This window comes from Pedobacter sp. FW305-3-2-15-E-R2A2 (assembly GCF_038446955.1).
Classification (GTDB): Bacteria; Bacteroidota; Bacteroidia; order Sphingobacteriales; family Sphingobacteriaceae; genus Pedobacter.
This window is the reverse complement of the sequence record NZ_CP151803.1, coordinates 1,153,431-1,210,324: the sequence shown is the minus strand read 5'-3', so window position 1 is coordinate 1,210,324 and position 56,894 is coordinate 1,153,431. Positions and strand designations below refer to the sequence as shown.

At 41.8% G+C, this 56,894-nt stretch carries 59 protein-coding genes and 1 tRNA gene (1 of these 60 only partly in view); 25 read left to right on the top strand and 35 right to left on the bottom strand.

Annotation, left to right across the window (positions count from 1 at the left end):
• Positions 1-94: 94 nt before the first annotated feature.
• Complete coding sequence (locus AAFF35_RS05035) at positions 95-577, top strand: hypothetical protein (protein ID WP_342331312.1); 483 nt, start codon at positions 95-97, stop codon at positions 575-577.
• 87 nt (positions 578-664) lie between these two features.
• Here AAFF35_RS05035 and AAFF35_RS05030 read toward each other — a convergent pair whose 3' ends face one another.
• Both AAFF35_RS05030 and AAFF35_RS05025 read right to left on the bottom strand, forming a co-directional pair.
• On the bottom strand, positions 665-2,542 hold the full coding sequence (locus AAFF35_RS05030; RefSeq protein WP_342331311.1) for a HAMP domain-containing sensor histidine kinase: 1,878 nt from the start codon (positions 2,540-2,542) through the stop codon (positions 665-667).
• 73 nt (positions 2,543-2,615) lie between these two features.
• Complete coding sequence (locus AAFF35_RS05025; RefSeq protein ID WP_342331310.1) at positions 2,616-3,194, bottom strand: YdeI/OmpD-associated family protein; 579 nt, start codon at positions 3,192-3,194, stop codon at positions 2,616-2,618.
• Between the two features lie 99 nt (positions 3,195-3,293).
• On the opposite strand from AAFF35_RS05025, the gene AAFF35_RS05020 reads away from it, so the two are divergent.
• Positions 3,294-4,508 (top strand): PQQ-binding-like beta-propeller repeat protein, encoded by a 1,215-nt coding sequence (locus AAFF35_RS05020; RefSeq protein WP_342331309.1) that lies wholly within the window; start codon positions 3,294-3,296, stop codon positions 4,506-4,508.
• A 2-nt stretch (positions 4,509-4,510) separates the two neighbouring features.
• On the opposite strand, the gene AAFF35_RS05015 is transcribed toward AAFF35_RS05020, so the two are convergent.
• Positions 4,511-4,909, bottom strand: a complete 399-nt coding sequence (locus AAFF35_RS05015; RefSeq protein ID WP_342331308.1) for a tetratricopeptide repeat protein — start codon at positions 4,907-4,909, stop codon at positions 4,511-4,513.
• Positions 4,910-4,946: 37 nt separating this feature from the next.
• Positions 4,947-6,560: a Na+/H+ antiporter gene (locus AAFF35_RS05010; RefSeq protein WP_342331307.1), complete on the bottom strand. Its 1,614-nt coding sequence runs from the start codon at positions 6,558-6,560 to the stop codon at positions 4,947-4,949.
• Between the two features lie 213 nt (positions 6,561-6,773).
• On the opposite strand from AAFF35_RS05010, the gene AAFF35_RS05005 reads away from it, so the two are divergent.
• Positions 6,774-7,325, top strand: a complete 552-nt coding sequence (locus AAFF35_RS05005; RefSeq protein WP_342331306.1) for a hypothetical protein — start codon at positions 6,774-6,776, stop codon at positions 7,323-7,325.
• Between the two features lie 78 nt (positions 7,326-7,403).
• Here AAFF35_RS05005 and AAFF35_RS05000 read toward each other — a convergent pair whose 3' ends face one another.
• The gene (locus AAFF35_RS05000; protein ID WP_342331305.1) at positions 7,404-7,844 is read right to left on the bottom strand and encodes an SRPBCC domain-containing protein; all 441 of its coding nucleotides are present in this window, start codon (positions 7,842-7,844) and stop codon (positions 7,404-7,406) included.
• Positions 7,845-8,180: 336 nt separating this feature from the next.
• Here AAFF35_RS05000 and AAFF35_RS04995 point away from each other — a divergent pair, with 336 nt between their 5' ends.
• The 3 genes from AAFF35_RS04995 to AAFF35_RS04985 are packed head-to-tail and all read left to right on the top strand — an operon-like array spanning position 8,181 to position 10,759.
• On the top strand, positions 8,181-8,603 hold the full coding sequence (locus tag AAFF35_RS04995) for a hypothetical protein (RefSeq protein WP_342331304.1): 423 nt from the start codon (positions 8,181-8,183) through the stop codon (positions 8,601-8,603).
• Positions 8,604-8,640: 37 nt separating this feature from the next.
• Positions 8,641-9,120 carry a hypothetical protein gene (locus tag AAFF35_RS04990; RefSeq protein WP_342331303.1) on the top strand — a complete coding sequence of 160 codons (480 nt, stop codon included), beginning with the start codon at positions 8,641-8,643 and terminating at the stop codon, positions 9,118-9,120.
• A gap of 4 nt (positions 9,121-9,124) precedes the next feature.
• Positions 9,125-10,759, top strand: a complete 1,635-nt coding sequence (locus tag AAFF35_RS04985) for a tyrosinase family protein (RefSeq protein ID WP_342331302.1) — start codon at positions 9,125-9,127, stop codon at positions 10,757-10,759.
• Here the strand turns inward: AAFF35_RS04985 and AAFF35_RS04980 are convergent.
• Both AAFF35_RS04980 and AAFF35_RS04975 read right to left on the bottom strand, forming a co-directional pair.
• Positions 10,752-10,937 carry a hypothetical protein gene (locus AAFF35_RS04980; protein WP_342331301.1) on the bottom strand — a complete coding sequence of 62 codons (186 nt, stop codon included), beginning with the start codon at positions 10,935-10,937 and terminating at the stop codon, positions 10,752-10,754. The two genes, AAFF35_RS04985 and AAFF35_RS04980, sit on opposite strands and share 8 nt — an antisense overlap.
• A 198-nt stretch (positions 10,938-11,135) precedes the next feature.
• Positions 11,136-12,224, bottom strand: a complete 1,089-nt coding sequence (locus AAFF35_RS04975; RefSeq protein WP_342331300.1) for a helix-turn-helix domain-containing protein — start codon at positions 12,222-12,224, stop codon at positions 11,136-11,138.
• A gap of 239 nt (positions 12,225-12,463) precedes the next feature.
• On the opposite strand from AAFF35_RS04975, the gene AAFF35_RS04970 reads away from it, so the two are divergent.
• The 3 genes from AAFF35_RS04970 to AAFF35_RS04960 all read left to right on the top strand — a co-directional run bounded on the left by AAFF35_RS04970 (position 12,464) and on the right by AAFF35_RS04960 (position 14,676).
• Entirely contained in the window at positions 12,464-13,324 is an 861-nt protein-coding gene (locus AAFF35_RS04970; protein ID WP_342331299.1) for a LysR family transcriptional regulator, read from the top strand.
• A 194-nt stretch (positions 13,325-13,518) separates the two neighbouring features.
• Positions 13,519-14,349 (top strand): M57 family metalloprotease, encoded by an 831-nt coding sequence (locus tag AAFF35_RS04965; RefSeq protein WP_342331298.1) that lies wholly within the window; start codon positions 13,519-13,521, stop codon positions 14,347-14,349.
• A gap of 138 nt (positions 14,350-14,487) precedes the next feature.
• The gene (locus AAFF35_RS04960) at positions 14,488-14,676 is read left to right on the top strand and encodes a quinol oxidase subunit 4 (protein ID WP_342331297.1); all 189 of its coding nucleotides are present in this window, start codon (positions 14,488-14,490) and stop codon (positions 14,674-14,676) included.
• 78 nt (positions 14,677-14,754) lie between these two features.
• On the opposite strand, the gene AAFF35_RS04955 is transcribed toward AAFF35_RS04960, so the two are convergent.
• Complete coding sequence (locus AAFF35_RS04955) at positions 14,755-15,552, bottom strand: DUF4382 domain-containing protein (RefSeq protein WP_342331296.1); 798 nt, start codon at positions 15,550-15,552, stop codon at positions 14,755-14,757.
• 173 nt (positions 15,553-15,725) lie between these two features.
• On the opposite strand from AAFF35_RS04955, the gene AAFF35_RS04950 reads away from it, so the two are divergent.
• From AAFF35_RS04950 to AAFF35_RS04935, 4 genes are read left to right on the top strand one after another with little or no spacing between them, the layout of a single operon-like run.
• On the top strand, positions 15,726-16,019 hold the full coding sequence (locus AAFF35_RS04950) for a hypothetical protein (protein WP_342331295.1): 294 nt from the start codon (positions 15,726-15,728) through the stop codon (positions 16,017-16,019).
• A 10-nt stretch (positions 16,020-16,029) separates the two neighbouring features.
• Positions 16,030-16,872 (top strand): hypothetical protein, encoded by an 843-nt coding sequence (locus AAFF35_RS04945; protein WP_342331294.1) that lies wholly within the window; start codon positions 16,030-16,032, stop codon positions 16,870-16,872.
• A gap of 10 nt (positions 16,873-16,882) precedes the next feature.
• A complete protein-coding gene (locus tag AAFF35_RS04940; protein ID WP_342331293.1) occupies positions 16,883-17,557 on the top strand; it encodes a response regulator transcription factor in 675 nt (224 codons plus the stop codon).
• A gap of 1 nt (position 17,558) precedes the next feature.
• Complete coding sequence (locus tag AAFF35_RS04935; RefSeq protein ID WP_342331292.1) at positions 17,559-18,878, top strand: HAMP domain-containing sensor histidine kinase; 1,320 nt, start codon at positions 17,559-17,561, stop codon at positions 18,876-18,878.
• 21 nt (positions 18,879-18,899) lie between these two features.
• On the opposite strand, the gene AAFF35_RS04930 is transcribed toward AAFF35_RS04935, so the two are convergent.
• Together AAFF35_RS04930 and AAFF35_RS04925 are read right to left on the bottom strand one after the other, a co-directional pair.
• Complete coding sequence (locus AAFF35_RS04930; RefSeq protein WP_342331291.1) at positions 18,900-19,097, bottom strand: hypothetical protein; 198 nt, start codon at positions 19,095-19,097, stop codon at positions 18,900-18,902.
• 103 nt (positions 19,098-19,200) lie between these two features.
• The gene (locus tag AAFF35_RS04925) at positions 19,201-20,541 is read right to left on the bottom strand and encodes a polymer-forming cytoskeletal protein (protein ID WP_342331290.1); all 1,341 of its coding nucleotides are present in this window, start codon (positions 20,539-20,541) and stop codon (positions 19,201-19,203) included.
• A 131-nt stretch (positions 20,542-20,672) separates the two neighbouring features.
• On the opposite strand from AAFF35_RS04925, the gene AAFF35_RS04920 reads away from it, so the two are divergent.
• Positions 20,673-21,134: an SRPBCC family protein gene (locus AAFF35_RS04920; RefSeq protein ID WP_342331289.1), complete on the top strand. Its 462-nt coding sequence runs from the start codon at positions 20,673-20,675 to the stop codon at positions 21,132-21,134.
• A gap of 43 nt (positions 21,135-21,177) precedes the next feature.
• Here AAFF35_RS04920 and AAFF35_RS04915 read toward each other — a convergent pair whose 3' ends face one another.
• From AAFF35_RS04915 to AAFF35_RS04905, 3 genes are all read right to left on the bottom strand, one after another.
• Positions 21,178-22,506, bottom strand: coding sequence for an alpha-L-fucosidase (locus AAFF35_RS04915; RefSeq protein WP_342331288.1), 1,329 nt, complete (start codon positions 22,504-22,506; stop codon positions 21,178-21,180).
• A 222-nt stretch (positions 22,507-22,728) separates the two neighbouring features.
• Entirely contained in the window at positions 22,729-24,930 is a 2,202-nt protein-coding gene (locus tag AAFF35_RS04910; protein ID WP_342331287.1) for a glycoside hydrolase family 97 protein, read from the bottom strand.
• 113 nt (positions 24,931-25,043) lie between these two features.
• Entirely contained in the window at positions 25,044-25,223 is a 180-nt protein-coding gene (locus AAFF35_RS04905) for a histone H1 (RefSeq protein ID WP_073230680.1), read from the bottom strand.
• Between the two features lie 193 nt (positions 25,224-25,416).
• On the opposite strand from AAFF35_RS04905, the gene AAFF35_RS04900 reads away from it, so the two are divergent.
• Positions 25,417-25,487 (top strand) — tRNA-Met (locus AAFF35_RS04900).
• A 186-nt stretch (positions 25,488-25,673) separates the two neighbouring features.
• Here the strand turns inward: AAFF35_RS04900 and AAFF35_RS04895 are convergent.
• A complete protein-coding gene (locus AAFF35_RS04895) occupies positions 25,674-28,052 on the bottom strand; it encodes a family 78 glycoside hydrolase catalytic domain (protein WP_342331286.1) in 2,379 nt (792 codons plus the stop codon).
• Position 28,053: 1 nt separating this feature from the next.
• Positions 28,054-30,018: a glycoside hydrolase family 97 protein gene (locus tag AAFF35_RS04890; RefSeq protein ID WP_342331285.1), complete on the bottom strand. Its 1,965-nt coding sequence runs from the start codon at positions 30,016-30,018 to the stop codon at positions 28,054-28,056.
• 166 nt (positions 30,019-30,184) lie between these two features.
• Here AAFF35_RS04890 and AAFF35_RS04885 point away from each other — a divergent pair, with 166 nt between their 5' ends.
• Positions 30,185-31,414 carry a glycoside hydrolase family 27 protein gene (locus tag AAFF35_RS04885; protein WP_342331284.1) on the top strand — a complete coding sequence of 410 codons (1,230 nt, stop codon included), beginning with the start codon at positions 30,185-30,187 and terminating at the stop codon, positions 31,412-31,414.
• Positions 31,415-31,493: 79 nt separating this feature from the next.
• On the opposite strand, the gene AAFF35_RS04880 is transcribed toward AAFF35_RS04885, so the two are convergent.
• The 3 genes from AAFF35_RS04880 to AAFF35_RS04870 form a co-directional block, all read right to left on the bottom strand.
• Entirely contained in the window at positions 31,494-31,757 is a 264-nt protein-coding gene (locus tag AAFF35_RS04880) for a hypothetical protein (RefSeq protein WP_342331283.1), read from the bottom strand.
• A 4-nt stretch (positions 31,758-31,761) separates the two neighbouring features.
• On the bottom strand, positions 31,762-32,157 hold the full coding sequence (locus AAFF35_RS04875; protein ID WP_342331282.1) for a hypothetical protein: 396 nt from the start codon (positions 32,155-32,157) through the stop codon (positions 31,762-31,764).
• 129 nt (positions 32,158-32,286) lie between these two features.
• Positions 32,287-33,276 carry a DUF6266 family protein gene (locus AAFF35_RS04870; RefSeq protein WP_342331281.1) on the bottom strand — a complete coding sequence of 330 codons (990 nt, stop codon included), beginning with the start codon at positions 33,274-33,276 and terminating at the stop codon, positions 32,287-32,289.
• Positions 33,277-33,571: 295 nt separating this feature from the next.
• On the opposite strand from AAFF35_RS04870, the gene AAFF35_RS04865 reads away from it, so the two are divergent.
• Positions 33,572-33,877, top strand: coding sequence for a hypothetical protein (locus AAFF35_RS04865; RefSeq protein ID WP_342331280.1), 306 nt, complete (start codon positions 33,572-33,574; stop codon positions 33,875-33,877).
• Positions 33,878-33,881: 4 nt separating this feature from the next.
• On the opposite strand, the gene AAFF35_RS04860 is transcribed toward AAFF35_RS04865, so the two are convergent.
• The 8 genes from AAFF35_RS04860 to AAFF35_RS04825 form a co-directional block, all read right to left on the bottom strand.
• A complete protein-coding gene (locus AAFF35_RS04860; RefSeq protein WP_342331279.1) occupies positions 33,882-34,784 on the bottom strand; it encodes a GNAT family N-acetyltransferase in 903 nt (300 codons plus the stop codon).
• Positions 34,771-35,382, bottom strand: coding sequence for a GNAT family N-acetyltransferase (locus tag AAFF35_RS04855; RefSeq protein ID WP_342331278.1), 612 nt, complete (start codon positions 35,380-35,382; stop codon positions 34,771-34,773). Before AAFF35_RS04855 ends, AAFF35_RS04860 begins: the two co-directional genes overlap by 14 nt.
• Positions 35,383-35,587: 205 nt before the next feature.
• Positions 35,588-37,207: an AarF/UbiB family protein gene (locus AAFF35_RS04850; protein ID WP_342331277.1), complete on the bottom strand. Its 1,620-nt coding sequence runs from the start codon at positions 37,205-37,207 to the stop codon at positions 35,588-35,590.
• A gap of 154 nt (positions 37,208-37,361) precedes the next feature.
• Positions 37,362-38,651 carry an L-fucose:H+ symporter permease gene (fucP, locus tag AAFF35_RS04845; protein ID WP_342331276.1) on the bottom strand — a complete coding sequence of 430 codons (1,290 nt, stop codon included), beginning with the start codon at positions 38,649-38,651 and terminating at the stop codon, positions 37,362-37,364.
• A gap of 21 nt (positions 38,652-38,672) precedes the next feature.
• Positions 38,673-39,878, bottom strand: a complete 1,206-nt coding sequence (locus AAFF35_RS04840) for a UxaA family hydrolase (RefSeq protein WP_342331275.1) — start codon at positions 39,876-39,878, stop codon at positions 38,673-38,675.
• Positions 39,871-40,173 carry a UxaA family hydrolase gene (locus AAFF35_RS04835; RefSeq protein ID WP_342331274.1) on the bottom strand — a complete coding sequence of 101 codons (303 nt, stop codon included), beginning with the start codon at positions 40,171-40,173 and terminating at the stop codon, positions 39,871-39,873. The genes AAFF35_RS04840 and AAFF35_RS04835 overlap by 8 nt, the downstream gene beginning before the upstream one ends.
• Positions 40,174-40,175: 2 nt before the next feature.
• Complete coding sequence (locus tag AAFF35_RS04830; protein WP_342331273.1) at positions 40,176-40,832, bottom strand: RraA family protein; 657 nt, start codon at positions 40,830-40,832, stop codon at positions 40,176-40,178.
• Positions 40,833-40,836: 4 nt separating this feature from the next.
• Positions 40,837-42,312, bottom strand: a complete 1,476-nt coding sequence (locus tag AAFF35_RS04825; RefSeq protein ID WP_342331272.1) for an alpha-L-fucosidase — start codon at positions 42,310-42,312, stop codon at positions 40,837-40,839.
• Positions 42,313-42,419: 107 nt separating this feature from the next.
• Here AAFF35_RS04825 and AAFF35_RS04820 point away from each other — a divergent pair, with 107 nt between their 5' ends.
• Positions 42,420-43,328 carry an AraC family transcriptional regulator gene (locus tag AAFF35_RS04820; RefSeq protein ID WP_342331271.1) on the top strand — a complete coding sequence of 303 codons (909 nt, stop codon included), beginning with the start codon at positions 42,420-42,422 and terminating at the stop codon, positions 43,326-43,328.
• Between the two features lie 42 nt (positions 43,329-43,370).
• Positions 43,371-43,556: a hypothetical protein gene (locus tag AAFF35_RS04815; RefSeq protein WP_342331270.1), complete on the top strand. Its 186-nt coding sequence runs from the start codon at positions 43,371-43,373 to the stop codon at positions 43,554-43,556.
• Between the two features lie 50 nt (positions 43,557-43,606).
• On the opposite strand, the gene AAFF35_RS04810 is transcribed toward AAFF35_RS04815, so the two are convergent.
• Entirely contained in the window at positions 43,607-44,425 is an 819-nt protein-coding gene (locus tag AAFF35_RS04810; protein ID WP_342331269.1) for a TonB family protein, read from the bottom strand.
• 75 nt (positions 44,426-44,500) lie between these two features.
• Positions 44,501-45,355, bottom strand: a complete 855-nt coding sequence (locus AAFF35_RS04805; protein WP_342331268.1) for a hypothetical protein — start codon at positions 45,353-45,355, stop codon at positions 44,501-44,503.
• A gap of 195 nt (positions 45,356-45,550) precedes the next feature.
• Between AAFF35_RS04805 and AAFF35_RS04800 the strand changes: the two genes are divergently transcribed.
• Complete coding sequence (locus AAFF35_RS04800) at positions 45,551-46,060, top strand: GNAT family N-acetyltransferase (protein ID WP_342331267.1); 510 nt, start codon at positions 45,551-45,553, stop codon at positions 46,058-46,060.
• Positions 46,061-46,075: 15 nt separating this feature from the next.
• On the opposite strand, the gene AAFF35_RS04795 is transcribed toward AAFF35_RS04800, so the two are convergent.
• From AAFF35_RS04795 to AAFF35_RS04785, 3 genes are all read right to left on the bottom strand, one after another.
• The gene (locus tag AAFF35_RS04795) at positions 46,076-47,242 is read right to left on the bottom strand and encodes an MFS transporter (RefSeq protein ID WP_342331266.1); all 1,167 of its coding nucleotides are present in this window, start codon (positions 47,240-47,242) and stop codon (positions 46,076-46,078) included.
• Positions 47,243-47,304: 62 nt separating this feature from the next.
• Complete coding sequence (locus AAFF35_RS04790; RefSeq protein ID WP_342331265.1) at positions 47,305-47,862, bottom strand: TetR/AcrR family transcriptional regulator; 558 nt, start codon at positions 47,860-47,862, stop codon at positions 47,305-47,307.
• Between the two features lie 314 nt (positions 47,863-48,176).
• A complete protein-coding gene (locus AAFF35_RS04785) occupies positions 48,177-48,923 on the bottom strand; it encodes a hypothetical protein (RefSeq protein ID WP_342331264.1) in 747 nt (248 codons plus the stop codon).
• A 208-nt stretch (positions 48,924-49,131) separates the two neighbouring features.
• Between AAFF35_RS04785 and AAFF35_RS04780 the strand changes: the two genes are divergently transcribed.
• Entirely contained in the window at positions 49,132-49,962 is an 831-nt protein-coding gene (locus AAFF35_RS04780) for a hypothetical protein (RefSeq protein ID WP_342331263.1), read from the top strand.
• A 95-nt stretch (positions 49,963-50,057) separates the two neighbouring features.
• On the opposite strand, the gene AAFF35_RS04775 is transcribed toward AAFF35_RS04780, so the two are convergent.
• Complete coding sequence (locus AAFF35_RS04775) at positions 50,058-50,561, bottom strand: hypothetical protein (protein WP_342331262.1); 504 nt, start codon at positions 50,559-50,561, stop codon at positions 50,058-50,060.
• A gap of 294 nt (positions 50,562-50,855) precedes the next feature.
• Between AAFF35_RS04775 and AAFF35_RS04770 the strand changes: the two genes are divergently transcribed.
• A complete protein-coding gene (locus AAFF35_RS04770) occupies positions 50,856-51,323 on the top strand; it encodes a hypothetical protein (protein ID WP_342331261.1) in 468 nt (155 codons plus the stop codon).
• Positions 51,324-51,387: 64 nt separating this feature from the next.
• On the opposite strand, the gene AAFF35_RS04765 is transcribed toward AAFF35_RS04770, so the two are convergent.
• From AAFF35_RS04765 to AAFF35_RS04755, 3 genes are all read right to left on the bottom strand, one after another.
• Entirely contained in the window at positions 51,388-52,095 is a 708-nt protein-coding gene (locus AAFF35_RS04765) for a Crp/Fnr family transcriptional regulator (protein ID WP_342331260.1), read from the bottom strand.
• Between the two features lie 52 nt (positions 52,096-52,147).
• Complete coding sequence (locus AAFF35_RS04760; protein ID WP_342331259.1) at positions 52,148-52,405, bottom strand: hypothetical protein; 258 nt, start codon at positions 52,403-52,405, stop codon at positions 52,148-52,150.
• A 90-nt stretch (positions 52,406-52,495) separates the two neighbouring features.
• Positions 52,496-53,245: a YoaK family protein gene (locus AAFF35_RS04755; protein ID WP_342331258.1), complete on the bottom strand. Its 750-nt coding sequence runs from the start codon at positions 53,243-53,245 to the stop codon at positions 52,496-52,498.
• 250 nt (positions 53,246-53,495) lie between these two features.
• Between AAFF35_RS04755 and AAFF35_RS04750 the strand changes: the two genes are divergently transcribed.
• The 3 genes from AAFF35_RS04750 to AAFF35_RS04740 form a co-directional block, all read left to right on the top strand.
• Positions 53,496-54,077 (top strand): class I SAM-dependent methyltransferase, encoded by a 582-nt coding sequence (locus tag AAFF35_RS04750; RefSeq protein WP_342331257.1) that lies wholly within the window; start codon positions 53,496-53,498, stop codon positions 54,075-54,077.
• 84 nt (positions 54,078-54,161) lie between these two features.
• Positions 54,162-54,929, top strand: a complete 768-nt coding sequence (locus AAFF35_RS04745) for a DUF2625 domain-containing protein (protein WP_342331256.1) — start codon at positions 54,162-54,164, stop codon at positions 54,927-54,929.
• 127 nt (positions 54,930-55,056) lie between these two features.
• Positions 55,057-56,894, top strand: partial view of a TonB-dependent receptor gene (locus AAFF35_RS04740; protein WP_342331255.1) — the 5' portion only. It continues 490 nt past the right edge of the window; only the first 1,838 of its 2,328 coding nucleotides appear in the window; the start codon lies at positions 55,057-55,059; the stop codon falls past the right edge of the window.

The following is a 56,894-nucleotide window of genomic DNA, read 5'->3' as shown; positions in this document are numbered from 1 at the left end:
CCTAAAAGGTGAAATGAAGGAAAACGTTTCGTATTTTCAACCTGTTCCCCTTTTCCGTAATGAAAAGGCAGCGCTCTGTTTTAAGAAAAAACTCATGACAAATACGATTAAACATATAGAGAAGCTTGCCGGAAGAGTGGATGCCAAGGATTTAGCTAAACTGGAAGCCGGTGCGAGGTTATATTTGCGACATTCCAATATTTCCTTCCAGGTGGTTTCTTCAGATGCCAATGGATTAATGATCAGAACCAAACAAGACAAACACCTTTCCGGAAATTATGCGGACGAAGTAAAGCTGATCGAGCTGACCAGAAATCTGTTTAGCGTATTACCGGAAAAACCGGTCATTGCTGTGCAACCATTGATTTACAGCCCAGTTTTGGTAGATGTAGTAGATGCGAAATGGATCCAGAAAAAAATGGAAAAATATCAGATTCAGATTGAAGACATTGTGGCGGATACAGGTATCGAAAAAGGCAGCCTTTCTGCATGGGTTAACGGAACCAGACTGATGACCCAACCGGTAAAAGCCATGTTCTATTTTCTCTTTACAGATCATGAAAGCAGGCGGAAATGAAATTGGACAAACCCTGGATTATCTTTTCATCATAAATAGCGGATATCCGAAATCTTGTTTCAACGCTTTCTACATTTCGCGCTCTTTTTAACTGCTATTTTTCAATGAAATGTAAAAGGTAGTGCCCTGCTCCGGTTCGCTGATCACGGAGATCTTTGCATTCATAATTATGGCCATCTCATAAGAAATGCTCAAAGCCAGCCCTGCCCCGTTATTTTCATTTTGCTCCTGATCTCCTGATCCGGCACTAAAAAGCTGATCGAGCTGTTTCTGGCTCATTCCTGGCCCCTGATCCTGAATCGCGATGCGCATATTTCCGTCATCTATGATGGAATCTATAGCGATCGATCCACCTACCGGCGAGAATTTAGTCGCATTATTCAGGATATTCCGCAGGATGAAAAGCAACATCTGTTTATGCGCAAGAACAGTTGTCTGCTCCGGTATATTCCCGGTCAGCTTTATATTTTTCTTCTCCTGGGCAATCTTAAAGAAAGTATTCGCTTCAATAATCAGGTCTTTGATCTGTAGTTTTTCCGGCTGGTACTCAAAACCCGTTTTCTTGGATTTGATCCATTCCAACAATCCGTCCATAAAAGAAAGACTCTTTTGAGAAGTCTCCGCCAGCTCTTTCATGATCCCCAGTTTCTCCTCTTCAGACAGCAGGTCGACATCATCATTAAAAACACTGGCCAGCATCACAATTGTACTGAACGGCTGCCTGACATCATGGGCAATCACTGAAATCAGCATCGTATTGAAGTGATTCGTTTTTTGCAACGTTGCATTTTGCTGCAGAGCGACATCATGGAGCTTCTGCTGAACCTTGACATGTTGTCTTTTATTCATCAATGAGCGATATACAAAAAACAACAATGCCACACTGAGTGCAAATAGACCGCCCAGCAAGGCAATTGTTTTTCTTCTCGAACCCACTTTACCTTTAAGTTCTTCATTCTCATTTTCACGCAGGGCGTAATTCAGGTAGTTATATCCGGACTTGTCTGCCGCCCCAGCAATACTATCCTGCTTTGAGAGTAAAAGAGAAATATAATGATAGGCTTTCTCCGGTTCGTTATGTTGCTTGTAATGCTGATATAATTTCTCTGCAAAAGTGAGGTAGAATTCCGCATAACCAAATTTCCCGGATTCCTCCAATCCCCGCTTCAGATAATTCATTCCCTGATCATATTTGCCCTGATCCAGCATCATATCACTTAAGGGATCGTAAATCCAAACTTTCACATTCTCCATTCCCAGGCTATCCGCTTTATGTAATGACCGCAACAGAATCGCCAGCCCCTTCTCCTTTTCCCCTTGCTGATAAAGCCGTTGTCCGGCGCTGACTTCGTAGTAAAGCACCATACGGTCGTCTTTATATTTTTCAGCAATCCGCATCCCTTCTTCAGATAACGCATTAAAACGTGCTGGTTTAATACTTTTATCGAGATCGAGCAGGTTACTGATGACAATCGACCGGATAGAATCATTTTTCAATGATTTACTCTTTTCGAAAGCCTGGCTCAGATATTCCAGAGATCTCCGGTCGTCTTTATTGATGGAGATCAAAACGCCGATATTCATCAATACCTGACAAACATTCTCCTGATCATCTATCGATCTGTAGAGCTGTAGTGCATCATTAAAATATTTCGCAGACAGGTAATTATTCAGTGATACGTAATAAATGGCTTCGCAATTCTTCGCATCAGCAATCCCTTTTCTGTAATTTAGCCTAAGGGATATTTGTTTTGCTTTCCGTGCATAATAAAGGCAGGAATCCCGATACCGAAGGTGAGAAAGCATGGCAATACGGTTCAATGTATTGACATATCTGATGCTGTCTTTGATCAGGGGAAGGTTTGACTCCAGTTTACTGAGTTCTGCAATCTGCGAAAAACCCCTGCCGGCATCCAACAGGAAGACCATCGTCAATAGAAAAATCAAGACAAGGCGTTTGAACATAAAACAACAGAATGGATAGCGTGAAAATACTACTATTTGAGCTTAAATAGTAAATTATCGCTATAAATCCCATTTAATGATTTGCTTTTATATTTTTAGCGGCAAGTTCTACCGTCTGCACAATTCTCTTTTCTCTTGTTTCTTCTTTTTTTGCCTTGGTAATCCATTCCAGAATCATCCGCCTGGAAGAAGGGGAAAAACGCTGAAAATTCTCGAATGCCAGGGAATTCTTGTCGAACATTTTTTGCAGGTCCCAGGGAATGATGGCATTCTGGGCATCCCCAAGAATATCCCAGCTGCCATTGGCTTTAGCAAGATCGATCATCACCTGTCCGGCTGGTCTCATTAAGCCCTGTGCAGTCATTCTCGCCACCCGCTCCTTGTTTACATTACTCCAGTTGCTCTTTGGTTTCCTTGGGGTAAATTGCAGGTAGCTGCTTTCTTCATTCCGTTTATTTGCTTTACTGTCGATCCATCCGAAACATAAGGCTTGTTCAATGGACTCCTTGTAATCAATACAGGGAGTGTTGCTTTTCTTATGATAAAGAATCAGACAAACCGCTTTCTCTCTGGCTCCGTTTTCCTCCAGCCAGTTGCGCCATTCTTCATTTGTACTGGCGTAAAAGGCAGGTATTCCATTGTTAGTTTCCATAGCTATGATTTTCAATCGAACTTTCTTAAAAATAAGCAATAATATTCCTAATAAAATATTTATGTATCTTCAAATATATTCATTGGTAAACCACCATTTATGAAAAGAAAAAACGCTCCTCTCTATTCCTCAATATCCCTGTTTATCCTGATCTGTATCTGCTGTGGCACTTTAACTGCGATTGCCCAAACTCCCGCTACAATGGCCTGGAAATTCCCTACCGGTGCTGCCATCCATTCTTCTCCTGTAAGTAATGGCAAAATGGTTTATTTTGGCAGTGGCGACCAGCATTTATATGCCTTAGATAAAAACTCCGGAAAAATGGAATGGAAATTTAAGACCAATGGAGCGGTTCATTCTTCGCCGGTGATCAATGAGCAGCGGGTGATCTTTTCGAGTGGGGATGGATATGTTTATGCGCTCGATAAAATCAGCGGTCAGCTGATCTGGAAATTTAAAACCAATGGAGAGAAAAAGTACGATACCTGGGACTATTACCTCTCCTCTCCCATAGTAAATGAACAACTCGTTTATATAGGCAGCGGCGACAGCAGCATTTATGCCCTGGATGTTACTTCCGGAAAAAAGCAATGGGCTTATAAAACCGGCGGCAGTGTCCATGCGGATCCTGTGATTAAAGATAAAACGGTATTAACAGGTAGTTATGATGGTTTCTTTTATGCGCTGGATTCGAAATCAGGCAGCCTGAAGTGGAAATTTAAAACCGTGGGCGATCAATACTTTCCAAAAGGAGAAATCCAAAAAGCAGCCATCGTACAGGATAGTACTGTCTTTTTCGGAAGCCGGGATTTCAATATCTACGCACTGGACCTAAAAACAGGGACCGGCAAGTGGAACATGAAGGAAATTGGAAGCTGGATCATTGCCAGCCCTCTTTTCTATAAGGGCAATATCTATTTCGGAACTTCCGATACCCATCGCTTTTATGCCATGAAAGCGAATTCCGGAACGATAAAATGGACCTTACCGCTCAACATGCGTGTCTATGGAACGGCCATCATGATGGGCACTGAACTGGTATTTGGCTGCTTTAATGGCAAAGTTTATTTTGTTGATCCGGAAACAGGAAAAATCAATTCTACTTTTCAGACGGAGGAGAGTAAAAGCAGGTATGCCAGTATCTATGACGAGACGGACCATTTCAGAAAGGATGTTTCGTTGTATGGCGACAATTATCTGTCGGTAGAGAAAAAGATTCTGGCTTTAGGATCTATCTTATCGACTCCCCTTACCGACGGACGAATGCTTTATTTTGGAGATTCCAATGGCTTTTTCTATGCTTTACATAAATAGCCTTAATGGCCTTGTGGATCAAACCAAGCGGTGATGCTGAGTTCATTTGCCCTCAACCGGCCGGCCTTTTCAAAATAGGCTAAGGCCTCCGCTTTCTTTCCACCAGGTTGGTTCATCAATACAATCCCAATATTTTCAAATACACGGCGGTCATCGCTGCCCAGTTCCTCTGCCCTTTTCAGATGTTGCAAGGCTTCATCATACAGGCCCCTGTCGCACAAAACTGCAGCGAGGCTTGTCATCACTAATGTATGATCCGGATTAGTCAGCAATAGTGCTCGCAGGATCTCTTCTGCCTTGCTCAAATTTTCTTCTGCCCGGTCCGGATATCCCCATAATTCCTGACTCAGCAGAATGACCTCTTCCAGCTTTTGCGGTATCTTCTTGTCAATTGCTTCCATTATCGGTAAAACTAACACTTTTTATCATCTGCCAGGATCAGAACAGCTTTCCGTTACTGCTCAATTCTTCTAAATCCAGTCGTTTCTCTTCCTCTCTGAGGATATCATCGTCGTAATTCCTGTCTTTTTTCAGGAGGTGTAATTCATGACGCTGGATATGAATCAGATCCACCATCATTTCCTTATATACTTTAAGTTCCTCAAGGTCAACCTTTCCCTCCCGCATGGCCTGCAGGGCACTCTTCTTGTCGACCAGCGATCTTTCCAGTTCTGCCTTAAAGCTAACCACCAACTCATTGTGGATACATTGAGACTTATAATTTTGCTGCATTCTTTCCAGAGAACGGTCAATCAACCTAAGCCGGATCTGCGAACTCTGTTCCTCTTCCGACAGCTTATAGGTGTTTTCCGGTATTTTCAATAACCGGATGATATAGGGCAAAGAAAGCCCCTGAAAGACCAGGGTGACCAGGATCACCACAAAAGTGATGAACAGAATGAGGTTCCTTAAAGGAAAGGCCGTCTGATCAGTGAGCAACAAGGGAATAGACAATGCAGCAGCGAGTGAAACCACGCCACGCATCCCCGCCCAGACAATGACAACAGAAGAATGCCAGGTCATCCCCTGATAGCGAATCCTTGTTTTTTTGTTGACCAGCCTGGTCAGCCTGCTCGTTGTAAACAACCAGACAAACCGGACCACCAGTGTCAGTAAGCTGATGCCAATTCCATAACCTATCGCGGTTTTTAATGGATAATCCGAGCCCAGACCGGCTACAATATCAGGCAATGCCAATCCGATCAGGATAAAAACAACACCATTCATCATAAATGTGGTGGCAGACCAGACGGCAGTAACTTTAACCCTGGAATTGGGCGTCAAAATCACGTGCGACTGGCTACAGAGAAAAAGTCCTCCGGAGACCACAGCCATCACTCCTGACACCTTAAAGTGTTCTGCTACGATGTACATAAAGTAAGGTGTCAGTAATGTTAAAACAGTATCTATATTTTCATTGGTAGGTAACCAACGGTGAATCGCATAAAATATACAACCGATTCCAAGACCGATTAAAATCCCAAATCCTGCAACCACCACAAAATTTAAAGCAGCATCCTGGAACACAAAGTTCCCGGTAATTACCGCCGCAAGGGCAAACTTAAACACAATTAAACTGGAAGCATCATTGATCAGACTCTCTCCTTCCAGCAAGGAATTAATGGTTTTTGGAATCTTTACCCCCTTTAAAACGGTAGAAGCTGCAATCGCATCCGGCGGGGAAACAATACCGCCCAGCAAAAAGCCAAGAGCCAAAGTAAAACCTGGAATAAATGCAACCGATGCATAGGCTACTGCAATAGAAGTAATCAAAACCAGACCGACAGCCATTAAGAATATAGCGCCTTTATATTCCCAAAAGTCTTTCCAGGATGTTGTCCAGGCAGCTTCGTATAATAAAGGAGGAAGAAAAAGCAGGAATATAATGTCAGGGTCGACAAAAATATGCGGAATGCCGGGAACAAATCCGATGATCAGCCCTGATAACACTAAAAATATTGGATAGGAAACTTTCAGTTTATGCCCAATCATCACGAGAATGGTAACACCTAAAAGCAGGACAAGAATGAGAATAAGGTTGTCGTGAAGCATTATGTAAAGAATAAGTTTGAGTGTTTCTGCTGATTTGTAACCAATATCGTTAAAAAAAACGATCTGTTGTAGCTGTTGAACAGCGCTTTGCAAAACCTATACTAAAATCCAATTAAAACTGCTTCCAGGTCATTACCATTCCAGGTGCTGATCAGAAATTAATTCTAAATTTGTGCCCATAAGAAAATAGAGATTTTACCCATTTACCAAAGCATGATGACATCCATTTTAAAAAAAACACCCACACATCGTTTATTAATCACACTACTTAGCGGACTGCTGTTCCTAACTGCCTGTACGGAATCTGCAGATCGTTTTTTCGGCATTGCCGTACTCAATACCAATATCTTGCGGGAGTTTGGTACCCCTACCTTTGCCAGAAGACTCAATGACGAAACCAAAGAATTTCCTGGAGTACCAGCAAGCAAGAAAAAAGGAGATGAAGCACAGAAAAATATCAGCAATCAGATTCTGTATATCGAAAAGAGTATAAAAGACATTAAAAACTTATCAGAAAGCGGTGTTAAAAAGGAGATAAAAACATTATCCCTTGAGCTTTTTGAATTTGTTCTTCCTGTCTATAAGAACGAATACATGGCTTATGCAAAGCTATGTGATACCAAAGGCCCACAGGAACAAAAAGACCTGATCGTTAAGGAAATTGATGAAAAATATAATGAAGCGTTTGAAAAGAAATATATCCGGTTGTTAGAAAAGGGAAAAGCATTCGCTACAGACAACAACCTGAACGTAAAATGGGACTAATCTAGCCCTAAAACCTATTTACATTTGGCAGCATCTTCTCTATGACGCTGCCAAATGTAAATTCAAGGCATTAAAAAATCAGGATTTTTCGGCCAGTTCTTTTGCTTTCTGAAGCGCCAATGGCCAGGTTTTACCCATATAGTCTTCCCAGTCCGCGGCGGTATCCATTTCTACCTTCCATTCGGTCTTACCATCTACATCACGGAGTCTGTAATCCTCCATAGAGCCAGACCACTTTTTAATTTCTTCACTATCCAGATCCTCCACTCCTTTATTGATCATTCCCAAATGCCGGATGGATAGAAACTCATGAGGGATATTTTCTGCAATCTCAGAGACCATACCATCGCCCTCTCCATTTACAAACAGTGCCCGGCTTCCTTTCTTCCAATCTGTTTCCACGTTAGATCCTTCCGCAAAAGGAGCAGTCCATTGAGGATAAGTATCCTTTCCAATAATCACATCCCATACTTTTTCGCGTGGGGCATCAATCAAAATTTTAAATTCCTGCTTTTTCATAAGAATATATTTTAAACAACAACACTTACATTTGTCAGCCAGCCTATCCCGGACATCTAAAGTTAAGACAACAGATTGATTTACAAGGTGGCTGATCACGACATTTTCAGGGGCTATTTAAGACATCCCTGGCTAAAAGAGCTATAAAATCCATACCAACGGGCATTAAAAAGATAAAATCAGATTAATAAAAACACAGATAATGAACAAAAAATTATTCATTACATGTTCAGACCTATTCATTTTTCATTCAGAATATTTACTTAAAAATAAATGCTTATCTTCATTAAAAAAATACAATCCTATGTAAATTATTGATCATCTTAAACCAATATCATGACTAACGCTATCTCAAAAACAAGCATCTGGACCTACAGAAGCTTAAAAAACAATCCTGCCATCGCAACAGATTTCGATCTCCTCGAAGAAGGCAGGGCAATCTTGCAAATCAACATCGCTGACGACAACAGTATTTCAGGAACAATCGGCGGTGATGGCTGGAGCCTGGACCTGAAAGGTTCTATTCAATATGGAAACCCAGCCACTTTGTGGTTCCAGGGTTTTGGTAAAGTAGGCGACGATCCATGGCTTTATAGTTATCTATGCTATCAGGTTCCTGTGATACCCAATGGAATTGACCAGTTCCCTGTGCTGGTGGGCAGTGTCACGAGAGTGATCCCGCATCCCGGCGATAATGGCACCACAAGCCCGGCCGGAGCGGTATATTCCTTTTATGCAATACTGCAAACACAAGCCTAACCATCCTTTCTTCAAACTCTTCTAAAACCTATTTCTAATGAGTAACTCTAAAGAAATGAGTTCCTGCAATTGTCATCACAATTCGCAGGACGAAAGCATGGGCGAGTCATTTTCCGGGGTCAAAAAAACAGGACGTGTGCTGCCTTCCGTATTGATGAGCATTCTGATTGCCTTTTTCCCAAAATGTCCCTTCTGCTGGGCGATATATATGAGCATGTTCGGAAGCATCGGGCTTGCAAGGTTGCCTTATATGCCTTGGTTATTTCCTGTCTTAATGGCTTTCTTAGCCTTTCATCTGGTGATGCTGTGGAGAAAAATCCCTCAAAAAGGATACCTCCCTTTCCTGATCAGTCTGGCAGGAGCTGTGGTCATTTTATCGGGCAAAGTATTTTTCCCTTTAGCCCAATGGCTTTCTGTAACTGGCATGATCCTGATCATCTCAGGTTCATTACTCAACAATTTTTCCAATATCCGTATACCCTTAACTAATTTTAAACGCATACAATTTAAAGATTAACGCTATGACAACTCCAAAATTAAAAACCAGACGTTCTTTGATTGACCTTCAAATAGATTATACAAACGGGGTTAAAGAACCCCTGGAAAACCTGATGAGAGCCTGGAAAGGCATCAAAGAACTCGATTATACCGATGACAATTCCTTTTTTAAGATCGGTGGATACCACGGGGAGCCATTCAGAGGTGGTGGCTGGGGCAACGCCAGTTACTGGGGTGGCTACTGTAACCACGGAAACATATTGTTTCCAACCTGGCACCGTGTTTACCTGCTTAGATTGGAACAAGCTTTACAAAGTATCCCGGGTTGTGAGGATGTAGTTTTGCCTTATTGGGATGAAACCGATGAAAGCAGCATTCTCTACGGGATTCCGTCCTGCTTAACCGATGAAAGTTTTATTCTTGACGACAAAACAATCGATAATCCTTTACGCTCTTTTATCTTTCCAAGGAACATTACCGACAACATCAGTCCGGATCCCCAGGCGGATTATTCCAAACCGAAAGACTACGAAACCAAACGTTATCCATTATCTGGTCTGATGGGACCAAATGATATTGCAGCAACGCTTGCACACAATGCGCTGTTCCCTAAATGTGAAGACAATGTTAAAATACTCAATAACAACATAAAAGACTGGCTAAATTCTCATATTGTAGTGGACAAAGTGACCATTCCAACCAATCTGGTTCAGAAGTTCAAAGATTGCCTGGACGCACCCAATTATACCGTCTTCTCGAATACCAGCTCCGCTGCCCAATGGAATGAGGACCGCCAAACGATTGATCCTGCAACCGGCAAACCAATCACTAACGATCCTAACTTTAAGGCCGTTGTTCCCCTGGAATCGCCACATAACAGCATCCATCTCGCTGTTGGAGGTTGTGATATCCCGGTTTATAACCAATCGCCCATTCCAGGAGCAAATGGGGATATGGGCGAAAACGATACTGCAGCATTCGATCCGATCTTTTATTTTCACCATTGTAATATTGACCGGGTGTTCTGGTTGTGGCAGAAAAAAAATGGCGCTACAGATGAACTGGAGATCATCCCCGAATACCCTGGAACAAACACCATTGACAATCAAGGGCCCACACCTGGATTTGCGCCAAATACCTGGTTAACACTGGACAGTCCGCTGGAGCCTTTTAAAAAGAATGAAACAGACTATTACAACTCCAAAGATTGCATCAATATTGAAACACAATTAGGCTATACCTATAGTCAGGGTTCCATGGATGACCATGCGACGCTCTTTATGGCGAAAAAACAAGAGCCTTTCCCCAGCAAAATTATCAAAGTCAGCAAAATCAATAAAGCGCCGATCAGAGGTTCTTTTACCGTATCCGCATTCATGAATGTGAACGGAGAAAAGCTTCATCTGGGAACAGAAGCCATACTGAGCCGATGGAATTCACAATTCTGTGCCAATTGCCAGACGCACCTGGAAGTAAAAGCATTCTTTAAACTTCCGGTAATAGAAAACAAACTTTTTTCAGCGCTGAATGAGAACCCTTACGAACATGTAGAAATTGAAATACATGGAAGGGATGGATTCATCAACGGCACCAATAAAACCAAGCTATTAAATGCACTGGAAAAGCCGGTTACCGGATTCCACCTGGAAATTATTTAATCCGGATCTGGCCATCCGGCCGGGCACCGAATTCATGGAAGGCAGCAATAGGGCTGCCTTCTTCATTTAGCTTCCAGGGAATCGAAGTGAGGAAGGCTAATATTTCAAAAGCGACAAAAAACAGGCGCAATAAAAAAAGCAGCCGAAGGAACTCCGGCTGCGACGTTGAGCGCGTCATATGATAAGTTTCGAGAAATCTCGTTTTTTTGTCAAGACAAAAAGCTCCCCCCAGCGCTTTTGCCTTTGACGACACTAAATACCGTAAAATAAAATGAAGTCACAACCGGTTATGGTTTCAAAAACCGAATATGAAACAAGATAAACGTCGTAAATATTCCAAAAAAGAGTAAAACAAACCCAGGCAACAAGCTTATTATTAAGCAGTTAAAGACCTTTTCAGGTATTCACTTGGACTAACCCCTTCTTTCTTCTTAAACACATTGAAAAATGTTATCCTGGAGTTAAATCCTGCCATATTCGCTAAGCCTTCAATGGAATAACGTTCCAAAATATTTTTTTCCAGCAGGTCTTTTGCATAGTCAACACGGTAATTATTGATCAACTCATTAAAATTCGTTTCGAATTTCCGGTTAATAAGGGTAGACAGGAGCTTAGGAGAAACATCGATCTTTTTCGCAAAATCAACGATGGTGATTCCCTTATTTAAAAAAACCTGTTCTTCATGCAAAGCATACCTGATTTTTTCCAATAAAAGATCAGTGTCTTTAATCTCGACCATTACCGGATTCTCCACTGAACTTGTTTTGACGACAGGTACTCCTTCGCCTATTTCTCTATCTGCGTCTTTATTAAAGTATCCATAAACCCGTTCCGGATTGAAATTGATATACAGGTTAAGGCAAAGGATGCCCAAAGTCCCTATACTCGAAAAAATAAGTTTTGCCCCGGAGAGCTGATGCTGATTTTCGCCAAAATAACAGGCAATCATGTAAAAGAAGTTGCTGATGGCCACCCCGCCCATTAAAACGAGGGAAATAAACAGCCAGTTCCCCAGTTTTTCTTTATTCATCAGGGCCATCAGCTGAGGCCGCAGCTTTCTCACCAGGTACACACAGTAACAGAAGTAAATCAATTGTAATGCAAGTCGGAAGAGGTAATGAAAGGAGATTGGAATCAGTCCGGAGCCTACATAGTACAATAAATTCTTGTTCAAAAAGATCATTTTAGCAATCTCCTGTTTCTCCTCAAAAGACAGTAAATAAAAAGGGATTAAATCCAGAAGGTGAACGAATGCCGGAATAAAATGCAGATAATCGGTCTTTTTAAGCCCATTTATATTCTTCAGGGAATTCCTGATGTAAAAGTAAAAAAATGGTGCATTTAAATACATCAAAGGGCTCATGCTGCGAAGCGAATGCGGATGATCAACGATATACCCGTTCTCAAACCATAAAAAATAAACCAGCAGAGAGATGTTGTAGCAAAAGAGCGAGATGCCGAGCATCTTATTTTTTAAATATGGATTCTCAGGCTTAAAAATTAAGGTAAGGCTATTTATAGTAGAAAGTGAGAGTAAAATAATGCACAGTAGGTTCATTACAGCAAGAGATCAGAAGGTCTGCAATGTTATCAAAAAAGTAACGCTTCCACAACAGCTACTTTCATGATAATTCAAATATTAATGCCTATTTTAATCTTAAAAAATGATTTATAATATATTTACAAATCACAATTAGTAATTACATGAACACCAATGATTTCAAAATATTTGAGGCAGTAGCTGCACATGGCAGTTTCACCAAAGCTGCGGAGGCTACTTTCACTGTTCAATCCAATGTAACGGCAAGGATCAAAAGTCTGGAAGAAGAGTTTGGTGTTTCCCTCTTTACCCGGACAAGAAGGGTACAACTCACTGCTGCCGGCGAAACACTCCTGCATTATTGCAAACAGATCAGCCAGCTGGTTGAAGCCGCGAAAAGAGAACTCTCCGACAATGATCAGCTCATCGGTCATTTAAAAATAGGTTGTATTGAAACCACCATGGCCTTAAAAGTCCCAGGGCTTATACAACGTTTCAACACCATGTACCCGGATATTGAACTGGAATTTAAATCGGCCATGTCTCCCGACTTAATCCAGGAAGTCATGAATTATAAGCTGGATGCCGCATTTATCACTGCACCAATCACCCTTCCTGATCTGGAGCAGCGGCTGATCAAAGAAGAACAGCTGGTAATCGTCAGTTCCGGCAAATACGAAACACTGAACGATATCATACTGGATCCGCAGGTAAGGATCATCGTCTTTGAACAAGGCTGTGTTTACAGGGCAAGACTGGAATCCTGGCTGAGTTATCAAGGGATCGTCAATTATAAAAGCACCGTTGTCAATTCTCTGGAAGGCATCGTCAATTTTGTAGAAACAGGCCTGGCCATTACCATATTGCCCCTGGAACTGATTGAACAGTATTATTCCAACAGAAAGCTGAGGACCTTTTCTATCGGGAAGGAACTGGGCAGCACAAAGACCATGATTATTTATAGAAAGAATAGAGAACAAGATCCCTTATTGAAGGCTTTTGTGGAAATGTATGAGACACATTAACAGAACTTTATTCTTTATCAACAGTAAAATACAATACTTAAAACTTAAAAAAGCTATCTAAAAGAATTTATCTCGTCAATAATCATTATAAATAAGAATATTCTATTTGTAATATTTTGATTACAAAAAAAAGAATTCTAATTTGATCAAAGATCGACTAACTGAACCATAATATTTATGAAAAACTTAAATTTATGAAAAAAAACAACCTGCTGGCGCTGACCTTAATCGGCGCGCTTACTGTATCTCTGTTCGCCTGTACGAAAAAAGATACGGTAGAAACGACAAGCAATGAAGAAATTTCCAAAACCACTTTATCAAAAATCACTTCCTTAGGCTTCAGTATTGATGGCGCAAGAAAGGTAGATGGCGGCTATTTAGTGGAAGGAGATATTCTTTTAACTGATGATAACCTCTCAAATACATCAAAAGGTGCCAATTTAAGCATTGCTGAAACAGAGCAGTACAGAACTACCAATTTAGTAACCGGTCTTCCGAGAGTAATTACCGTTTCGGTGACCAATCTACCACAGGTTTATAGCGATGCTGTTGACCTGATGATTACCAGGTACAATGCACAGGGGTTGAAACTGACTTTCCAGAGAGCAACTACCGGAACCACTGGAAACATTGATGTTTTCGGTTTTAACGAAGGACCTAGCGGAGGCTATATTACTTTAGGCTCAGCGGGTTTCCCTACTGCTGCAGGACAACCCTTCAACCAGGTTAAAATGAATACCAACGTAAATGCTTATGGTACGAATCCAAACCTTCTGTATCTAACTTCGGTATTGCAACATGAAGTAGGCCATTGTATTGGCTTCCGTCATACGGATTACATGAACCGCGCTTATAGCTGTGGAGGAAGAAGGTCTAATGAAGGTACTGCTGGTGTTGGTGCTGTTCAAATTCCGGGTACTCCATCTAAAGCAGATGCAGAATCATTTATGCTAGCTTGCTCTAACGGAGGTGACAGAACGTTTAATGCAAACGATCTTATTGCCCTAAACTACCTTTACAAATAACGACCTATTAACTAATCCTTATTCATTCATTATCTATTATTGAACAGTAGCTGATCGACTTATAATTTGGCGTGCAAACCAAATTTGCCTCCTGACCCCAAAGTCAGGAGGCTTTTTTTGGCACGTTATTAGCCTGCCATGAAGAAACAAACAAAGATGAAAAGAACTTATTTGATACTTGCAGCCTGTGCAATCATGCTCAGCACTGCTTGCACTACTTATCGCACTGCAGGCAATAGTGGTAAAGTGCCACCAGGCCAGGCAAAAAAAGGAAGCGGATCTAAATCAGCGAAACCTTTTGCTCCAGGGCAACAGAAAAAAAATTAGAAATAGAAAAAGCCTCCCGAAGGAGGCTTTTCATCTATCACGCAGCCCTTTTTTATTCGGGCGATACGCTTCCCTCCCCTATTGTTTAAGCACTACAGTTCCAAGACTGGTGTTCTGACCAAGAGCCACCTGAACATTCGTTAGGGTACTGTCTTTATAGCCAATAACCGGTGCGAATTTTACGGAGTAGCTTCCACCTGCAAGGCCCCCCACAGTGAATCTACCGGTTAAAGGATCTGCTACTGTACCTACAGTATCTGTTCCGGCAATCACCAATACTTCAGGGTGACTGGCCAAAGGCATCACTGTACCAGAGATCAGGCCTGAAGTAGCAGCAGTAATTCCACGCACTACCGGTTTCAGTAAATATTTTCCATTACCAGTACTCACAATAGATTTTGCCGCATCGAAATCCAATAACAGCGAATAAGTTACTCCCGGCACCAAACTAGGATTTTGACTCAGCTTCACTTTCCATCCTGACGATTGTCCGCTTGGCGTCTTTAAATCCTGTGTTACCCCATTTACAACGATTGTATTGTTGTCGTTAAGAACCAATCTGATTTCGCTGATCTCGCCGGAAGGCATTTCTCCTGAAGCGACTAAAATATCAGGATTGCTCGTTCCAATCCTAAAATCAAGGATATTAAAAGTACTTACCGTTGCAGCAAATACATAAGGTTTACCACCAGATAAAAGCACAATCTCTTTAACACTCAGGTTGATTCTGTCGAAATCCCCTGGCGCATCGGTCATCCTGATCTGAACTTTTGTCGTTCCACCAGTATTGTTACTACCGTCTTTCTTGCATCCGTTAAGGACCATTAGTCCTACCGTCAGTATGACTAGTCCGGCATATAAGATTCTCTTTTTCATAAGTTTTAGTTTTAAATAGACATTCACCTTTTCGTTACCCAAAATTGAAAAGCGAACATGAAAGCAACATGAAATTTTGAGATTATCTGACCCTAAACTTTCATCTTATTTTCATGTTGACTAATCATCTTTGCCATACTGGGCTTTTAGCTATAGAATCTTTATATTTATATATGGGCAGTACCTTCATTTTCCGTACCTTACTGAACATCATTGTCATTTTGTTGTTGCCGATATCCCTATGGGCAATCACACCAATGTATGATAAAGAGGTTCGCGACAGTCTTAGCCGTCAGCAACAAGAGAAAGAGAAAAAGAAAAGCGAGGATAAGGGCAAGCAGGAACAAAATATCCCGGACATCAGAGAAATTCCAAAAGCGAAGAAGCAGTCGAGACCGGTAATCGTTAAACCAAACATTAAAGGCAAACCAATTAAAGTGATCCGTCCAAAAATTAAAAGACCATAGTATCCAACCTATGAAACTCCTCCTCATTTCTACGTTCATTTGTTTGTTTTCAATTCAGGTCCAGGCGCAGCAAGACAGTTCAAAAAGAACAACGCTTACGTTCGCAGCGCTTTACAACAGCAATGTAAGTTACTACGGACAGGTGACCGATGAAAAGCTCCCTTACGTACTCGCCAATGCTACCCTCCGGTTTCCAATAGGGATCCACTTTTCTGCAGGTGCCTATAAACTCCTGAATTATGGTTCAGGAATATCTGAAACAGATTTAGGACTGGGCTATGACTACGATTTTAGCGACAAATGGACCGCAGGTATATCTTATAGCCGTTCGTTTTTCCCTGAAAACTCTCCGTTATTACAAGCCTCCAATGAAAACAACATCAACCTATCAACCAGTTATTTGTGGCCGTGGTTCAAAACAGACTTCAGTGCGGACTATGCCTTTGGCAAGCAGAGCGATGTTTTTCTAAGCTTATCCAATTCGAAAGAAATCAGCATCGGCAGTTTATTTAACGAGAAAAACACCCTTTATATAGAACCGGCAATTGAGCTGATCGCGGGAACCAAACATTTTTATGAAACCTATACCATAGAAAAAAGTAAGCGTGACCAGGCGAAAGGTAAGGGAAAACCAGTTTTACCGCCCGGCAAGCCTGTAGCTCCCGAAACCACCACAGTAGCCAGCAATACCTTCAACCTGCTCTCTTACAACTTCAAACTTCCCCTGAGCCTGAGCCGGGCAAATTACATCGCTGAAGTCAGTTACCAATTGTCTGTTCCCGGTCCCGGTGCTGCACCGGAATTAAAGCATCAGCAGTCCTTCTTTGGACTCGCTTTCTATTATCAGTTTTAATCTTTTAGCTATGAAAGTTTTAATTGTCGAAGATGAGAAAACCCTGGCCCATGAAATGGAGGCTTTTCTGATCAAGGCCTATTATCTTTGTGATATCGCCTACGCTTTCAACGATGCGCTCAAGAAGATAGCGCTGAATACCTACGATTATATCCTGATAGACCTCAGCCTACCCGATGGAAACGGACTTGACCTGCTTAAACAAACCAAAAAAGACAATCCTGATACGATTTATATCATTATCACCGCAAGGACCAATCTCAAAGACCGGGTTTCGGGACTCGATCTGGGTGCCGACGATTACCTGGCAAAACCTTTCTATCTCTTAGAGTTGCAATCCAGAATGCAAGCCATCGCCCGCCGGAGATTCAACATCAGCCAGGAACTCTTGGCTATAGGGAAGTTTAATATTGACCTGCAAAAAAGGCTGGTCATTTTTGAGGAAGCCGAAATCGGACTTTCACGCAAGGAATTCGACCTTTTCAGTTACCTCCTGCTCCATAAAAACAGGGTGCTTACCCGGGCACAACTGAGCGAACACATTTGGGGAACTTTTGTTAATGATGATTATGACTCGAATTATATCGATGCACATATCAAAAATATCAGAAAAAAACTCAACCAATGGGCAGATACCGAATGGCTGGAGACGGTACGCGGTGTAGGTTACCGAATTAGAAAATAACATGAAATTATCAACGAAACTTACCCTTTTTATCACGGGGTCTAAGCTGGCGATTGTGCTGCTTTTCATCCTCCTCCTTCCTTTCCTTGTCCGCCAGATCGCTTCAGAATACACCAATTACACCCTGCATCAACAACGAAAAAAGGTGCTGAGCATCGTCAAAAAGAACGGACTGGATTACTATTTCCAGGGCGACGATAATTATGGCAGCTATACGATGTTAAAAGAAGAGTTTATTGCCATCATTCCGGTTGCTGATTCCATGAATATCAACACCATTAAAGACTCCCAGCGTCTTTTGGAAAGAGATACGCTCAATTACAGGGTGCTCAGTCATACTTTTAAAGACCATCAGAAAAATTACCTGCTGGAAATTGGAAAGACCACTGCCAGCATCAATCAATACAACAAACCTTTACAACGGTTTGCCTTATATGTGTTAGTCATTTTAATCGCTTTAACTATTTTAATTGACCTTACCTTCACCCGTTTGATCATCCGTCCGCTAGCAAAAATTATTAAGAGTAAATTAGTCAGCCGGAAATTCCCTTTCGAAGATCAGCCACAGTTGATTCGAACAAGCACTACCGATTTCAAATACCTGGACGAGTCGCTCACTGCATTGATGAATCAGATCAATGAAGCCTTTCATAAGGAAAGAGAGTTTACCTCCAACGCTTCCCATGAACTCATGACCCCCATCAGCATTCTTCAAAATAAAATGGAAAACCTCCTCGCCGAAGAAGTGCTGGATGAGCCTTCCACGCTGGCAATTATAGAAATGATGAAAACTGTAGACCGGTTAAAGAAGATATCCGGTTCACTGCTGCTCATCTCCAGGATTGAGAACGAGCAATACATCAGAAAAGAAGAAGTTAAATCTTTAGAATTATTTAATGAGATTATCGAAGAGATCAGCCATCGGCTGGAAGAGAAAAACATACAAATTATCCTTCATATCTCCGAAAATTCAATGGTTAGGCAAGTCAACAGGGACCTGCTGTTTCAATTGTTTTTCAATCTTATTCATAATGCGATAAAGTTTAACCGTCAGAATGGAGAGATCATCATAAAAGACGGGTATCAAAAAGGAGGCAGTTATGAGATCACCATCAGCGACACCGGCATTGGCATTCCGGAAGAGGATTTGCCTTTTATCTTTGACCGTTTCAGGAAAACAAATCTCGAAGAAAGTGTTGGATACGGTCTTGGCCTCGCCATCGTGAAAAGCATTGCAGTCTACCATAACCTTAGGATAGAGGTCCGCTCTGAGATAAAAAAGGGAACCACCTTTAACATCGTGTTCCCTGATTACTTTTAACCGGTGGCATTCCGCATATTTTTAAATCGCTTCCGGCAGCGCCACCAGCTGATTTTTCGGTTTTGGAATTAACCAGAGCATCAGCAGTATGATACAAAGACAGCCGATATTGGCGGAAATGCCATAAAAAAAGGCCTTAAGGTAATCCGGAGATAGGCCGCCCAGCGTAATCACGGCGTAAAATGTAAGCCATTTTGAGTTGTTATTTTTTCTGTTCATAAAAATGACTTTCATTCATTTGAGGGACATATCAAATGATGAATCAAAAGTAGAATGGTCAGAATGGACTGACAACCGAAAAATTAACAAGCATTTTTTTCGCTTACACCACGACGCCTATTCTTCCCAGCTTATTCCTGTAAGTATTCATATATTTATCCCATTCCGACTGATATGCCGGCTTATTATACAACAACTGAGCATAGTCAAATGCTTCCCGGCTACAATGATTTGCGAAGATGGTATCTATATGGCTGATGCCCGCATCGATCACTTTTTTGATCACGCCAATTTTACTGAGACCATTTTCTGTACAGGCTTTATCCAGCCACAAACCTTTCCCCAACATGACATACCGTACCAGCAAATCTTCCGTTATAAAAGCTGCCGGCACCTCATTAATATCCGGTTGTGTGCGACTGTTGGAAAAGACAGTAATAATGATTTCTTCACTGATAAACTGAGCAGGAATAAACTGCAGCATTGTTCCCGCTAATGCAGCCTGCATACAAAGCTCCGGACTGATCCATCTTTCCGGTATTGCTCTGATCGCAAAACCATCTTTCACCACCAATTCCTTGCAAAGGGCTGCTGTAATATATTCTTCAGGCACAAAAGGCAATGCATAGAAGCTCTTTTGTAAAACCTGCAGACACAAATCTTCGGTTTTATATACAGCTGGAACACGCTTTAGATTGCGGTAGTTTTGTATGGTCTTTTTTTTCCAGTACGCAGCGTCTTTAAGTGTTCCTGTCTGCCCCTTTAATACAAATTCTCCGTTCTCCAGATCCATCAGCAATTCTTCGAAAGTCTGGCTGAGCGGATTGTCTAAATGCCGGGCCAGTTCCCTGGAGAAAAACGATTCTTCAGTCGCCTCATCTTCATAACAATTATTTTCTTCAGGGTGGTCAGCTGCCCTGTCGTTATAATAAAACAGCTCATTTATAGATTGCTTTACATAGGTATTGTGATCATTTGCAATAAATACAGGTGCATAAACGGTTCCCTCACATGCAAAATGCCCATGATTGTAATCCGTCATAACCACTTCCGTTGCGCTTACATTTCCATTCACAATCACATAAGCACCCCCAAGTAACATGCTTTGACAGGTTACATTTCCGCTCACATATACAAAGGGACCATAATCACCCTCTTTATTGATTACGCAACCCTCGCAATGGAGATTTCCGTCGATCAGAATGCCTTCTATTCTGGCCTCCACATTCCGCGGTTTAGCTGTTAATGTTTTATAGAGCCATTTCTTTATCTCCTCCTCAAACACATCCAGGTAAAAGTGTCCGGAGATCTGCACATCGCCGGTTGCCAATAAAAAATAATCCTCCTCATTCCAGTCATCATACAAATTAAACCCTTCATACTGTTTTAGAAATGGGTATCTGTTGATGACCTCTCCAATCGGAACTAAGCTAAAAAAATACATTGTTCTTATTTTAAATCACGAAAGTATCGAAAAAATGTAAGGACTGGCATCCTATATTTTCTATAAATAAAGAAAACGAAAATCAGGGTCATTTGTTTAATTTGCTGATCATTCTATCTAAAACAAATCTTATGGAAATCAAAAAAACACCTCATGTAGAGGCCCAGATGCTTATCAGAAAACCTGCGGCAATAGTTTTTAATGCGTTTATTGACCCGGAAATCACGAAAAACTTTTGGTTTACCAAGGGAAGTGCTAAACTTGAAACCGGAAAAAGTGTGACCTGGGAATGGGAAATGTACGGTGTTTCCAGCACCGTGTTTGTGAGAGAAATCGTTGCAGATAGAAAAATCTCGGTAGACTGGGACCAGTACTCCACGATTGTCGACTTTGAGTTCGAGCCAATGGGCGATGAGGCTACCTATGTAAAAATTACCCAATATGGCTTCCAGACCACAGGGGATGAATTGTTAACAGAGATCAGTGGGGCAAGCGGAGGTTTCACCACCGTCGTAGATGGACTTAAAGCCTATCTCGAACATGGAATCAACCTGAACTTAATTGCCGATAAATTTCCAAAAGGCGTTAAATAATATCCTGTTCCTTAGCGGAACAGGATATTATTTAGGTTAAAGCTTAGCCCATTTTGATTACCCATGCGTATTTGCAGGGCAGTTCGGCAGGTAGTTTGATGACTACATTGTCTCCCTTTTTGCTCCAAACCAATGGCTCTTTTACACCAAGCATATAAATTTTTGATCCTTCTTTTGGTTGAACCGTTTTGAGCAGCAGCTCATTGTTTTCTGCCTTATTAAAGATCGCATAAGTGAATTTGCCATTGTTACTTTGGGTAAACTTAATGTGTTCTCCTTCTTTATAGGTCTTTCCTCCTTTGGTGGCATAAATGGCTTCTTTGTTTACTTTGAGCCAATCGCCCATTTCTGTCAGCCTTTCCACACTTGGACCAGGAATTAGTCCTTCTGCAGAAGGGCCTACATTTAACAGGTAGTTTCCTCCTTTGGCGGTAATGTCTATCAGGTTGTCAATTAAGGTCTGTGCAGACTTCCAGTTATGGTCAGCTTTCACGTATCCCCAGTTGTTATTGATCGTCATACAGCTTTCCCAATAATCTTGTCCTGCTCCGGCCAGAATTTCCTGTTCCGGGGTATCATAATCACCTGCGGCGTCTTTATATTTCTTAACGCCTTGCATGCCGTCGCGACCTTTCCCTACCCTGTTGTTGATGATCAGGGAAGGCTTGATCCCGCGCAGGTAATTGTAAAGATCTTTACCTTGTTCTTCTGTCCATTCCGGAATCCATTCTCCATCAAACCACAGGATTGCAGGATCGTATTTTTTGATCAGCTCTGCGAGTTGCGGCTTTAAATATTCTTCCCGGTATTTGTTGAAATCAGGGTTGGCCGTATTCTGATGGATAGACCCTTTTGACATCGCATCCGGCTGATGCCAGTCCATAATAGAATGGTACAGCGCAAACTTAATTCCGGCAGCTTTACAGGCATCAGAAAGTTCTTTTAAGATGTCTCTTTTAAAGGGAGAAGCGTCCATAATGTCGTATTTGGTCACATTACTGTCCCACATGCTAAAACCATCATGGTGTTTTGAAGTGATCACAATGTATTTTACCCCTGCATTTTTCGCAATATTGACCCATTGTTTCGCATCAAACTGTTGAGGGTTAAACTGAGCGGCATATTTCTCATATTCCGCAGTTGGAATTTTATGGGTTTCCATGATCCATTCCGCTCCTCCACCTTTACCATTGTATTCCCCCGCGGGAACGGAATAAATCCCCCAATGGATAAACATGCCAAAAGTGGCATCGTCCCACCATTGCATGCGCTTGCTTTTGGTTTCTTTTGATTCTTCGATGTAGTTCTTCTGGGCAAAGGCCGCAGAGGAAAGAAAGATCATTAAGCTGATCATCAGGATATTTTTTTTCATACTTGTTTTAGTTGGCTATAGTAAAGATAGTTGCAATATGATTTACTAATTCTGAAATCCTGCCAAATGATTAAGCGAAATTGGCAATCATTTAGTTTTACATTTTTCTTCTGAATCACAAAACTTATATCCAATGAAACTATACAAATCGGAACCATTTGTCAATTCACAAAAAAGCCGTTTTACTTTTAGCAAAACGGCTTTTCATTGGGAGCTAAAGGCTTACAGATTCTTCAGTCCTTTTGTTTGAGATGGATCAGCTTCGATGATACTGATCGCATATCCTCCTCCCGGAGCAGCAAACTGAGTCAGCTTTGATCTGCTGTTCAACAACACTTTTCGAATTTGATAGGCCTGTGGATTCGTTTTATAATGTGCCTCTTTCGCATCACTATAAATCGTCGCCACATAGGTTTTACCTGGTTGTAAAAAGTTAAACGAGATCTTTGAAGTATAACCGTTCTCCCCAGCTACACAACCTACAAACCAGTTGTTCGTTCCTTTGGCTTTACGCGCTACAGAAACATATTCGCCCGGCTCTGCCTCCAGATATTTACTATCGTCCCAATCCATGGCGACATCCTTAATGAATTGAAAAGCATCCAGGAACCGGTTGTAATTTTCAGGCAGATCCGCAGCCATTTGTAAAGGACTGGCCATGGTGACATACAATGCCAGCTGATTGGCCAGCGTCGCATTCAGATGGGATTTGTTATCCGGATTCAGCTTTGAGATGTCCATTTCAAAAATACCAGGTGTATAATCCATTGGACCGCCAATCAGACGGGTAAAGGGTAAAATGGTTACATGGTTTGCTTTACTGCCGCCAAAAGCCTGATATTCCGTACCACGGGCAGATTCATTGCCTATCAGATTAGGATAGGTACGGTTAATTCCCGTTGGGCGAACCGCTTCATGTGCATTAACCATGATCTTATACTTCGCTGCTTTTTCCAGTGCATACTGATAATGATTGACCAGCCATTGTCCGTAATGGTATTCGCCGCGAGGGATCATGTTTCCTACATACCCACTTTTTACCGCATCATAGCCATTGTCTTTCATGAACTGATAGGCCTGATCCAGGTGGCGTTCGTAGTTTCTCACCGCACCAGAGGTCTCGTGATGCATGATCATTTTTACATTTTTACTTTTTGCATAGTCTCTGATTTCTGCTACATTAAAATCCGGATAAGGCGTTACAAAATCAAAGACATCATCTTTAGAATTGCCGAACCAGTCTTCCCAGCCTACATTCCAGCCCTCTACCAGCACACCATCAAAACCATGTTTGGCCGCAAAATCAATATATTCTTTTACATGAGCCGTATTTGCACCATGTTTACCATTGGGCTTTACTTTGGTATAATCCGTTACGCCCAATTGTACACTTGGCAATTCATCAGTATAAGCCCAGGAGCTTTTTCCGGTGATCATTTCCCACCATACCCCAACGTATTTACTCGTTTTAATCCAGGAGGTATCCTCTATTTTAGAAGGGTCATTTAGGTTCAAAGTCATTTTGGAGGCCAGAATATCGCGTGCATCATCGCTCACGATCACCGTTCTCCAGGGAGAGGTGGCAGGAGACTGCATGTATCCTTTATCTCCTTTTGCATCTGGTGTTAACCAGGACTCGAAAATCATGTTCTTATCATCAAGGTTCAGGTTCATCGTTGAATAATTGATCAACGCCGCTTCATGGATACTGATGTAAAGTCCATCATTGGTTTTAAGCATCAAAGGCGCCTGCACCCCTGTTTCAGAATATTGGGTCTGGGAAGAATTATCCGTCACCGCGGTATGAAATAAGCCCCTGATCTCAGAAAGCTTAGAAGTGGTGTAATCATATTCCTGGGTATCATAATCACCAGGAAGCCAGTAAGCCTTCATATCCCCCGACATGGCGAATTGTGTTTTTTCCTCCTTTATGACAAAATAATTCAGGTTTTTCTGCTGAGGGAATTCATAACGGAATCCCAGTCCATCGTTAAAAAGACGAAAGCGAATCAGGATATTCCGGTCGGTTCCCTGTTGGTGTAAAGTGACCGCCAATTCGTTGTAATGGTTCCTGATGTTTTTCAGCTCTCCCCAGACCGGCTGCCAGGTTTCATCAAAAGAGCTGGTTTTGGAATCAGCGATGGTAAACTGATCATATAAAGAGGTCTTTGGATTGGCTGGTCCTGATTTCATTCCCATCTCCGTACCAAACTTTGCAGGAGGTACCTGATCTTTCAACTCTAATCCCAGTTTTCCTGGTTTAAGCACAACTTTACCTTTATAGGTCAGTTTATAAGTAGGTATCCCTCCGTTCTGAACTGAAAAATTCATCAACAGTTTTCCATCGGGCGATTTTAGGTCTTGTGCGCTTGCCAGCTCCGTAGAGAGGCATAAAGACAACAGGGCGATCAATATCCTTTTCACATTTATAATATTTAGGTGTGAAAGCAAAGATATAAATTTAACGGGAACGTTCCCGATGCATGATAAAAAAAGTGTAACCAGATCATTAACATCTGATTACACCATAATACTGCTTATTTTGCAGCGTTTTTCTTTTCCGTGATCTCAGTGCGGATTTCCTGAGCAAGACCTTTGATCTCCTGTAAAGCTTTACGCACTCTGGTTCCTGCAGCACTGTTGCCACCGTTATAAAATTTTTCTACATCTGCTTCTGTCGCAGCTACTACTTCTTTTAGTTTTGCAAATTTACTCATGGTTCTTTTTTTTAATTGGTTTTTTCTTAGTTATCTGTGTCAAGCTTTACCTAAAAAAGCATCTCTATGCCCTTCTGAATGCGCTTAATAGTGTAAACATAAGGATTAAAAATAAAATTACAAATAAATACTACTAATTCAGTAGACATTATCTATATTTGTTTCATCAGCAGCAGGAAAGCTGATCAGTTATAGTCATGTGGCCGAGTGGCGAGGCACAGGTTTCATAAACCTAGAATGGCGGTTCGATTCCGCTCATGACGTCTAAGTGGTAGCGAAAGCCATTAGGTCGAGCTTAAACTTTTCCATGTTTTGACAGCTTGTTTACTCATTGCAAGCTGCTTTTTTTAAGGTTTCATGCTGCGAAGCACAAACATTTAAGTACTCGTTTAATTTACACTTTGGTTATTAAAGGCTATCCCTCATCAGATAGCCTTTTTTGTGAACAGGTTATAAGTTAAACTCCTGTTTGCCTCCATGCAGTTTGATTTCTTTTCCCATCCAGACAAATACACCTTCCAGTTTTTCCGGCAATACCACTATCGCTTTGATGCCCGAATCTTTAGCATTCCGTTTTACTGCAACCGAGATCATGCCATCAGGATGTGGCATATTCCCTTTAATCCATTTCAACCCTGCTAAAGCAGGCGCGATCCTCACCTTTTTAAAACCCGGAGCATCCGGCATGATCCCACAAATGGTCGACAGGAAATCATAATCAGGGCTGGCACTCCAGGCATGACAATCTGAACGGGCCGGTTCGGGCTTTTCCGCAAAAGTACTCAGGCCCAGGGCAAGCATTTTTCGCCAGGGGCCGAGCTGTCCGTAATATTGATCTGCTACTCCTGCTTTCTTCATCGCCTGTGCCAGGTAAAAGCGGTAAAAGAAGGTCACCTGACCAATGGATTGATCAGAAAGCAAGCGCTGCATCAGCTCCTTTGCCTGCATATTTTTCACCGTTCCGCTAAGTATCGCCCAGATTCCGGCATGCTGACTAAAGGAAGACTGATCAGGCGTATCCCCTAAAAGTCCTTTTGCCGGATCATAACATTTGCGATAAGTGGCTGACTTCAGCAATTCAGCAGCATTTAGAAAACCGCTTCCTTCTGCACTTTTTCCAAATGCCGAAAACAGCTCCGCAGCCTGGTCCATCGTATAGGCAGCCTGTAAAGAAATAATCGCAGAACCACCATGTGCAGCTCCGGGCGCTACGCCCCAATCGTCAAAATTATCCCAGTCTGTAAAGTTCCACCACTTCATCGGTCCCAGCATTCCGATTGCGGCATCCCTTCGCTCCATGTACCAGGACATTACCTCGTTAATGGCCGGCAGAAATTGCCTGACAAATTCGTCATCCCTTTTATGCATCCAGTAATCATGGATCATCGAGACCCAGAATAGTGAGAAGGGTGGAATGATCTGTAAACGGTTGCTTGGATAGCGTCCCTGCGTAAGTCCTTCGGGGGTTCTTGAATGGTAAAAATCCAGAATTGCTTTGCGCATTAAACGGTCATCACCAGTCAGATACAAAGAAATCAACGCCTGAATCCTGCTATCTCCCGTATACTGGAGCTGTTCGTAATAAGGGCAATCGTAATACAGGTCGCCCGCACAAAGCTGTGCGGTACGCCAGCCTACCTTCCAAATCTCCTCCAATGAAGGGTCACTGCTGCTAAAGGAGGCCTTCATTTCCAACGGATAACCGGTCATCATTCCATAAAAATCATCAATAAGCAGCGCTTCATCCCCCGTACTGATTTCCATTTCCACATAGCGGTAAGTACGCAGCCAAAGCGGGCGAAACCTTCGGCCTCTGCCACCCTCTGCAATAAATACATCGTAATTGCCTATAATTTCCTTCCCATCAATTTCATTTCTGTTGCCCTTATTCCGGTCTTTATCAACCAGGGCCTCTGCATAAGTCAGCTTAATCAGCGCCCCCTTGCCTCCAGTTACCCGCAATTCCGGATAGCCGATACAATTTACTTCGTGATCCAGCAAAATTTTAACCGTCTGATGTGCTGAAATCTTTATCGGCTGTTTACCGGTTAAGAAGCCGGCAGAAGCGATGTTGTCCGTACTTCTTCTGATGCTGCTGAATCTGGAAATATGTTCTGTGAACAAAGGGATATTTCTTGGCTTTAAAGTCCATAAATTATCTGTCCCATACCCCACCGGGACGGGGGCGGCAATACCTTTAGCGGCAATCCATGAAGCATCATCAAATCCGGGCATTTCCCAGCCCCATGGATATACATCCCCCTTTACATGATCTCCAGGTCCAACCACCATATATGCCCTTAACCTTTCTCCGTTATCCAGGGAGGTTGGGGAATACGCTTTATTCTGCAAGACCTTCCAGGAATCATCCGTATTGACCATGGACTCCGCCAGGGTATTCCCTTGCATCAAAAAACCCGTCTGATTAGAGATCTGCGCCACCGGAGCGAGCGCCCCCATGTTCCAAACCTCTGCTGCAATTACATTGTTGCCCTGTTTTAAATAGCGGGCAATATCCAGACTTTCAAAATACCAATTGAAGAGGTCGCCTCTTGCAGGGCCTGAACATACCGGCTGTCCGTTTACAAATAAACGGTATCGATTATCAGCGCTAAGGTGTACCACAAAAGATGCGGGTACTGCCGGCAATGAAAAATGCTTTCTAAAGTGGTAAACTCCATATTCCCGCTGCGCAGCACCTGGTTTGGTAATCCAGGAAGCAGACCAGGATTCCTTGAGCAAAGCAGGATTAATGGCTATATCCTGTGCCCGGCTTAGCGTAACCGCAAACAGCATCCCTATGAACATTAATTTTTTTCTTCCTTTCATCTTATTTGTTGATTAAACTGAACCTCGCAGACCAACCGCCGCCGGCTGCCATCTCCAGTTTTATTTCATCGCCCTTTTTAACCGTTTTCACTACCCGACGGTAATCACTGCCCACCCTTTCCGCATTCGGCCCATCCATAAAAATTTCAGCCTGATAGCTTTGATCAGGGTCCAGAAAGTCAAGGTTTACGTTTAGCGTTCTTGGGCTCCAATTGGTCATTGCTCCCATAAACCAGGTCTTGTCTTTCTTTCTGGCTACGCAAACATATTCCCCTATTTTGCTGTTCAGCGGAAAAATATCATCCCATACTGTAGGGATCCCCGACAAATACTTCAGGTATTCCGGTTCTTTTTCATAAGCAGTGGGTGCATCCGCCAACATCTGAAGCGGGGCATAATATACCGTATACATCGCCAGCTGATGGCAGCGTGTTCCCTGGCTCATCGGCCTGTCAAAAATCTGTTTCCAATCTGCTTTATTGTAATTCTGCATCGCACCCGGTGTGTAATCCATTGCTCCGGCAAACATCCTGATAAAGGGAATTGTCACATCAGTCTGCGGTAAAGTCCCTCCTGCATCAAACTTGTTCCATTCCAGCCCCTTTACCCCTTCCGTATTGATATAGTTCGGATAAGTCCGTTCCATCCCATTGGGATGATAAGCGCCATGGTAATTGACCAGCAACTTTCTGCTGGCAGCTTCTTTGAGCAGGCGTTCCTGAAAATTCACCACCACCTGGTCGTCCCGGTCCATAAAGTCGACCTTCAGTCCATTGATTCCCCATTTTTCAAACTGATCCAATGCGGGGATCATCTGCCTGTCGAGCGTATACCAGACACACCATAGAATGATGCCTACTTTTTTCTCTTTGGCATAGCGGATCAGTTCCGGCATATCCAGTTTATCAGTGATCTTCATCAGGTCAAACTGGTCGCTCCATCCTTCATCAAGGTTGATGTATTCAATACCGTTACGCGCTGCGAAATCAATAAAATATTTATACGTCTCCGTATTGAAGCCCGTCTTAAAATCAACTCCTGAAAGATTTAATGCATTCCACCAGTCCCAGGCCACCTTTCCTGGTTTAATCCAGGCCGTTTCTTTTATTACAGACGTTGCAGCGAGCAAATACACCAGCTGATTAGCAAGGATTTTTCCATCTTCTTTTTCAAAACTGATCAATCTCCATGGGAAACTGCGTGGGCCTTTTGTTCTGGCAATATGGTCTTCTCTTTCTTTAACCAGCAGGTTGAAATTTGCATGACCTCCTTTTTCTACCCGCTTCGGATAAGCCGCATGGTTGCCCATCAACCTGTTTTCAGTTGTTCCCGACGAAGACAGGCTCATACAAGGATAATCCATTACATCGGACTCGTGAATCATGATGTTCAGTTCATCAGGTGTTTTCAGGAGTAGCGGCATACTGGAATAATTGGGTTGTTGCACCTCAGAGAGTTTATTCAAACGGTAATCTGCTTCAGAGAGTGCCGGATGAAAATAACATTGATAATCTCCGTTAAACCGAAATTCCGATTGCTCTGATTTCAGTACCAAACTGTCTTTTAATGAAGTCCGAAACCTATAAGCAAAACCTTCATTATATACCCGGAATATGACGGAATAATCACCTGAGAACTCCAGGATCAGTTCCTTGTAATGCTCCCGTAATTTGGCCCGGATTCCATACAAGGGCTGGAGTATGCGGTCTGTCTGCGAAGTGCCGGAGCGAATTAATTTTGACTTTCCGTCCCATACTTTTCCGTCCGCCAGGGTCATTCCTATCGCCGATGGCAGCAGGTAGACTTTCCCCATGTAGGCCAGGCTATAGCTTAAACCACCGTTAATGGTCACTGTTGCCTTCAATTTTTTGTCAGGCGATTCCAGAATAAAATCTTTTGCTGTCGCCGATTTCATCTGGCCGGTAAACAACATGATAAATACGAATGTTGAAATTAAATATCTCATTTTAAATGTTTTTATATCATCCTGATATACCCACAACACCAACACTCAAAACCCTATATACCAGATTCTTGAAAAGGATTAAATCTAACAATTCCCTTTCATTTATGGTGAGAATTGAGCCGATTTAATCTTTCCTGATTTCGATACTTGTCCCTAACTTTAGGCCATGATCCACAAAACCATTTTCTACCGACTGATCCTTACTTTAATCCTCGCCCCCTGCTTCCTCTACGCGCAAGAACCATCTCCACATCCAAAGACGCCAATGATGGGCTGGTCCAGCTGGAATAATTTCCGGGTAGACATCAGTGAACAGGTGATGAAGGCCCAAGCTGATGCGATGGTCCTTACCGGACTTAAAAAGGCCGGTTATAATTTTATCAATATGGATGACGGATTTTTTGGAGGTAGAAATGAAAAAGGAGAACTGCTGGTACATAGCAAACGTTTTCCTTCCGGAATGAAGGCCCTTGCAGATTACATCCATGGTAAAGGACTTAAAGCAGGAATATATTCAGATGCGGGCATCAATACCTGTGCATCGATATGGGATAAGGATACGATTGGAGTGGGCTCCGGACTTTATGGCCATGATGAACAGGATTTAAACCTGATGCTTAAAACCTGGGGCTATGATTTCATTAAGGTCGATTGGTGTGGTGGCGAAAAGCTGGGCTTAGATGAAGAGATGCGTTATACACAAATCGCAAATCACATTAAAAAGATAAAAAAAGAGGCTTTATTCAATATCTGTCGTTGGCAGTTTCCGGGAAAATGGGCGATTGAAATTGCAGATTCCTGGCGGATCTCCGGCGATATTAACAATAAATTTGAATCCATTTTAAACATTATAGATAAGAATGCAGATCTATGGAAATATAGTTCTCCCGGTCATGTGAATGATATGGATATGCTGCAGGTTGGCCGTGGCATGAGCTACGAAGAAGATAAATCACATTTCAGTATGTGGGCCATGATGAACTCTCCACTATTACTGGGCAATGACCTGAGGACAATTTCCAAAGAAACGCTGAGCCTGGTTACCAATGCAGAGGTCATTGCTCTCAATCAGGACAAGCTTGGCTATCAGGCACGCAGGTTAAAGAAATCCGGAGAACTGGAAATTTGGGCAAAACCATTGGTTTCGACCATGAGTGGGCTGGTTGCCGTAACCTTGTTGAACAGGTCGGACAAAAGTGCTTCAATTGATCTCCATATGGAAAGTTTGGGCTTTGACCTCAGCCACAATTATACGATAAGGGACTTATGGAAACATAAAGACTATCCTGCAACGAAAAGCACAACACAGAATTTTGAGCTTCCTGCACATGGTGTCATCACGTTGAAAATCAAAGGAAAATTAATTCCTTTTAACATCTTTCAATCCGAAAAGTAAAGGTCTTTTCGACGGGAACCTTAATAAAACAGCGATCTTAATAACAGGAAGTTTTAAACTTCCTGTTATTTCTAATTCGCTATACTTTTTGATATTTCATATTTTCCATTATTGGAAGAAAATACCCTTTGATACAATTGGGATTTCTGATACAGATGTGATCTTTTTCTTTAAAGCCCGCATTTTCATACAGCTCTTCGCCTTCTGAAAACACTCCTCTAATGGAATCAAATGGTTGAACAGCCATTTGATCTCTAAAAAAATGCAAATTCTCAATTACTGCACAATCTAATTCCCGGAGTAATAAATCATTGTTTTTTCCTAAGGGAATATTTACCGGCATATCTTTATCTTAGTTGCTTATGCAAGACGCTTAACATATCGTGTGCATCTTTTATAAAGGAAAGATGCTGATAATCCAACAAGTCAAGACAAAAGCCCAGATTAAGTATTGCCCCGATTACAGCCGGATTTTTCACAGGTCTTATCGACTTGCCGGGATTGGCTTTTAAAAACTCGGCAAATTCTAATGCTCTTGCCGGACTATTGTCCCACATATAAACACCATGTCCCAACCAGTCGTACTTGTTAGTACTCTTACGAAGTATTGTTTTCCCCATCAGTACTTCTGATACCAGGCTTTCGTCGCAACCATGAAACCCTAAAATCAGCCCAGGTCTCGTAGTATACATAGATTCCGATATGGTTTGCGTAAATTCTCTTCTTTCTCTATCTGATATCATATCCTTTTTTATTTGATGCTTAGCTCCTTGCTGCGTAGGCCTAATTTACACATTAAAAAGAATTTATATTAATAATTAAGAAAATAAATGTACAAAATTTACAACTTAAATTTTAGCCAACTCGTCAACCTACGAATCAAGTCCATAAAGATCATCCAAGTTCATGTTATAATATCCTTTTACCATTTTCTCAGGGATGTCCACTACAATGACGACAAAACGGTTCTTGAACGTTCCTGGAAGCAGCACATGATCGAAAGTTGAAACCTCATTACGGTAAACATGTGCGACAAGTTCATTCTGATAAGTATGATCTTCTACGATCTTTCTGTCGTTCAGCAATTTTACCATTGGCCAGATGTCTGTAACGGGATCGACTGTTTCGGTTACCTCCCTCATTTTGAGACTGCATGTGTTTTTAAATTCTTTTTCTGTAAGTTCCGGAATTATCGTTTCCATTGTCTTGTTTAAAATCAACTCTGCTGTTTGCAACTGTATCCGGCCCAAATACTGGCTGTCGGATTGAACAGTGCGGTCTTTAGCTACTACTCCAATATACACATCTACTTCTTTTCCCAACAAATCTTCTGAAATCCGCAGCACAGCTGTTCCTGCGCTTCTGAAATTCCCTGGACATTCATAGCAGGATTGCTGCCCCTTCAGATCGATTGCCAATAACATCACCTGATCATATCCCGAACTTTCGGGAACACTTTCCGGATTCCAGTGAAACCTCAGCAGCGCTGCACTTTCCTGCAGCACAGAGAGTCCGGCTAAACCAGGAAGAATGCCGCCGCTGATTTTAAAATGTTCCGGATCGATCTCATAACCCGTTTCATTCGCCTTAACCGCAAATTTCCTGTTATAAGAAATGGCAGCGCGCGTACCTCCGCTTACCGTCCAATAATCCTTAAAACCATTCTGAAGCAGTTCCTTCAATGATTTTAAGGTATCCTGAACCAGTTTAAACTGGCTTCTGTTTTTCAATTCATTCACGGTGGGCGGAGCAGTCCGGTCAGGTAAACTCCTCATCCGGTCTATGCCATACAACGTATAACCGACCACAGGCCCAATTTTTCCGCTAAAACCACCCAATAAACCCTTCGTCATTCTTGCCATAATACTTGATTTAAATTAACGTCATACCAATCCAATAACTCCTTTGGGGCTAATTCATTTCTAACCAGGTGTTTACCCGTAGCTTAGCCGCTGTTTACACGCTCTTAAGCGGGTAGGCACCGAGTATAGACCCTGGATACACCGAATATAGAGCCTGTTGCCCTACGATATGGTAAGCACAAGATACAGAACAGTCTTCTGGATAAGGTTATGCTATTTTGCATGGATACCCACCAAGATGAGATAGAAAAAGCGGATGACCAACAGCTATCATATTAATAAGTACATTCGCTTTATGAAAACTGAAGACAAACCTGGAGTACACTTAGAAGTTGACCCTAATAAATTAGATTCCAAGATTAAAAGCTTTGAATACAATGGCAACCATTATCTATACGTTTGTCATATCGACAAGTATTCCGATATTCCCGGAGGCCATAAAGATGACCATCCGGATCGTGTAAAAATACTTGTAAAGAGTTTTTACGGCAAGTATCTGAATATGGATGTCAGCTTAGAGGAATTCAACGAAGATGCTTTCCAGGCCAGATTATTGAAGGAGGTTGATGAGAACCTGATTTCGACTGAACCCAGTTATTGATACTTTAGGTATGGGAGAGCAAGGGGAAAATCAATTGATGGTCTTCAAATAACTTGCTGCAGTCAGCCTGAACAAAAAGGGTGGAATTGTCTTCTTTATAAAGACTGATTTCATAATCCTCCGTATTTTCAGGGATAAATTTCAAGATAACCTCCCTGGTATTTTCCCGGGCCATGGCATGAATGACCGTTTTGACATCTACCTTTGCAGGTGCCAGGATATCGTGCAGGATCAGGTTTTCGTTTTCATATTCAGCAACGACCACTGCCTTTAGATCTGCCATATAATAAAGGAAATCGCTTACGCTGAACGGATCAAAATAATGCGCATAAAACATCACCAGTCCGGCATTATCCTTCATTGAAATCTTAAATAACGGAACTGCCTTTTCTGCGGTATGAAAAAGTAAGTCTCTGTCGTCCGCATCCTCCATATCCATTGTTCTGAATGCAGGTCCCTGTTCGACTTCTTTCAACTTATAAACGGCCTGGTATTCATTTACAGGAACAAAGCCGAACTTAGGATAGAAATCCAATACCGCATCATTGGCAAACAGGTAAATCATGTCGCAGTTATCCTGCCAGTCCAGCATGACCTTTTCCATCAACAGGCGACTTAATCCCTGCTTTCTATACTCAGGATCAGTCATTACCGTACCGATCTGCATAAATTTTTTCTCTACTCCGAGTACGGTAAAACGGATGACATTTACCGTCACATTAGAAACCACTTTATCTCCCTCCGCAAGACTGTACAAAATACAGCTGTCGTCCCAATATCCGCTTTGGTACCACTTTTCGAAATCAAAGCGATAAGTTTTTCTTGTGAGTGAATTAAAGCTTTCCCTCCATACCTCCTCCTTCTGATACTGGATCAGCCAGGTATATTTCTTATTATTTATCGTCATTTATTTTGCTTCTTAGCAAGTCTTTCTTAGACTCCAGCCATTCATTTTTCAGGATGCTCAGCACCGAGGAGTTTCTCCTCGTTCCATCAATTCTATATCCGTTATTTCTCAGGACTCCTTCAAAAGTACAACCCAGGCTTTTGATCGCCCGCATACTTCTTTCATTGTCACTGTCTAATCTGAACTCTACGCGTTCAAACTCTAATTGTTCAAATATAAATTCAAAAAGCAGGTATTTACAATGTTTGTTAAGGCCTGTTCCCTGGAAATTCTTTCCATACCAGGTATAGCCCAGCGACAAATTCTTATTGGCCACATCAATATCATATAACCTCGTAGAACCGGCATACTCGTTTTTAGTTTTGTCGAACACAATGAAGGGATAGCTTGTTCCCTTTTCCCTTCGTTCCAATGCCGTTTCCAGATACCCACGCATTCCTTCTTCGCTGCCCGCATTCTGTAAAGTGAATTTCCACAATTCGGGTTCATTGATTCCGAAAGTCTTTAACTGCTCAAAATCTACAGAATTCAGTGGCCTTAACAAGGCATAATCATCTTCCAGTACGTAGTCTTTTTTTGCGTCGAATATCTCCTTCATCTCTATAAATTTCTTTTGATTTTACACTTTCAATTGCTTTTCGATTTGCATCGGATGCCGCAATCTCAACTTTATTGTTCCGCCCAGACAGTTAAAAACAGCTTTCCCTTCTGCTGCATGGACCGTCTTAAATACCAGGGAAGAAGCCAGCCATGGAGCCCTGCCCTTTTACAGATGGCCAGGCAATATATTTTTATTATAAGTCTTAATTTTTAGAACGGGAAGAGATTAAAATTCCCAGGCCTAAGATAATACTTATTAGGAAACCTAATAAAGCAAGAACAGGTATTCCGTTAAATTTAGGTGGCTTATCGGCTAAAATCAAGATCGCCGAACTGATCAGCAAGCCCCCCATCAGGATGGCCATCACCATCCTGTTCATTCCCTGGTTCATTGTCTTTTTCAAGGCTGGTAAACCCTGTACTTCCTGTTGGATTTTTAACTCCCCGTTATTCAGTTTACTCAGCACCGACTGTACCTCATCGGGCATGGTTTTCAAAGCTTCGGTCAGTGTTCTCAACAGCTTCAATCCACTTTTCTTCAACTCCTCAGGGCTCAGTTTACGAAAAGCTATTTTTAAGATATAAGGACGCAGGCTCTCAATGATATTCAGATCGGGAACAAGGGCACGGCCAATTCCTTCGATGAGCACAATTCCCCGAACCAGCAGATAAAGGTGGTCTGGCATCAATATTTCATTGTTATTCAGAATCCCTGAAAACTTACCCAATACTTCTTTGATGTCCATTTCTTCCAGTGAGGCCCCGTCCAGCAGGTCAAAGAAGCCATGGATATCTTTTTCCAGTTGACTTTCATCCGTCACGTTGAAGCGGATCGCCATCTTTTTCATAATTGCAATTAAACGCTTTGCATCCTGGGCCATGAAATAGGAAACAAAGTCTTCGAGCATTTCTTTTTCTATCGGGGTGAGGCTTCCCATCGAACCAAAATCAATAAAGGCAATCTGCCCGTTTTTGAGCACCAACAGGTTTCCCGGATGCGGATCTGCATGGAAGAAGCCATGTTCCAAGACCTGGACCAGGTAAAGGTCAAGTCCTTTTCTGGCAATTGCAGCAGGCTCCAGGCCCATAGAAAGGAGTGCTTCACTTATTTTAACGCCATCCAAAAACTCCATGCACAGGATATTGTCGTTGGAAAGCTCCGGATAAACTGTGGGCAGGTAGATGGAGGTATTGCCTTTGAAATTCCCTGAAAATCGATTAATGTTAGCCAGTTCATTAAGAAAGGATAATTCCTGGACAATAGATTTTTCAAATGCCGCCAGAACTTCCACAAGGTTGATCCTCCGGAATGCTTCGCTATAATTGACCAGCAGTTTCGCGATATCTTTCATGATCAGCATATCTGAGGCCACCACCTCCCTGATTCCGGGACGTTTGATCTTTAAGATCACCTTTTGTCCGTTTTTCAGTGTCGCCTGATACACCTGAGCAATAGAGGCGGAGGCAAAAGGTTCGGGATCAATCTGCGCAAAGAACTCTTCAGGATCAATATCCAGATCCGATTTCAGTAAGGCTGAGATATCCATTATTTTCACCTCTACATTATCCTGTAACTTCCGGAGTTCCAGGATCATTTCCATAGGTAAAAGATCTTCCCTGCTGCTGAATGCCTGTCCGAATTTCACATAAGTAGGGCCCAGTTCTTCCAGCGCCATCCTGATGCGTTCGTAAACGCTGAGGGAAGAGATCTCTCCTTCCACCTGATTATTGGTATAATTGAGCAACTCTCCAAACCCATATTTGGCCAGTATTCTGACCAGTGATACTGTTCTTTTGAGTTTTTTCTTTTGGTTTTCCATCATAGGTTTATCGCCTTTCTATCCTGATTTGAATTGGAATTCCGCAATATAAATTTTATAATCAGCAGCGTCATCATTTCCGGTAATGATTTCACATATGCCACATCAGATGACTATCCATAAATTGTTCCAAAAGACCACATCATAAGAAATACTGTTAATACCCCCGGTTTAATTTGAGCTTCCTGTGCTGTTGCCATCCAAAATAAACAACAGGTATAAAACACATCAAAGGTACTATATAAGCCATACGAATGCTTCCCGTTAAGTCCGACAAATAACCCAGTATCGGCGGAAATACGGCTCCGCCAATAATTGCCATCACCATATAAGAAGAACCTATGGGGGTCTCCTCCCCAAGGTCTTTAATTGCCAATGCAAAAATGGTAGGATACATGATGGACATGAAAAACTCCAGGGAAATAAATGCCCATAAAGATGCTTTACCTCCGATCAGTACAATAAATAACATCAGCGCCACGCTGATCAATGCATAGATCCAAAGTAACTTCGCTGCTGCTACATATTTCATGATAAATGTTCCCCAATACCTGCCCAGCATAAAACTCAATAACAGCAGGCCAAGATAATTTGTAGCCTCATACTCCGTCATTCCGGATACAGAAGTTGCATAAAGAATAAAAAAACTGGAGACACAAACCTGCGCACCTACATAAAAGAACTGGGTAATAATCCCGGTTAACAACTGAGGTTGTGCAGTAAGGGAGATCCTTTTCTCAGGTCCATCTTTTCTGCCCGTATGATCTACGGCGAACTTGGTCAGCATAAATAATATAGCCACCATCACCAGAATCCCCCCAATCATGAGGTATGGAAATTTAAGTTTATGAAAAAGTATAGAATAATAATTATCCAATGCTTCCGGCGACAAAAGATCCAGTTCAGCCCCGGTTTTCAGTTCTTTACCGATGATCAGCTTGCTGAGAAACATGGAGGCGATAAAAGCGCCTAATCCGTTAAATGCCTGTGCAAAGTTCAGTCGGCCGGATGCAGTGGCAGGATCTCCTAAAATCGTCATAAATGGGTTCGCCGAAGTTTCCAGAAAGGTCATTCCTGAGGCAAGAACGAACAATGCAAACAGAAAAAACACAAAGGACCTTGATTCTGCGGCAGGGTAAAATAAGAAGGCGCCGATAGCAGCCAGCAGCAGTCCCGTAATAATGGCTTTTTTATACCCAAACCTTTTCATGACCAGCCCTGCAGGGATTGCAATCACAAAATAGGCGATCCAATACGCAGAATCGATCAGAGAAGACTCAAGAACGCTCAGCTGACAGGCCTTTTTTAAGTGAGGAATCAATATTGGCAGCAAATTAGCGGTGAGTGCCCAGAGAAAAAATAAGCTGATTACCAGAATGGTACCTCCTAAAAACACTTTTCTTTTTTCTTTTTGATGAGAGATGCTTTCCGAAGTTGTTAATTCCATAGATAAAATCGATTTGAAGGATCAGGCAGGCAGACAAGCAGGGCCAATCGGGGTAAAAGTTTTATAAGTTAATATGAATTCCTGGTGTCCCAGTTCCTCAGAACAGGTCTTTCTTCCCGCCGCCACCAGCAGGATACTTTCGAAAATATCGTCACCGACCTCGTCAATTGTTGTGCTTCCGGTCAACACCAAACCTGCGTTAATGTCCATATCATCCGACATCCGTTGATAAGTCTGCGGATTTGCACAGATTTTGATCACCGGGGAAATGGCAGAACCCACCACAGAGCCTCTTCCTGTAGTAAAGAGAATCGTGTGACAACCACTGGCAATCATTTCTGCAATTTCAACGTTATCATTAATATTTGGAAAACCAAATTTCGGATCTCCGTCCGGCACCACGTCCATGAGGTACAGGCCAGGCTTAGTGGGCCTGTCGCCGGGTTTAATCAATCCGTTAATCGGGGAATCTCCACTTTTACAATAGGCACCCATCGACTTTTCTTCAATGGTCGTTAATCCCCCTTCTGCATTTCCCGGGGCAAAACTGCCATGCCCCATTAAAGTATAATACCTGGCAGCCTTTTCCACCGATGCTTTCAGTACAGCTGCAAGCTCCGGATTAACAGCCCTGCTACTCATGATTTCTTCCAGACCAATCATTTCTCCGGTTTCTTCAAACATGGCAATTCCTTTGTTGGCTACCAACTTATTGAAAGCCCGGCCTACCGCCGGATTTGCAGTCATACCACTGGTCGCATCACTCCCACCGCAGATCGTCCCTACGATTAGTTCATCAACTGTCATGCTTATCCGAGGTACAGCTGCAACAACGGGAATGGTCTCCTGCAGCCACATCAGTCCTTCCGTTATGGCTTTTTTTGTGCCACCGGCTTCCTGAATCACCACCGTGTTCACAGGCCTCCCTGAAGCCCGGATATTTTCCTCCAGGCTTTTCTTTTTAAAACTTTCACAGCCAAGAGAAACCAATAACACCCCGCCTACATTTGGGTGTGTACACAAGGCATTCATCATGCGGTCTGCATATTCGTTCGGATAACATCCTGCAAAACCAATCAGCTGAATCGCATCTTCTCTAAACTGACTGGCAATCTCTCTGGCAACATGATGTGCACATTCTACCAGATAAACCACCAAAATATAGTTTCGGATGCCTTTTCTGCCATCCTTTCTAAAATAGCCCTGCCATTGCATATGCTTAGTCATTTGTTTCTCTAAAGGCTTTCTCCAGGGTATAAGTAGGAATATAGTCACTCTTCATATTGTGGAGATGAACGTGCATTCCTGTCGCAATTTTTGTCGTCGCTGAACCGATGGACACCCCATATTTAATGATCTTTTCTCCTGCTTCGATAAAGACTTCCGCAACTTTATGCCCGATAGCAATGGCATCGGGAACATACACTATGCTATCATTGATGAGCAATCGCTCTGCGGAGGCGATCTCTTCCACAACAATCAGAACATTGTCCAATGGATGTAGTTTGATAAGTTTTGCCATGTTTAAAATTTTCTAAATTGCAAGTAAGCATCTACGGGATCTGTCCCTGATAAAATTGCTTTTCGCACCAAATTCTCGGTCATCAGTACTTCTTCTGTTTTTTCGATTACTGCTAACACCTGATCCTGAGGAATGATAATAATCCCATCCCTGTCTGCCAGCACAAAATCTCCACTGACGATGCGAACTCCCCCGATGCTGATCTTGCCTCCCAATTCTGTGGCCGACCATACAGACACCACATCCCTTGGGGTATAATAACTGCAATACACCGGAAATCCAATCTGATCTATAAACGAGCTATCCCTGCATCCGCCATCTACAATGTATCCTCTCACTCCTTTAAAGGTAAGTGTTTCTGCAGACAACTCGCCCATGTGTGCCAGTGTATCGTCATTAGGCTGACAAACCAATATATGTCCTGAAGGTGCCTTAGATAACATCTCACACCATTTCAACAAAGAAGTGTGTTTGTCCAGACTCCGATCAATCTTTCCTTCAATGGTGAATACCGGGCCGGCAATTTTATGCTTCAGGTTCAAGGGACGAATGTGATTGGGCAGTAGCTGATCAGGATACCCCATATTCCTCATGACATCGTATACTGCTCCTGTATAACATTTTTCCAGACGTCCCGCGAGTTCTTTTATATTTTTCATTTTTCTAAATAGTGATGCTTACAGCAAAAGCATATTCGCTTTTGTGCTGATCCGGATTAAATGCCGGGAAAGTTAAAACCACATCCTCTTTTACCTGTTTCCATTTTAACAATTCTCCTGTTTCTATCAGTCTAACCAGGCTATTCGGTTTCATTTTCAATTTTCTAATTATAAATCGATTATTCGCCGGCCATTTTGGTAAAATGGCATAGACCTTCTTATTGGCCGGATTACAGGTAAAGAAGCATTCTTTTACCGCATACCCAGGCTCCGGGTCTATGGTCATTTTCAACATAAAATCACCATTTGCTTTAAAATCTCCAGGTGTTCTTTTGGGTTTATAATCACGCTTCCCCTCGTTCCACTGGCATGGCCTGTCCCATCTTCGGGTATTATAGATCGCTTCTCCGTTCTTTTTCAGCCAGCTGCCCATTTGCAATAGCCTTTCCTGCATAATGGCTGGGATTTTCCCCGAACCATCCGGACCGATATCCAGTAAAAGATTACCTCCTCTACTTACCAGATCGCTCAACAGCAATACCAATATCTGTGGGGAGTTATAATCCCAGGCATCTTCCATCTTATTGTAACTATAAGAGAATCCTATTCCCCGGCTTTCCTCAAAGTAATGATCTCCGAACTCCATATCCGGTTGATATTCCGGCGTATAAACACTGCCATGCTTAAACCTCGTTCCTTTACCATAACGGTCGTAAGTAACGACTGTTTTCTTTATGGAGCTTTCATTATAAAGCCAGCTTAAGAATTCCGTAGCATGCCAGGTGGTATCGGTCTGATCCCACTCACCATCTGTCCAAAAGACTTCTGGTTGGTACCTTTCAATTAAATCCTTTGCCTGTGGAATGGCATGTTGCAATGCATATTTTTCGGGATTGGATTTATATAAAGGATTAAACCATTCGTACCAGGAGAAATAGACTCCTGCCTTTACCTGCGTCTTTTTTAAAGCCGCAAACAATTCTCCCAGCAGATCGCGCTTTGGCCCCATATCCTTTGCATTCCAGGGGAAACCCCAGGTTTCATTCGCATATTTATTTGGCCACCAGCAAAAACCATCATGATGTTTGGCTACCGGCACCACATATTTTGCACCCGATTGCTCAATCAGCTTTACCCATTCCTCCGGCTGATACAATTCAGCCTTAAAACTTTTTGCCATCTCATAATAACTTTGGTCGCCGAACACTTCTTTATGGTATTTCGCAACCGCTCCGTTAAATGCATTCGTCTGCAACCAGTACTGATACCACTCCGCATATTGCCCTTTTGGCGCGTAAGCAGCGACAGAATAAGGGCCCCAAGTGATAAAAATGCCAAACTTGGCATCCTTGAACCATTCCGGAACTGGCCTTTGGTCCAGACTTTTCCAGTCTGCAGTATAAGATTGTGCATTTGCTGAGCAATACAACAGCATCAAAATCTTCAGCGCAGCCAGGCATTTGATCAGATTTGGTTTCATATCAATTTATCTTTTCTCTTATGTAAGTCCAAGTTATTACTAAGTTCATCTTCGAAAAATAGAGGATTTACTAAAAGTGATGGATTATTTTACAAACTTTACAATCAATGACAAAAACAGGCATTCCAAAAAACTACTGGCATGGGGAAGGGCGGAAAATTATCGTCATTCCGCCACAGATCATCAGGCAGCATAAAACGACCGGAGTATTTCTTAACGGGCTTTACCTGACTGATCTAGGGTATTACCCTGAGGCATTAAACCACCATACTCATCGAAGGAAAGGGAGTCCGGAGAACATTCTCATCTATTGCCAGAAAGGTGAGGGATGGGTAATATCAGCTGGAGAAAAGCATATCCTTAGCCAGAATACTTTTATGGTATTGCCCCAGCATATCGAACATGAATATGGCGCTTCCGAACATGATCCATGGAGCATTTATTGGCTGAAATTTGGGGGAGATGGATTATCCGGCTTAAATACACTTTCGTTCGCTAAACAATCTTTTCTCCCAAAAGCTTTTGCTTATGGTACGGAGGCGGTTGAATTGTTTGACGAAATGTTTCAGACATTAGAGCAGGGATATAGTACACAATACCTGGTTTATGTGAACTTATTATTTGTCAACTTTCTGAATTTGTTTTTTTTTCAATATGGGTCTTTGATCCGCAAAGAAACGACAAATCCTCATGATCTGATTGTACAGAAGGCCGTTGAAAACATGAAACAGCACCTCAACAGATCGGTTAGCATTGCAGAACTGGCCACTGCCTCAGGATGTTCTGTTTCACATTTATCTAATATTTTCAGACAAAGTACCGGGCATTCCCCTATAGACTATTTCAACCAGCTTAAAATCCAAAAGGCTTGTCAGGAGTTATATTCCGGCAATAAGCTGATTAAAGAAATCGCAGCAGAACTGGGTTACTCCGATCCGTATTACTTTTCAAGACTATTTAGCCAAATTATGGGTATTTCTCCCAGTCAGTACAAAAACAGGAATATTTTAAGGTAGTCTTTATGACTCAGTATTAAAAGCAATTCATAATTTTGCCACATGACGGAAAATGAATTTTTAGATTATTGTAAAAGTCAGGTTAACGGACCATTGAAGGATGAAGACATCGTTTTAATGTTAACGGCCTGGGGAGGAATTAAACATTCTTTAGGTTACCATAAAGCACTGGATGACCATGGCATCAACACAAATGAAAGTACTCAAGGCGAGGATAACGCCAAATAAAAAAGGGGCACCATTTTAACAATGAGGCCCCTTTCTCTTCCATAAAGCGCTTATTGAGACAAAGAGAAACTAATTGGAATATTATATCTTACGCGAACGGCCCTTCCGTTCTGAATACCAGGGATCCATTTCGGGCTGGCTTTTAATACCCTCAGTGCTTCCTCATCCGTACCAAAACCCAGTTTTCTATCTACTTTAAGATCGGTTAGTGTACCATTTGTTTCAATGATAAAAGATACAAATACCTTTCCTTGTATTCCATTTTCCTGAGCCGGGCCCGGATACCTGATCGCTTTAGACAGGTAGTTATAAAATTTATCAATCCCTCCCGGAAAAAAGGGCTGAACTTCCAGTGATACAAAATCATGAACGGTGTTATCTTCTGTAATGGCTTTTTGTTTCGGCCCCTCTCCAGGTGTAACTTTAATGACAATCTCTCCTTCAGGATCACCATCTATCGTCTTTTGCCCCGGATTCGATATCGCAAGATCCTTGATCATTACCGGATCAGCATCAACGGGTCTGTCTACGACTATAGGAGGTGGAAACTTAACCTGGGCCTCCTTTGCTTTAGGCGGTTCAATTTTTGTTGGAGGTGGAGTTTCAGGATTTACCGCTGGTGGAGGTTGAATCGCCACGGTAACTTGTTTTTCCACAGGATCATCTATCGTATGCTGCCCTTTTATCAGACTCATGATTTTAGGAGATAAAAAAAACAGGATAAACAGTGTTCCTGCGATAAGAAGTGCTTTAGCCGTATTTGAGTTACTCTGCCTGCGAAGCTGATAAGCTCCATAAGTTTTGTTTTTCTGATCAAATACTACCTCAAGCCAGTCATTGCCAAATAAATCGATTTTCGAACCTAACATTGCTTTAAAATTTAGAAGTTAACACCATACTATAAAATCGCTTCCCGCTCATTTATAATATGGATGCCAGCTTCATCAGCTTTCCATAAGGTCAACGAATATTTCTTTATATTTTTTTAAATTCACTTTATTTATTCCTCTCCAGCCTGCCAGTGGCAATATCACATCAGAACGCGAAGAACCTTTCATCTTTTTACTGATCTCCCAAAGTTCTTTTTGAGTACTGAATTTATCATAGGCAGGTTCGAAGTAATCATTCGGCAAAATCCCGCATGCTGCCAGCGTTTGCAGAATACCATATCGCTGATACTTATCTGTGTTGGGCAACACTTTATGTTTAGCAATTCTTTTTTCCAATTGCCCGGGTGTTTCGTCCTTTTCTGCTTCGGCAATAAAACTGAGCAGTTCAACTAATTTCTGATGATCACTTTCAGTAGTTTCCGGTTGATCAAATTTCAGGGCTTCTTCCAACTCTATCAGGAAATGGAGCGGCAATTCATTCCAGGAATGTCCGGAATAATAACTGTACAGCTCTTCTGTTTTATCCAGGGTTTCCTTTTTAGGCAGGCCGCAAATTTCACAGCTTTCATTTCCCTGGAATTTGTGTTCCGGCAAATGTTTCAGGTAAATAAAACTCATCAGGGTTTGCCTGCCTCTTACATTTTCGCCAGTGATTCCTTTCAGGAACAATGCCGTCACAAAAGGCAGACTTAACTTTTTATGATTTTTAAGGTTCATCAATCTTTGAAGAGCGATATCGTGTTCAAAAGTCTCAAATTGATTGGGGAGTAAATCGAGCACCTTCAAACTTTCCAATTCAGAATCAGTCAGCGTTTTTGGAATTTTATATTCCCAACTATCTAACTTTTTGTTGTAATCTGCATCCTGCACGTATATCTTTTTAAGGATTTTGGCAATATTCTCTTTCATCTCTTTATCATTTCTGTTAAATATAGTGGAAAAGTTCAGTCAACTAAAATGAGCAAGTTTCGGATTTTATCCTGCGTTTAAATTCCTCATCTTTATGAGCCTGCTGTTCATTCGGTGAAACAAACCGAATTTCTGAGCGCATGAAGATCATAAATATGATAGCCTTATTGCCATTAAAAAAACAATTATGTTCCGATGAAAATAGAGAATTGCAACACCACCGATATCCCTGAAATATTCAGACTTTACCGCATTGCCGCCGCCTATCAGCGGTCCAAAGAAACAGTAGTGGTATGGCCGGAATTTGAACAGGAGCTTGTTGAAACTGAAATCGCAGAAAACAGGCAATGGAAACTGATCATTGAAGATCAAATTGCCTGTATCTGGGCAACCACCTTTAGTGACGAACAAATCTGGGGAGAGCGAAATAACGATGCCGCTGTTTACATTCACAGGATTGCCACCAATCCGGATTTCAGGGGGAAGAACTTTATGGAAATTATTGTGGCATGGGCTAAAGCTTACGCAAAAGAAAATGATAAAGATTTTGTCAGACTCGATACGCTGGGAAATAACTCAAAGCTCATTGCCCATTACTGTAATTCCGGTTTTAACTTCCTTGGTATGTTTGATCTGGAAGACACTCAGGGCCTTCCAGATCATTACCACAATACCCCAGCCTGTCTGTTTGAGATCAAATTATAACATCAGTCTGCGCGCTTAATGAGCAGTAACATTTGCCTGTTTGGATTCCAGCATTGTTTTGATCAGCATCATCAATAATGCCCCTCCCGCAAAAACCAGCATCACCATCGGCGTACTTTGTACGCCTTTGGAAGCGATGGACATACCGCCTATCATTGTACCAACAGAGATGCCCAGATTGCCGAAAGAAATAGAAATGCTATTGGCAAATTCAGGTGCTTCAGCTGCTGTTTCTATCATATAAGCCTGGGAAGTTAAAAAACATGGCGTTTGCAGGAAGCCCCATACGGCAATGATGAGTACCGTTAAAACAGACATTGGACCGGAGAAATAAAGGAAAACAGCAATCGCCATAAGACCAGACAGAAAGATCAGGGTAGTTCGGGTGATGTTTTTTGTCAGCATTTTTCCGGCAATGAAATTCCCGGCAATTCCGGTTAAGCCGAATAAAAGCAACATGAGGCTGATTGTTTTTTCGTCCATTCCATTCACCTTGCTCAGGTAATCAGCAAAATAGCTATACGTACTAAAAATAGCGCCGATCATCAAAAATGAGCATACGGCACTGGCCAGAAAGACCGGCTTTTTCAGGATCATGAGTTGCGAGCGATAGGATTTTTTTTCTGCCACAGGCAAAGAAGGCAGCAGCAATAAGATTAAAATCAATACCGTCAGACTAATTCCGGCCTGCAATACAAAGGATGCCTGCCAGTTGTTGAAAGCACCAGCGAGGTAGGTCGCAAAAGGGACTGTAGTAATTGTTGCAATCCCTATCCCCCCGATTACAATGGCCATCATTTGATGTGCTTCCTTTTGATCAGCATTGCCCGTTGCTGCGGCTACCGCGGTAGAAACCAATACCGGATGCAGAAAGGCCGGCAGCACCCTGACCGTCATCAATAACCAAAAAGGAGGTGCCATCGCAGAAACAATGCCCGTAAATAGAAAGATGGCCATGGTTATTGCCATTAGCGTTTTCCGGTTAAAACCGGAAGCAAACATCGTCATGAAAGGCCCCGCAAGCGCTACTACTATTGCATAAGCACTAAGCAGCATCCCCGCCTGATCAATGCTGATCTCGTAATATTTTGCTATTTGCGGGAGTATTCCAATTACACCAAACTCTGTAGTGATCATTCCTATCAGGCTGAGACAGCCCAGGTAAGCTATTTTATTTTTCATAGTTATCCCTCCCAAACCACCTAAGTGGAATGACTATTCCGTTTTTACTTTAAAATTTCGTGTTAACTTCTTATGGCATCCCAGGCCGCCTGAATGTAATTATCTACGCTTTCCTCTTGCAAACAGATGTAATTGCTATGGTGCAATTTAACGAGGGAGACCAGGGAACCACTTGTGAATCCAATCCATTCTTTCACATTTCCATCCTTTATGATCTGCTGTGTCTGACCGTCTAAATACACCGAATCAAGGACGTTGACGTACAAACTTCCTTCATGTTTTGCTTTTGGATCTATTGCGGGAGAATAATAGAACTGCTCCAGGAACATAAAATCCATGGGTTCAGCCATAAAATAATTGATCATCTTTTTCCATAACCAGATAAAACGCTGCTTTACAGGTAAAGACTGGTCGTATCCTTCCATGATGATCGCAGACTCCTTAGCCTTTAAATAAAAATACAACGCATTGATCAGCGATTCTTTATTGGGAAAATGATTATAGATGGCCCCCATACCCGTATCAGCAGCCTTCGCTATTTCTGACATTGGCGTGGATTCAATTCCCTTTTCTACAATTAATTTCAATGTCGCCTTTAAGATCTGCTCCTTCTTATTCATGCTCTTCTTCTTTGAGCTACAAATCTACAGAAATGGAATAAACATTCCAAACAAATAAACAGATATACAGTTTCATCTATGCCGATTGCAGGTATAGCAATAAAAGAGAAACAGAAAGAAAGGGGAAAGAAAGAAATAGCAACGGGTAAGCAGTAATCAGTTGCTCACCCGTATACTTAAATTAACTAAACTTAATTCATCCCTGATTAAATTCAAGACTAAATTTACAACTTCGTTTCAAGAAAAAGTGTTAAATAGTGTTAAAAAAGAGGAATTATTTATTTTTTACCATTAAAAGGCTAATCCAGCAAAGGCTATGATGGAAAGACTCTTCCATGTTTTAAGGTTGTAAGTCTTAAAAATCCATCCGTAATTTTAACAGGCTTTTCATTTTCGTCAAATAGATTACCTTCAAAAACTGCCTCTATCCGCATAAAATCCGTGCCCTTGACATCTTCAATTTTAAGAATTTTGAACTTAGAATCACGGTGGCTTTCCACACCCAGTGAGGAAGGAATCCGAATAAACAAAGGACTATAGGAGGTGAAATTCTGCGTTTTTATGCTTAAAGTTATTGCGATCCCCTCGTCTTTTCCTTCTCTTTCATAATCTAATGCATAGTTCTGATCACCCAAAGTAATGACTTCAGTCTCGATTTTAGGAACATACAACAATGTATTTTTAACTAAACTTGTTCTTTTATAGTTTTTTATGAATGAAAATTTAATCGATCCAAAATTCTCGTCCAGAGAAGTCTCATAGAACTTGATATACTGAACTGAATCGATGGCCCCAACCCAATAATCATTACCGTTACTAATGCTCCAATCACCATTTGTTTTACTCAACTTCATATTGGTCCCCCTGTTGCTGGCACCTCTTGAGGCTGATGCGTTAGATCCGGAAATATAACGTTTCCCGTTTATAATAAATGAGATGCTATCCGTAGCGAAATGTTTTTTGGTCACCTCCGGTTCAGGAATAGTGATTCCATTGTTTTTTTTGCAGGAACTGGCCAGTAAGACCAGAGCTACCGGCAGAATTAACTGTAATTTTTTCATTTGTTGATGTATTTGTGTGTGCAACAAACATAGCAATTTTTATTTCACTAAAATTAATTTTAAATATTATGTATGAAAATATTGCGCATTATTTATCATCACAGTTTCTTTTTAGGTCTTCCTGATAAAAAAACGAGTAAACAACTGCCAATTAACCTTACATTTGCGCTGATCATGCCCGATGTTACCAGAAGCATGATTCTTCAAAATGACGTCAAAAAAAATCCGCTTAAATATTGCCTCCATCTTATTTATCCTGTCGTTAACTTCTTGTGTGTCCAGGTTGGCGAGACCGGAAATTCGTGGCATCGTCATGGATTACAGTCGCAATCCGGTGGTCAACTGTAAGGTGGGTGAAACCATTACGGCAGAAGACGGGTCCTTTTCTCTACCAGAGCGGCGATACCATAAATTCTTACTTTCAGAAATGTTCATTATGGAAGCTCCTCCTTTAATGGTGATGGAGAGGATTGAAAAAGAAGGTTTTGAATCTGACGATATTTATATGTTCAATCGCTATGGCGGAGGAAGTTCCAAAGGGACAAAACACAACATAGATACACTTTTCCTTAAAAGAGTAAATCAGCAGTTTGACATCCCGGCTTTACTAAAAAAGAAAACATGGAATACAGCACTTACTAAAAATGCAGATACACTTTATCTGATCAGAAGTGATTTTAACAGTCGTTGTAAGACCAGAAAATGTCAGACCTTTTACGACAAATATTACGAATTAACCGACAATCACTCCCTTAACACCAGTCAGGGCAACCTCCCTGAAGCCATCAGTCGCAGGTCGATTAACCTGGCCTTTAAAGCCGATCAGACCTTCGACTATAAACAAGTGCAAAACTATAGAAATGGTCATAAATCTGTGCTGAATAATAAAGAGGTTGACAGCCTTGAGACCAGTGGAAAATGGAAAATTAAGGACCACCATATCCTGCAGCTCGACCTGCAAACGCTATCGATAGCAAATCAATACAGGCTGACTGAAATAGAAGACTATCAACTCATGTTGATCAAAATACCCAGGTAAAAGATCATTACATGTTGTTTTTCTCAAGTTTATCATTGATGATCTGTTTTATCATTCCCGTTCCAATAATCCTGGGTCCCTCTCTAAATTCAAATTTAATGTTCCGGGTTAATCTTTTCGCCGATCTCTTCTATAGAATATTCAAAGTAGTTCCCTTTTTTATCTTTCTGCCTGTTAAAAAGCTGATAGCTATACCTCTTAAAATTTAAGGCCAGCAGCTGATGGTAATAATCAGCTAAATAATACTTAAAACGTTCTTTAAATCCTTCCCCTGTAACTCCTTCAAAAGTTTTTAACCGTCTGATGACCTCCAGTAACTCTTCTTTTGAGAACTCTTCTGATTTCAGTGGATCCGGTAAGCTAATCCGGAAGGCTAAAACCTCCGCCCCCTCCTCTTCCCAGTATTCCAAAAGGTTAAATTTCGATAGTTCTTTATGGGTTAGCAAATGTAGCTTATGGGCAAGGATTTTAATCTCTGTTTCATCTTCATCGCCATTTTCGTCCGCAAATTCTGTATATTCCAGAATTAAGTTCAATACCTCTGGATAGCGTTTTTCTGCGATTTCAAGCTGAGGTTCGAGTTCTGTTCTTAATTCCATGGTCTGGCAAATTAGAAGCCTTTGCTAAAATAGTTTTCCTATTCCGGAACAGGAAAGATAATGTCGTTAAAAAACAGGTAAGGGCTTCATCAGCCATGGCGCCAGTCCTCTGATATAAACCAGCTGTTCTTCTGGAAAACCCGATTTGCGGAAACGTAATGGTCTATATGTATAGAAATTTAATCATTAGAAAAAGACATTCGGATGATAAAGTGGATGAATGGCCTGCAAAATGAATCCTCACAAATTGGTCTAATCTTTGTTTACAGCTGATCATACTAAAATACACATCTTATGAATACAAAAAGACTATTAATCGTTGGACTGATTGGAACTATGGCCATGTGCTTCAGCACAAAATCACAGGCACAATCGGCAAAAATAACCCTCTCACCGGAGTTGCTTATCCCCTTCAGCAAAGCCTATAATGTAGGTATTGGTGGAATTTTGGAAGCAGAATGGGCTGTAGAGAAAAAATTAGGGTTAACCCTTGCAACAGGAGTAGAAACCCTATTTCCTAAATATGATTTCTATAGCAATTATACTTTTTTACCCTTAAAAGGTGGAGTGAAGTATTTTGTAGATCCCAAAGTGTTTATTAATTTCAATTTGGGTGCTGCCATTGGGTTCAATGACGCCGGAACAAACTTCCTTGTGGGTGGTGGTGTTGGCTATAAATTCAACAACCGTATCGATGCCGGAATCAGGGTGGAAGACGCAGGTACTTCCTATGCTGCTTTAAGAGTAGGATTCAGGCTATAACTCCTGCTTCTATTCAACAAAAAGAGGTGCTTTATCAGTAAAGCACCTCTTTTTGTTTGATCGCTTATTTAAAGTTAGACCGGGCAACGAGTTTAACAATATCCTCTACCCATATTTTACGGCCTTCGGACCCTATGATTCCTTCGTCCTTCAGTTCTTTTAAGAGACGGATGACATTTTCCTTTGCCAGTCCGGCCATATTGGCTAAATCGCTTCTTGAAATGTCAATCAGCACCTTTTCTCCCTCCGGACTTTCCGCTTTAAATTTTTCCCGGATCACGATCAGCGCAATTGCCAGCCGCTCTACTGCTGAGCGGTTCGCGAAAACGGAGATGTTATTAGAAAGCACCGTATATTCATGACTCAGCACTTTCAATAAGCGCTGTGCAAACAAGGGTGATTGATGCAGAACAGTCAGAAAATCTTCCTTAGGAATAAAGCTGATCGCACTGCTCTCCAGGGCTGCTGCCGAATCAGGATATCGTTCTTCAGATAAAACAGCATGGTATCCGATCAGCTCCCCTTTGTTGGCTACATAGATAATCTGCTCCTTTCCCGTCTTATCTATCTTATATTTTTTTACTTTTCCCTGGTGGATGTAATAGATCCCTGAGGGAACAACCCCTTCTCTGAAGATGACTTCTCCCTTCCCATATTTCTGCTCGCCCTGTCTTAAAATCAAGAAGTTAAGTTCCTCCTCAGAAAGCACGCTAAGTATGGATTGTGTAGTAAAATTCCATTTATCAATCGGGAAAATTCCTGACAAGCTCATTCCACAAAGATAGGATTAATCCTGTTACCTAACATCTGGAACGGATAATTGGCTAATGAATGCTTACCTTCTTCGAAAGTCCCCTCAAGCAAATTAAAGCGTATCGGAAACAACTAAACTGTGTACTGTTTAATTCAAAAGGAGAAAGCCCCTCTATTCTTTTCTCCAGGCCGCTCAGATAATCACTTACCACATATTGCTGATCCGGGAAATGATCAACAGAGGTAACCAGGACATCATCTACCTGCTGATAGTTTTCGGTTCCTCTGATCTGTTCAAGAATTGATGAAATGTATTTATCTAAGCTCATGTATAAATGATGTTGAAAGTTCACCTCACAAAATTATCCCTAATACAAATACATTTTACCGTATTTTATCACGATAAAGGCTGATATAAATCACTTTTTATAGATCGCGCCTTTTACCGCTATTGCTGTTTTCTGATAAAAACGCTTCGCTTTAATCCTGAAAATATCATAAAGCAATGCATAACACAGCACGGCTATCGGTACGAAAAAAGAATTGAATCCAAAATGATTAAACAGATAAGCTCCTGAAACTGCTCCAGTTACAAAAAAAAAGATAATGGTGAACCTAAGTTTGATTTTAGATTTTATCGTACTTTTATCTTTGCTACTTCTGCTCATGAACTGGGCCAGTTCTATTCCAAGATCAGTAAAAGTACCTGTCAGATGGGTGGTTCGGACCACCGAACCGGAAATCATGGAAACCAATGCGTTTTGTAAGCCCATAGCGAACAGCAGACTTCCTGCAAAAATCTCTTTTGAGATCAAAGTGCCATCATATCCAGAACCATAAATACCCGAAAAGGAAAGAATGAGAATCTCAATAAATATGGGAATGGAATAAGAAAAACGTTGATTAGCTCCCGTTAAAGAAAGAACTAAGCCCGATACAAATGCTCCAGATAAAAAAAGAAACATCCATAAGGCGATGACCTGTGCGGTTTTCCAATCCTGTGAGGCCAGGTGTTCTGCAAATAAAGCCACATGCCCTGTTACGTTAGTCGTAAGCACTGAAAAGCCCAGAAAGCCCGCAGCATTGACAAAACCGGCAGTCAGCCCCAAAAGTGCCGCCAGTTTTAGGTTATGTTGTGGTGTCCGCTTTGCCCCTAAATGTCTTAACATGTCAATTGTATATGGACCTTCTTCGGTTCGATGCTCCTGAGCAATTTACATATTTTGCTATTCGCTTCAAGAATCGGGATACCACTATTTTGCAAAAACTGACAACTATCAGTCTGCGCGTTGATTTTTTACCACAAAGCAAGCTGGTATAGCCGATATATTTGGATCTGATACAAAACCTACCTTTAAATAGAGCCCATTAGGAAAATGAAACCATATGAATTCCTTACACACTAATTAATTTCAGATCATGACAACTGACCAGATATTCAGCAAGGATCAAGATTTCGATAGACTCTATCCCGAACATATCCAGCGGCTATCCCGCAAACACTGGAGCCCTCTTGATATCTCCATAAAGGCCGCAGATTTTTTAGCAGAGCCCAAAGCAAGGGTCCTGGATATAGGAAGTGGCGTCGGGAAGTTTTGTCTTCCTGCAGCCTACCATCATCCGGATACCTTCTTCTATGGTGCCGAACAAAGGGCTGACCTTGTTCATCTGGCTGAACTGGCGCAACAAAAAATGCAACTCAGCAATATTCAGTTCATCCATACCAATATTACTCAGATCAATTTCAAGGAGTTTGACCATTTTTACTATTACAATTCCTTTTATGAAAACATTGATCAGTTAAACAGCATAGATGACACTATAGAAACCTCTATTGATCTTTACCTGTATTACTGCAAATACCTCTATGCAGAATTACAAGAAAAACCATCCGGCACAAAACTGGTTACCTATCAAAGTCTGGAACAGGAGATTCCACCTACATACCAGCTAACCAGTGGCGTTTATGGCAATTTCTTAAAAATGTGGATTAAGGAATGATGAATGACATCGGAAAGCGTAACATTTCATATTTAGAATAAACGAATTTTCATTCTATCTTTGAAAAAGATAAGTTCTGTTGCTATGAAAAGTCTCCTCAAAAATCTCTTAATACTAGGTATCACCTTCCTATCCTTCAACGTTACTGCACAAAACAAGATGCGGAGTCTGGAGGAGCTGATTAACACGACCGATCCGGCCTGGCCATTGATTCAAAAGTGGGCAGACTCTGCAAAGAACAAAGTTGAAATCCTGGAACTTGATTCAGCCAGTGCCAAAACCACGTTATTTAATACCCAGGTCACGACGTTTTCTACCCTGGGCGCGGTCGTTTACAATAGTGGTGGAATTATGGTTGACAATGGCTGGTTAAGAATTTTGGGCTCCGGAAGTCCAAGACTGAATCGTTCTGTTTCAGAATGGAACAAAGGAAAATCAATCAAAGAATTTGGAGAAGTTCCTCCTTATTTCCTCGTTGCTGACGACGCTGTGGGCGGTTTCTTCGCCATCAATTACGGAGCATTTGGTGAGGACTTAAAAACCATTTACTACCTCGCTCCCAATAGCCTGCAATGGGAATCTCTTGGACTTGGTTATACAGAATTTCTTCGCTTTTGTTTTGATAGCGACCTCTCTGCCTTTTATAAAGGCTTAAGGTGGTCTAGCTGGGATAAATTTATAGCGAAACTGGATGGCAGTAAATCCTATAGTTTTTCTCCTTATCTCTGGACAAAAGAAGGCATGGATATAGAAAAATGTAAAAGAAAACTCGTTCCTACCGAAGAACTGTATCAGTTTGTGATGAGTAACCAAAGGGAAATCAACCAAAAGCCACCTGTAGAACCTCAATAAACAAAGGCGATCTAGCCGCATGAAAGGTTATTCCTTAAGCCCAAGGGAAGAACTTGAATTGGCGCGTACGGATGTGAAAGAATTCCAGTCTAATTCGTATGTTTGCAATTTAAAACAATTCTAAATAATGAAGATACTTTTACTTTCCCTGGCAGCTTTTGTTGTCAGTTTACCTGCCCTTGCCCAAAAAACAGTGCTCAGTGGAAAAATCAAGGATGAACAGAACCAGGCTGTTCCATTTTCAACCCTCAGCATTCCTGCCTTGAAAAAAGGCCTGACCAGCAATCAAACCGGGACTTATTCCATCATTCTCCCTCTGGGAACCTATGCCATTAAAGCTTCAGCCGTAGGCTATAAATCAAAAACACAAAGCATTACCCTTTCTGCTGCTGATACCGTTTATCTGGATTTTACTTTGGAGCAGGATGCAAAATTACAGGAAGTGATCATTTCTGCCAGTAGAAAACAGGAAACACTGGACGAGGTTCCCTCTTCTATCAATATCATCGGCACTAAAGACCTCGCCGTTCAAAAGACCATCAATAACAACCTCAGTGAAATATTAGCCAATACCGTCCCGGGACTTGGGTTTAATACCAACCGGACCAGTAACCTTGGTCAGACCATGCGTGGCCGTGGGATACTCATTATGATTGATGGCGTTCCTCAATCTACCCCTTTACGCAACGGGGCCCGTGACATCCGGACCATAGATCCCGCAGCAATTGAAAGAGTCGAAGTGATCAAAGGGGCGACTGCAATTTATGGTAATGGCGCAGACGGCGGACTCATCAATTATATCACGAAAAAGCCGACAGCCGATAAGGCCATCAGCGGGCAAACTTCCATCGGAAGCAGCAATTTCCTGGTTGCACCAAAGCATACTTTTGGTGGTCAGGCAGGTCAGTTGCTTAGTGGAACAGTCCATAACCTGGATTATGTTGTTTCCGGACGTTATGAGCAAACCGGGCTTTCCAGAGATGCCAACGGCGATGTCCTTTCTCCGGAATATGGATTAAACGATCTGCGCATGTGGAATGCCTTTGCCAAAGTTGGATACAACATTAACGCAAACAACCGCCTGGAACTGATGTACAACTATTTCAGCAGTAAACAAAATACCGATTATATTGCCAAAGCAGGAAAGTATGGCAATCCGGATTCTGCAACGACAGGGGTTTTAGGCAATCGTCCGGGGAAAGCGGAAGGTACCCCCTACAATCACAATGTGAATCTTCATTATAGCAGTCAGCGGATAGTTGGAGGCACTGATCTCGATGTGAATTTATACTTACAGGATTTCTATACTTTACTTTCTTCCAGTAATTTTTTTGAAGGCAATGGACAACCGGGAAACCTGAGTAAAAAGAAAGGTCTACGCGTCAATTTAAACAGTCCGTTTTTAATTTCCGACAATTGGAATGGCAATTTTGTATACGGCCTGGACGTGCTTTCTGATAAGACCTCTACTGTCCTTACCGACGGCCGGGTTTCCGTTCCGGAAATGAACATGAGGAATCTGGCGCCATACCTTCAGTTAAAGTCTGTCTTTCTGCAAAACCTGATTTTCAAAGCGGGTGCGCGTTTTGAGAACATCAATATCGATGTGCCTACTTATACGACTCTGGCCACCAGAAATTACAATACTGGTGGTTATTCCGGTGGAGGAATTGTGGTTAAAGGAGACGCACTCAATTACAATGCTTTTGTATTTAATGCCGGTTTAAGGTATAATAAACTCTCTTATTTTAAACCTTTCATCAGTTTTTCACAAAGTTTCAGCATCGGCGATCTAGGGCTCGTTCTACGTTCGGCTACAGAAAATACGCTGGCAGACATAACCACTAAAGCAGTTACCGCAAACAACTATGAAGCCGGTTTCAGCAGCACATTCGGGAAACTCAATATTGAAGGAGCTGCCTATATCAGTACTTCCAAACTTGGTGCTTCCTATGTATTTGTCAA

Coding starts and splice junctions, on each gene's coding strand:
- AAFF35_RS04860 (WP_342331279.1), bottom strand. CDS start 34,784: ATGACGATAAATAATAAGAAATATACCTGGCTGATCCAGTATCAGAAG.
- AAFF35_RS04770 (WP_342331261.1), top strand. CDS start 50,856: ATGAATACAAAAAGACTATTAATCGTTGGACTGATTGGAACTATGGCC.
- AAFF35_RS04965 (WP_342331298.1), top strand. CDS start 13,519: ATGAAAAAAAACAACCTGCTGGCGCTGACCTTAATCGGCGCGCTTACT.
- AAFF35_RS04790 (WP_342331265.1), bottom strand. CDS start 47,862: ATGAATAAGAAGGAGCAGATCTTAAAGGCGACATTGAAATTAATTGTA.
- AAFF35_RS04815 (WP_342331270.1), top strand. CDS start 43,371: ATGACGGAAAATGAATTTTTAGATTATTGTAAAAGTCAGGTTAACGGA.
- AAFF35_RS04960 (WP_342331297.1), top strand. CDS start 14,488: ATGAAGAAACAAACAAAGATGAAAAGAACTTATTTGATACTTGCAGCC.
- AAFF35_RS04780 (WP_342331263.1), top strand. CDS start 49,132: ATGACGTCAAAAAAAATCCGCTTAAATATTGCCTCCATCTTATTTATC.
- AAFF35_RS04955 (WP_342331296.1), bottom strand. CDS start 15,552: ATGAAAAAGAGAATCTTATATGCCGGACTAGTCATACTGACGGTAGGA.
- AAFF35_RS04840 (WP_342331275.1), bottom strand. CDS start 39,878: ATGACTAAGCATATGCAATGGCAGGGCTATTTTAGAAAGGATGGCAGA.
- AAFF35_RS04895 (WP_342331286.1), bottom strand. CDS start 28,052: ATGAAAGGAAGAAAAAAATTAATGTTCATAGGGATGCTGTTTGCGGTT.
- AAFF35_RS04930 (WP_342331291.1), bottom strand. CDS start 19,097: ATGAACAGAAAAAATAACAACTCAAAATGGCTTACATTTTACGCCGTG.
- AAFF35_RS05020 (WP_342331309.1), top strand. CDS start 3,294: ATGAAAAGAAAAAACGCTCCTCTCTATTCCTCAATATCCCTGTTTATC.
- AAFF35_RS05030 (WP_342331311.1), bottom strand. CDS start 2,542: ATGTTCAAACGCCTTGTCTTGATTTTTCTATTGACGATGGTCTTCCTG.
- AAFF35_RS04880 (WP_342331283.1), bottom strand. CDS start 31,757: ATGCCGGTAAATATTCCCTTAGGAAAAAACAATGATTTATTACTCCGG.
- AAFF35_RS05005 (WP_342331306.1), top strand. CDS start 6,774: ATGATGACATCCATTTTAAAAAAAACACCCACACATCGTTTATTAATC.
- AAFF35_RS04950 (WP_342331295.1), top strand. CDS start 15,726: ATGGGCAGTACCTTCATTTTCCGTACCTTACTGAACATCATTGTCATT.
- AAFF35_RS04905 (WP_073230680.1), bottom strand. CDS start 25,223: ATGAGTAAATTTGCAAAACTAAAAGAAGTAGTAGCTGCGACAGAAGCA.
- AAFF35_RS04745 (WP_342331256.1), top strand. CDS start 54,162: ATGAAAAGTCTCCTCAAAAATCTCTTAATACTAGGTATCACCTTCCTA.
- AAFF35_RS04850 (WP_342331277.1), bottom strand. CDS start 37,207: ATGATGGAAAACCAAAAGAAAAAACTCAAAAGAACAGTATCACTGGTC.
- AAFF35_RS04865 (WP_342331280.1), top strand. CDS start 33,572: ATGAAAACTGAAGACAAACCTGGAGTACACTTAGAAGTTGACCCTAAT.
- AAFF35_RS05000 (WP_342331305.1), bottom strand. CDS start 7,844: ATGAAAAAGCAGGAATTTAAAATTTTGATTGATGCCCCACGCGAAAAA.
- AAFF35_RS05010 (WP_342331307.1), bottom strand. CDS start 6,560: ATGCTTCACGACAACCTTATTCTCATTCTTGTCCTGCTTTTAGGTGTT.
- AAFF35_RS04835 (WP_342331274.1), bottom strand. CDS start 40,173: ATGGCAAAACTTATCAAACTACATCCATTGGACAATGTTCTGATTGTT.
- AAFF35_RS04915 (WP_342331288.1), bottom strand. CDS start 22,506: ATGAAAAAAAATATCCTGATGATCAGCTTAATGATCTTTCTTTCCTCT.
- AAFF35_RS04975 (WP_342331300.1), bottom strand. CDS start 12,224: ATGCTCGGCATCTCGCTCTTTTGCTACAACATCTCTCTGCTGGTTTAT.
- AAFF35_RS04820 (WP_342331271.1), top strand. CDS start 42,420: ATGACAAAAACAGGCATTCCAAAAAACTACTGGCATGGGGAAGGGCGG.
- AAFF35_RS04870 (WP_342331281.1), bottom strand. CDS start 33,276: ATGGCAAGAATGACGAAGGGTTTATTGGGTGGTTTTAGCGGAAAAATT.
- AAFF35_RS04800 (WP_342331267.1), top strand. CDS start 45,551: ATGAAAATAGAGAATTGCAACACCACCGATATCCCTGAAATATTCAGA.
- AAFF35_RS04765 (WP_342331260.1), bottom strand. CDS start 52,095: ATGAGCTTGTCAGGAATTTTCCCGATTGATAAATGGAATTTTACTACA.
- AAFF35_RS04970 (WP_342331299.1), top strand. CDS start 12,464: ATGAACACCAATGATTTCAAAATATTTGAGGCAGTAGCTGCACATGGC.
- AAFF35_RS04805 (WP_342331268.1), bottom strand. CDS start 45,355: ATGAAAGAGAATATTGCCAAAATCCTTAAAAAGATATACGTGCAGGAT.
- AAFF35_RS04925 (WP_342331290.1), bottom strand. CDS start 20,541: ATGTATTTTTTTAGCTTAGTTCCGATTGGAGAGGTCATCAACAGATAC.
- AAFF35_RS05035 (WP_342331312.1), top strand. CDS start 95: ATGACAAATACGATTAAACATATAGAGAAGCTTGCCGGAAGAGTGGAT.
- fucP (WP_342331276.1), bottom strand. CDS start 38,651: ATGGAATTAACAACTTCGGAAAGCATCTCTCATCAAAAAGAAAAAAGA.
- AAFF35_RS04990 (WP_342331303.1), top strand. CDS start 8,641: ATGAGTAACTCTAAAGAAATGAGTTCCTGCAATTGTCATCACAATTCG.
- AAFF35_RS04830 (WP_342331273.1), bottom strand. CDS start 40,832: ATGAAAAATATAAAAGAACTCGCGGGACGTCTGGAAAAATGTTATACA.
- AAFF35_RS04940 (WP_342331293.1), top strand. CDS start 16,883: ATGAAAGTTTTAATTGTCGAAGATGAGAAAACCCTGGCCCATGAAATG.
- AAFF35_RS04945 (WP_342331294.1), top strand. CDS start 16,030: ATGAAACTCCTCCTCATTTCTACGTTCATTTGTTTGTTTTCAATTCAG.
- AAFF35_RS05025 (WP_342331310.1), bottom strand. CDS start 3,194: ATGGAAACTAACAATGGAATACCTGCCTTTTACGCCAGTACAAATGAA.
- AAFF35_RS04995 (WP_342331304.1), top strand. CDS start 8,181: ATGACTAACGCTATCTCAAAAACAAGCATCTGGACCTACAGAAGCTTA.
- AAFF35_RS04855 (WP_342331278.1), bottom strand. CDS start 35,382: ATGAAGGAGATATTCGACGCAAAAAAAGACTACGTACTGGAAGATGAT.
- AAFF35_RS05015 (WP_342331308.1), bottom strand. CDS start 4,909: ATGGAAGCAATTGACAAGAAGATACCGCAAAAGCTGGAAGAGGTCATT.
- AAFF35_RS04775 (WP_342331262.1), bottom strand. CDS start 50,561: ATGGAATTAAGAACAGAACTCGAACCTCAGCTTGAAATCGCAGAAAAA.
- AAFF35_RS04750 (WP_342331257.1), top strand. CDS start 53,496: ATGACAACTGACCAGATATTCAGCAAGGATCAAGATTTCGATAGACTC.
- AAFF35_RS04875 (WP_342331282.1), bottom strand. CDS start 32,157: ATGATATCAGATAGAGAAAGAAGAGAATTTACGCAAACCATATCGGAA.
- AAFF35_RS04985 (WP_342331302.1), top strand. CDS start 9,125: ATGACAACTCCAAAATTAAAAACCAGACGTTCTTTGATTGACCTTCAA.
- AAFF35_RS04785 (WP_342331264.1), bottom strand. CDS start 48,923: ATGAAAAAATTACAGTTAATTCTGCCGGTAGCTCTGGTCTTACTGGCC.
- AAFF35_RS04980 (WP_342331301.1), bottom strand. CDS start 10,937: ATGACGCGCTCAACGTCGCAGCCGGAGTTCCTTCGGCTGCTTTTTTTA.
- AAFF35_RS04760 (WP_342331259.1), bottom strand. CDS start 52,405: ATGAGCTTAGATAAATACATTTCATCAATTCTTGAACAGATCAGAGGA.
- AAFF35_RS04920 (WP_342331289.1), top strand. CDS start 20,673: ATGGAAATCAAAAAAACACCTCATGTAGAGGCCCAGATGCTTATCAGA.
- AAFF35_RS04935 (WP_342331292.1), top strand. CDS start 17,559: ATGAAATTATCAACGAAACTTACCCTTTTTATCACGGGGTCTAAGCTG.
- AAFF35_RS04825 (WP_342331272.1), bottom strand. CDS start 42,312: ATGAAACCAAATCTGATCAAATGCCTGGCTGCGCTGAAGATTTTGATG.
- AAFF35_RS04810 (WP_342331269.1), bottom strand. CDS start 44,425: ATGTTAGGTTCGAAAATCGATTTATTTGGCAATGACTGGCTTGAGGTA.
- AAFF35_RS04885 (WP_342331284.1), top strand. CDS start 30,185: ATGATCCACAAAACCATTTTCTACCGACTGATCCTTACTTTAATCCTC.
- AAFF35_RS04795 (WP_342331266.1), bottom strand. CDS start 47,242: ATGAAAAATAAAATAGCTTACCTGGGCTGTCTCAGCCTGATAGGAATG.
- AAFF35_RS04890 (WP_342331285.1), bottom strand. CDS start 30,018: ATGAGATATTTAATTTCAACATTCGTATTTATCATGTTGTTTACCGGC.
- AAFF35_RS04755 (WP_342331258.1), bottom strand. CDS start 53,245: ATGTTAAGACATTTAGGGGCAAAGCGGACACCACAACATAACCTAAAA.